Genomic DNA, 57,671 nt, shown 5'->3' on the forward strand with positions numbered 1-57,671 from the left:
TCTTCGAAGCTGACGGCCCTGCAGACGCAGCAGTCGCTGGCGATCCAGTCGCTGTCGATCGCTAACTCTTCTTCGCAGAACATCCTGCAGCTGTTCCGCGGCTAATAAGAAAAGTTTATCAGGTATTTATCGAGAACATGGCCGCCGGTCTCCGGCGGCTTCCAAGACAAGCCACGCTCCCCGAGCGTGGCTTTTTTTATGCCCGTTAACCACTCGTTAACTATAGTTATGTTTTCTAGCGCCAACGAAACGGTATGTTAACCAAGCTTAAGAAGCGGTTAGCAGGCATGACGCTGATCCACCGTTCCCGGCGCGGACCGGAATGTCCCTTTTTATTCTTGCCATTGAGGGGCGCTTTTTCATGACCAGCATTTTGACCAATGTCGCCGCAATGTCTGCACTCCAGACGCTGCGCAGCATCAACTCCAACCTCGAGGACACACAGAACCGCGTTTCGTCCGGTTATCGTGTCGCTGAGGCCAAGGACAATGCGGCCTATTGGTCCATCGCAACCACCATGCGCTCCGATAACAAGGCACTGTCGGCCGTCTCCGACGCCCTCGGCCTCGGTGCCGCCAAGGTCGACACGGCCTATTCGGCCATGGACAGCGCAATCGACATCGTCAGCGAGATCAAGGCCAAGATCGTCGCGGCAACCGAAAAGGGCGTCGACAAGGCGAAGGTCCAGGACGAAATCTCCCAGCTGCAGCAGCAGCTTCTGAGCGTCGCCCAGTCGGCCTCCTTCTCCGGTGAAAACTGGGTTGCCGGCAACACCACGAAGAGCGTCGTCTCGTCCTTCATCCGCGATGCCAACGGTCAGGTCTCCGTGCAGACCACCGAATACGTGCTCGACGATACCTCGATGGGCAACGTTCTCTTCGGCGGCGACGGTTCGGGCGGCATCGACACCGCAAGCGGCATTCTCGGAACCGCAACCGGCACGGTCGGTTCGATCTACGGAATGAACATCAGCACCTTCAGCACCGAAGCGATCAACAGCGCCCTGACCACGGTTGAATCCGGCATCAAGGCGATGACGAAGGCGGCCTCGCAGCTCGGTTCGATTTCCACCCGTATCGACCTGCAGGAAAGCTTCGTTTCGAACCTCAGCGACTCCATCGACTCGGGCGTCGGCCGCCTCGTGGATGCCGATATGGAAGAGGAATCGAGCAAGCTGACCGCGCTCCAGACGCAGCAGCAGCTTGCGATCCAGTCGCTCTCGATCGCCAACAGCAGCGCTCAGAACGTCCTCACCCTGTTCAAGGGCTAAGACGGCCAAGCTCCTCTCTAGCGTTATCCGGCCGCCACTTGAGCCGATCCAGAAAGCCGCATCCCTTGGTGCGGCTTTCCCGTTGTTTTTGAAGCAATATTCAAGATTGCGCGAGGCTTGCGCAGGCGATTTTCGAGGTCTTGCGCAGGCTGCGTTGCTTGGTTAACCTCGCTTAATAATTGATTTGTCTAAGCGACAAACCGGTACAGGAAAGCTGGCCGGGGCATGACGCCAGGTCAGTCGCTGCCGGTCTCCGGCCTTGTCCCGTTCCCTATTTTAGAGCCAGAATATGACCTACAAGATCACGAGTAGCGCGCAGGTAAATGCGCTGGCCGCACTGCGCATCATCAACAAGGAAGCTGCGACCACACAGCAGCAGGTTTCCTCGGGATACCGGGTGGAGACCGCCGCTGACGACGCGACCTACTGGTCGTTCGCCAGTGTATTGCGGTCCGACAGCAGCTCTCTCCAGAACATCCATGATGCTCTCGGCGTTGGCGCCTCGAAGGTCGACACGGCCTACACCGCGATGGACAGCCTGATCGACCAGCTCGGAGATATCCGCACGACGCTCGTCACGGCCAAGGAAGCCGGCGTTGACAAGGACAAGCTCAACACGACGCTGACCGAGCTGAAGAACCAGATGAAGACGACGGTCACGACGACCAACATCGCCGGCGAGAACTGGTTGCTGAACCAGGACACCAGCATGCCGACGTCGCGCAGCGTCATCGGCGGCTTTACGCGGGGCAGCAGCGGTGAATTCCAGCCGCAGCTCATCAGCTATCCGTCGGATCAGGCGGTAATGATCGACACGCAGGACGCCAGCCGCGGTCTCCTGACCAAGTCGATCGACGCCAACACGCTGAACCCGGATGGCAGCTCGACGGCCAGAGACTATTACCTGCTGGACGCCGGCTCGACCACCGGCGCGAGCGGCACCGAAATCAAGCTCGACTCCAACACCACCGACGACCAGATCTCGGACATGCTGTCGGTGATTGATTCCATGCTCTCGTCCCTGACGACGACGGCGGCCGGCCTCGGAACGATGAGCGCTCGAATCAGCGACCGCGTTGATTACACCGCCAATCTGTCCGACCTGATCGACAAGGGCGTCGGCGCTCTTGTCGATACGGACATGGACGAGGCCTCGACCCGCCAGAAGGCGCTGGAGACGCAGCAGCAGATGGGCGTTCAGGCAATCTCTATTCTGAATACCGCGGCAAGCAAGGTGATGATCCTGCTGCAATAGGGTGGTCGGTTGCGGACCACGCCGGCCGCCCCCTTCATCCTCGCACAAGTTTGGCTTCCTAGGGTCGAACCAGAATGGCACAGGCGCGATCGGCGCCGGTGCGGTGGCGGATTCAGAGTAGGGCGCGGCATGTCGCAGGTTTCTGCAGAGACGAGGTGGTTTCGGTGAGTGCTCTGCTTTCTCGTTACCTAAAGGACTTCGGCGAGCCCGTCGTGGTGGCGCCGACCGTCGACACCTTCGATTTCACCGAGGACTTTACCAGCCAGGCGGATGTCGAGACCGAGCCGACGCTGGATCCGGAATCTCTGCGGCGCGAAGCGTATGACCACGGTCACGCAGAGGGAACCGCGGCGCTCGCCGAGAAATACGAGCTTGAGGCGCAGACCGTCGCTGAAGTGCATCAGCGCGAGATCGAAGAGCTTCGAAGCCACTATGAGAATGAGGTGGCCAGCCTGATCGCGTCAGGCATGCTGGCGATTTCGAACGAGCTCGCCGATCTCGTCAGTGCCGCCGTGACGAAGGCGCTGGCGCCGGTCATGACCGAGGTTTTGTCGCATAAGGCGGCACTCGAGCTCGCAGCCGAATTGCGCACGGCAATCGGAGCCGGTGAGGCTGGTGCTGTGGTGGTGAAGGGACCGACCGCGCTTTTCGAGACGCTGCGCACAGCGCTCGGAGAGCATGCCGGCGTTGTCCGCCACCATGAGACGACGGATATCGATTTGACTGCCGAATTCGGCGATGCGGTTCTGATGACCCGCATGTCGGCCTGGGCCGCGAGCTTGAAGAAAGTTCTGGAATGAGTGACAGCGAAAACCATCACCACGGCAAGAACGAGGTCATCATCATCAAGCGGCATGGTGGTGGTGATCACGAAGGCTCGCATGGCGGTGCGTGGAAAATTGCCTATGCCGACTTCATGACCGCTTTGATGGCGTTCTTCCTCGTCATGTGGCTTGTCAACGCGGCGAACGAGGAGACGAAGGCCTCCGTCGCGACCTATTTCAATCCGATCAAGCTCGCCGACGAGAAGCCGACCGAAAAGGGGCTGAAGAAGCCGGTCGAGCAGGCGGACGGCGAAGAGAAGCAGGATAAATCGAAGGAAAAGGAAGATCAGCCGAACAATGGCGCCGCAGCGGCGACGGGCGAAGATCAGACCTCGACCTCCGGTGACCAGACCAACTACTCGGAAGCCGACTTCTTCGAAAACCCCTATTCCGTTCTCGCCGAGATCGCACAGGAAGTCGGCCAGCAGGCAAACGTCAGCGCCAAGGGCGAGGGCGGTGCTGCCGACTCAGGGCCGGCCACAGGTGCCGATGGCGGCGAAGCCTACCGCGATCCCTTCGATCCCGATTTCTGGACGAAGCAGGTTCAGGTAACGCACGCCGACAAATCGCAGCCGGCGGCAAGCGATACGCTCGCCGATCCGGCGGAAGCCTCGACGGAGGTCGCGAAGGCCGAGCTGCAGAAGCCGGAAAACGAGACGCCGGCCGAAAAGGAACAGGCCGAGAAATCCGAGACCAAGCCCAACGAGGCGGCGGCGAAGAAGCTCGACAAGGACGGCATCGAAAACGAGCAGATGACCGAAGAGCAGAAGGCGGCCGAGGAGCAGCAGCAGGCGAAGGATCTGCAGGCCGAGATCGCCAAGCAGATCACCGGTGTTGCCGGGAAGCTCGCGGAAGGTCTGACAGTGACGCCGGCCGAGGGCGGTCTGCTCGTCAGCCTGTCGGATCAGAGCGAAGATTCCATGTTCAACGTGGGCTCGGCCGTGCCGCGCAAGGAAATGGTACTGGCAATGGAGAAGATCGGCGAGGTGCTCAAGGGCAAGCCTGGCGCCGTTGTGATCCGCGGCCATACGGATGGCCGGCAGTACAAGGGCGAGAACGAGAACTGGCGCCTGTCGATGGATCGCGCTCAGGCGGCCTATTACATGCTGGTACGCGGAGGCGTTGAAGAGAAGCGGGTTTCGCAGGTCTCCGGCTTTGCCGATCGCAAGCTCAAGGATGTTGTCGACCCGTTCAACGCCACGAACCGGCGCATCGAAATTCTCGTCCAGGCGGATCAGGGGTAATCGATGGGTCGTCGGCAACGCCGCTATCTTCTGCCTCTTCTCATCGGTCTCGCAACCGCGGGGCCGGTCGCGGCCGTCGCGGAAGAGCAGGAAGATATCGTCCCCTACAAGATGCTCCGCTCGCTGCAGTTCGTGCAGGACTCGGTCGTGCTCGGCGATCATTCGGCGGCTGAGATGCAGCGCTTCATGCTGAATACCATCGACAAGCGCCTGAGGGCTGTCGATCAGTCGGTGTTCGATGATGACCGGAATGTGGATGCGGCGCTAATCTATGCGATGAGCGGCGGCAATCCGCAGACATTGGAATTCCTGGTTGCCCGCGACGTCAACGGCTACTTCGACAATCGCGTCACCGATGTGCTGCGCAAATATCTGAGCGGCAAAGGATTGCTGGTTGCCAAGACGCTGGTCGAGACGGCCAACGAATATAAAGACAAGAAGATCGGGCCTTATCTCGCGCTCGTCGGCGGCAACGTGACGATTGCGAAGAGCCCGGGCGAAGCGCTCAAGCTCTACGATGAAGCACGCCTCAATGCGCCCGGCACGATCGTCGAGGAAGCCGCACTCCGGCGCTCGGTTGCCATCTGCGTCGATGCGGGAATGGTCGACAAGGGGCTGGACTATTCCCAGCGTTATGTGCGCCGCTTCCTGCATTCGCCCTATGCAAGCCAGTTCGCCGATCTTTTCGTAAGGCTGCTGGTCGAGCACGATCATCAGGTAAAGCCGAACGACGTCATCGACATTCTCTCCTTCATGGATGAGGCGCGACAGCGCGAGGTCTATCTGCGCATCGCGCGCGCCGCGGCCATTTCGGGCAAGGGCGAGCTGGCGCGCATGGCGGCGGGCAAAGCGCAGTCGCTGGCCGGCAACGCCAGCAACGCTTTCGGTGCCTTGGCGGACTTCTATGGTGGCATGGCGGCTATCCCGACCGACAAGATCGACACTGCGGCCAAGGACATCAGCACGATCCCCGACACCGACCTGTCGCCGCGAGACAAGGCGTTGAGGGCGGCCGCAAGAGCTGTGGCAGAACAGGTACTTACTCCGCCGGACCCGGCAAGCCTGACGCAAGCCACGGCCCCTAAATCTAGCGGGCAAGAAATGACTTCTGAACAGGCCGCGACTGATCCGCAGGCGCCCTCCGAGGCGGCGCCCGAGCCTGTTATCGGAGACACGGCATCGGCGAGCGGAGCGACTGCAGGGGGCCCACAGGATGCCGACCCTTCATTCAGCTCATTTGTCACGTCAAGTCGATCGAAGCTCGATGAGATCGATGGCCTTTTGAACAAAGAAAGCAACTGACATGGTGGACATCAGTGTTTCTGCAGGCGCTCCTGGCGCGGACGCCGTCACATCCGGTCGTCCGACCGGCAAGGGCGCCGCAGACGGAAACAGCGGTTTCTCCGACGTCTTGAACAAGGCCGGCGGCGCGAACCGCCAGGATAGCGGTACGGCCAGCGGCCAGACTGCAAATGCCCAGAATCCGAATGACACCGCAGCGGCGAGTACGAGCAATCGCCCTACGGCCCGCCCGGTCATCGATCTCAACGACGCGTCGCTTGCCGCCCAGGCCGAGGTGCAGCCAGAAACGACGAAGGCCATCGTCATCGACAAAGACATCCCGAAGACGGGCAAGGCTGACGGAAAAACGGGCAAGCGCGCCGCGAGCGACAAGGATGCCGAAGCCGATCTGAAGCTTGGTGATGAGCACGAGACGAAAGCCGGCGGCAAGCCGGCAAAGTCTGAAAGCAAGGACGCGGCCGATGATGACAGCGCCGCTTCCGACGTGCTGAGCCTGCTGAAGCAGACCCAATCGGCCAGCCCGACATCGGTTCTCGCTGACGCATCCGTGCTGGCAGGTCAGAAGGCCGCCGGCGGATCGACCATCGACCCGAAGGAAAAGGACGCTGGGCGCACGAAGGATGACGTCATTGCCGACGTCGGTGCCCTGACGGCGAAATCGACCAGCACGGATGAGGTCGAGTTGCCGACGGATACGACGGACACCAGCCAGCAGACCTTCCGATTGACGCGGGCAGATAACCGCGCTGCGTCCATGGATATGCATCTCGGCATCGAGAAGGATGCCGGTGAAGCTGGCGGAAAAGCTTCCGTCGACACCGTAACCGTTCTAGATTCCCGGCGCTTCATAGGCCTCGCGCAGAACACCAACTCCGCGGCGGTGACGGCCGCTATCTCCGGCGATTCCGAATGGGCGCATGCGATGCAGGCAAGCTCGTCGCTTTCGAACGCGGCCGAGTTGGGCAGCACCGGCAAGGTCGTCAACACGCTGAAGATCCAGATGAACCCGATCGATCTCGGTCTGGTGACAGCCACGCTGCGCCTCCAGGGCGACGCACTGAACGTCGATCTGAAGGTATCCACCGGAGCCGCCTACCGGCAGCTCAAGGACGATCATGGCAAGATGCTGGAGGCGCTGCGCGCACAGGGCTACGCCGTCGACAGCGTGACCATCAGCATGGCGCCGACGCCTGCGTCTGACGCCGGCCAGGCGAGCACGCAGAATGGCGGATCGCAGCAGCAGGCCTTCGCCCAGGGGCAGGGCGGCGAGGCGCAGGAGCGGCAGAACCAACAGGCTCAGCGCAATACCGGAGGCTTTAATGATGCAGGTGAAAGCGGCGTTGAAGGCGCTTCTTCTGGCGCCGCTGGCGGCAGCAGCACTGGCGGCGTCTACCTCTAGCGCGGCGGCCAGCGACGGCGCCTGCGAGCAGGAGATCCAATCGGCAGCCCTCAAGTACGGCATCCCCGAAGGGATACTCTATTCCGTGGGGCTGACGGAAACCGGCCGCAGGGGATCGCTTTATCCATATGCCCTCAACATCGAGGGGAAGGCGTTCTTCCCCCCGTCCGAAAACGCGGCACTGCAGCAGTTCGCCGTTGCCCGAAAATCCGGTGCGAAGCTAATCGACGTCGGCTGCATGCAGATCAACCAGTTCTACCACGGTGAGAATTTCCACTCGACCGAGGAGATGTTCGACCCGCGCCGGAACGTGGAGTACGCGGCCAAATTCTTGCGCAATCTTCACGATCGGCACGAGACCTGGACCATGGCGGTCGCCCGCTATCACGCAGGGCCGAACAATGATCCCGCGCAGAAGCAGTATGTCTGCCGGGTGATCGCAAATCTGGTCGCGACGGGCTACGGAAAATGGACTCCGAATGCGAGCAATTTCTGTAAGGCATGACTCAATCAGAAATAGCGAAAATAGAACAAATCAGAAATGTGACATAATGTGGCGAGAATCCGCCACAATGTGGCAAGGCAAGTCACTTTTAACCAGGCGTTAACTTTTCCACGAAAGATTTGTGTGAATAACTTTCTGCACCCACTACATGTAGATCAAATCGGGACCCAGTTCTTAATCAATTATTAATTTCCGCCTGTGAGTTCCTACACCTTGTCCCGGAATCCTGCGATTCGTACCCATAGGTCATCGAGGTGCCACAAGTGATTCGGAGGCGGACGAATGATCGTAGTGGTTGATGAGCGTGAGCTCGTGAAGGATGGCTACACATCACTTTTCGGAAGGGAAGGAATTCCCTCTACAGGATTTGACCCGAAAGAGTTCGGGGAATGGGTTCAAACGGCTGCGGACTCGGATATCGCGGCCGTCGAAGCCTTTTTGATCGGACAGGGTCAGCAGACCTTCGAGCTGCCGCGTGCAATACGCGATCGCACGCAGGCTCCGGTTATTGCGGTGAGCGACCAGCCGTCGCTTGAAAACACGCTGGCGCTTTTTGATTGCGGCGTTGACGACGTGGTGCGCAAGCCCGTGCATCCCCGCGAGATCCTTGCTCGCGCAGCGGCCATTCGCCGTCGCCTCAAGGCGATCTCAAGCCACACGGACATCGGCGGGATCCGGGTTTTCTCCGATGGTCGCGATCCTGAGATCCATGGCGAGGTTTTCGCCCTGCCGCGCCGCGAGCGCCGCATCCTGGAGTATTTGATCGCAAACCGCGGTCGCCGCGTCACGAAGACCCAGATCTTCAACGCCATCTACGGAATCTTCGATGAAGAAGTCGAAGAAAACGTCGTTGAAAGCCACATTTCGAAGCTTCGCAAAAAGCTGCGCAAGAAGCTCGGCGTCGATCCGGTCGATTCCAAGCGCTTCCTTGGCTACTGCATTGATTGGAATTGATTTTTTAAAGGCTAGGGCTGACGTGCGGCAAATGTGCCGCCCCTATTTCAGAAGCTGCCGATTGCCAGACAGCTTCACGCAAGGCCCGGCAAATACTCTTAAGCCTACCAAGGGAATCGAGGTTTTCAGATGAGCATTTTCGGCAGCATGAAGACGGCAGTGTCCGGCATGAACGCACAGGCAAACCGCCTGAGCACAGTCGCGGACAACATCGCGAACGCTAACACGACGGGCTACAAGGCCGTCTCTACCGCCTTCTCTTCGCTGGTGCTCCCTTCCACGGCCGGTAACTACAACTCCGGCGGCGTTCAGACCTCGGTTCGCCAGTCCGTTTCCGAACAGGGCGACATTTCCTACACGACCTCGGGCTACAATCTGGCGATCTCAGGTGATGGTTTCTTCATCGTGCAGAGCGCCGACGGCACACCGGTCCTGACCCGCGCTGGTGATTTCACGACCGACGATCAGGGTAACCTGGTCAACTCGGCCGGCTTCACGCTGATGGGCTATTCCTACGATGCCGGCTCACCCGCTGTCGTCGTCAACGGCTTCTCCGGCCTCGTTCCGATCAACGTGAACCAGTCCGGCCTGACCGCGATTGAATCGACGACCGGCAATTTCTCGGGCAACCTGAATTCGAACGCCAAGCTTGTGGACACGGCAACGACCGACACGCCGCTCGACAACTCCACTTCGGTCACCAGCGACACCAAGCAGATGTCGATGGTCGGCTACGACAAGCTCGGCAACACGGTTCAGTACGACTTCTACTTCACCAAGACCGCCGGTGCGACCGCAACGACGTCGGGAAGCTGGGAAGTCGCCGTTTACAGACACGCGGACGCCGCTACCGGTGGCACGTCTTCATTCCCTTACTCGTCTGCCGCTGTCGGCTCTGCCACGCTGGACTTCGACCTCAACGGCCAGATGACTTCAACCGGCTCGCTGACGATCACCGATACCGTCACGGGCGGTTCGATCGACATGGATGTGAGCGGCTTTACGCAGCTCGCGTCCGAATTCTCCGGCAAGGGTACGCCGAATGGCCAGGCAGCCAGCCCGGTCAAGAGCGTAACGATCGACAAGGACGGCACGGTTTATGCCAAGTACTCGGATGGCACGTCCAAGCCGGTTTACCGTGTTCCGCTCGCGACCGTCGCCAGCCCGGATAATCTGACGCTGATGAGCGGCAACGTCTACAGCGCCAACGGTCAGTCGGGCGTTACGGTCACGGGTTTCCCGCAGACCAACGGCTTCGGCCTGATCCAGTCGGGCGCGATGGAAAGCTCGAACGTCGACCTCGCCGGCGAGCTGACCGAGATGATCGAATCGCAGCGCAGCTACACCGCCAATTCCAAGGTCTTCCAGACGGGCTCCGACATCATGGACGTGCTCGTCAACCTCAAGAGATAATGTAAGGTACGGGTAGCCATGTCGCTTACTTCGGCACTGAATACGGCACAGAGCATATTCAACAATACCGGCACTCAGAGCAGTGTGGTATCGAACAATATCTCGAACTCCAGCAACAGCGACTACGTGCGCCGTCAGGCGATGATCACGACGTCTCTGAATGGAGCGCAGGTCGTAACGATCAGCCGCGCCCAGGAAGACGCACTGATGCGGCAATGGCTGAAGGCCAGTGCGCAGGACAGCGGACAGCAGACCCTGCTGTCCGGCCTGACCGATCTGAAGTCGATCATGGGCGGCAACGATTACGAGACGTCGCCGGCGACCTACCTCTCCACATTCCAGGAAAAGCTCCAGGCTTTCCGTACCTCTCCCAGCAGCACGATCGCCGCGCAGAGCGCGGTGACCGCCGCGCAGGACGTTGCGAACTCGCTGAACAACGCCTCGAAGTCGGTCCAGGCGGTTCGTCAGGGTGCGGACAAGGAGATCGGGACGCAGGTCTCGACCCTGAATACGCTTCTTACGCAGTTCAAGACCGCGAACGATGCGGTCAAGAGCGCGACGGCGACAGGCGGAAACGCCAACGACGCACTCGATGAGCGCGACAAGATCCTCAAGCAGATCTCGTCCATCGTCGGCGTGAACGCGGTCGATCGCACCAACGGCGATATGGCGCTCTACACGACCGATGGCACAGTCGTCTTCGACACGATCCCGCGCACCGTAACCTTCGTCGCGCAGGATACCTACACCGCGCAGACCAAGGGCAACGGCGTCTACATCGACGGCGTCCTGCTGGCGAGCGGAACGGGATCAACGACGTCATCGCAGGGAAGCCTGCAGTCGCTTCTGCAGGTTCGCGACGACATCGCGCCGACCTTCCAGGCGCAGCTCGACGAAATTGCCAAGTCACTCGTTTCCATGTTCTCGGAAAGCGACGGCGGTACGCCGGCAACGACAGCTCCGGGCCTGTTCGTATGGAAGACTTCGGCGGGTGTCGACGGCGACGTTCCGACCACGCCTGACGTGATCGCGGGAATTTCGGCGACGATCTCGGTCAACACCGCGGTCATCACCAACCAGGGCGGTGACCCGATGAAGCTGCGTGACGGTTCGATCACCGGATTGACGAACCTGAACACGAACAACAGCAGCGGCTTCTCAGACAATCTCGACGCGCTCTACACGAAGATGAACACCGCGCAGACCTTCTCGTCGGATGCGGGCCTGTCGTCGAACGTCAACATTCTCAGCTATGCGTCGAATTCGCTCGGCTGGCTTGAGCAGTATCGCAGCGACGCAACCACTGCGTCTGAAAACACCTCCGCAGCGCTCTCGCGCTCCACGGAAGCTTATTCCAACGAGACCGGCGTCAACCTCGACGAAGAGCTGACGCTGCTGCTCGATATCGAACAGTCCTACAAGGCGGCCACGAAGATTCTCAATGCGGTCGACGAGATGTTGAAGTCATTGCTGGACATAGCGAGTTAAGCCATGAAGAGTTCATTTATCTCCAGTTCAGCCATCCAGAACGCCATGCGGTTGACGATCAATCAATCGCAGAAGCAGCTGGTCAAGGCATCGCTCGAGGCAACCACCGGCGTTTACGCGGATATCGGTGCGTCGCTGGGTTCGGGCGCCGCCAAGAGCGTCAACTTCACGGCCGAAGTCAGCCGTATCAAAGCTCTGAAGGGCAGCAACTCCGTCGTTTCAGCGCGGCTTGAAGCCTCGCAGCTCGGCCTCGACAAAATGAAGACGACGGGCGATGCGCTGGTTTCCAAGCTTACCGCGCTTCAGGGCAGCCAGGACAAGACCAGCATCACGGTGGCCATACAGTCCGCGGGCGACGCGCTGTCGCAGCTCATGGACACCGGCAACACCATGCTGAACGGCGAATACCTGTTCTCCGGCATCAACACCGATGTGCAGCCGTTGAAGGACCAGTCGGCTGCCGTAACCGCCAACATCACGGCGGCACTCGGTACCTACGCGACCGGACTCGGTAAGACGGTCGGCGACCTCACCGGTACGGAGATGGAAACCTTCATCACCGGCACGGTCGAGCCAATGTTCTCCGAGGCAAACTGGACTGATCCGACGACCGGTTGGTCGAGCGCTTCCAGCCAGAACATGACCAGCCGCATCGGCAGCTCGGAAGTCGTGACCTCATCGACGAACTCGAACTCCGAAGGCATGCGCTATTTTGCAATGGCTTCGATCACGGTTTCGGCTCTCGCCGGCCAGGGCATCAGTGCTGACGCACTGGGTAAAGTGACCTCCAAGGCGATCGGCTATGCCGCACAGGCGACAACGGGCATCGTCGGCCAGGCCAGCCAGCTCGGCCTGTCACAGGAGCGCGTTGAAAAAGCAAACGACGCGCTAGATGCTCAGTCGAGCATTATTCAAAACAAGCTTGTCGATCTTCAGGGGGTCGATACCTCTGAAGCCTCGACCCTCGTCAATACGCTCCAGACTCAGCTCGAAACCGCTTACACGATCGTATCGAAAATTCAGCAGTTGAGCCTCGTGAATTACCTTTGATGATCAAAGGTTAGAAATACAAAGAAGGATGCATGAATGTATCAGTTCTCTTATGCCGAGGTCATGCAGGACTCGGTGGCCGACGCGAAGGAGCGGGAGCGTCAAGTCCTCGATCGGTCGATCGAACTGCTCTCGATTGCGAGGGACAAAGAGAAGTACAGCCGTGAGGCCATCGATGCATTGTTCTACACCCGGCGTGTTTGGGTAAGTTTCATCGAAGACCTCAAGCATCCGGACAACCAGCTTGAAATACAGCTACGGGCAAATCTGATTTCGATCGCTATCTGGATTTTGAAGGAATGCGATCGGATCAGGCGGCGCCTATCGACGAATTACCAAGGCATCATTGACGTTACCACCATCATCAGGGATGGACTTAAATGAAAAGTACACTTCGCATATCGCTTAAAGCCGGGGAAAAGATCTTCATCAATGGTGCGGTTTTGCGCGTCGACCGGAAGGTCGCGCTGGAATTCCTGAATGATGTCACGTTCCTCCTCGAAAACCACGTTCTCCAGCCGGAAGATGCGACGACGCCTCTGCGCCAGCTTTACTTCATCGCGCAGATGATCCTCATCAATCCGGAAGGCAAGGAACAATCCACCACGATGTTCCGCAAGTCGATCACCATGCTTCTGAGCTGCTTCCGCAACGAGGAAGTTCTGGCTGAGCTGAAGCGTATCGACGGTCTCGTGTCGACCGGACGCGCGTTCGACGCCCTCAAGGCTATTCGCGGCCTTTATACGATCGAAGACGGCATCCTCAACAATCACGAAATGCCGCCGACCATGGTCGAGCAGATTCGCAAGGAGATTGCACCATGGCGGTAAGTGGCGTTTCCAGCACGTCCAGCACCTCGTCCTCGTCGAGCACGTCGAGCGCGCAGCAGTCCGCGACGCTGAACTACGACAACTTCCTTCAGCTGCTGATCGCGCAGATGAAAAACCAGGATCCGACGGACCCGGTCGACGCCAGCGAGCAGATGTCTCAGCTTGCCAGCTTCTCGCAGGTTGAGCAGACCATCCAGACGAACACCAAGCTGGACAGCCTGCTGGCAAGCTCGAGCCTGACGCAGGGCAGCAGCTATATCGGCAAATACATGACCAGCGCCGACGGCACCGTCAAAGGCACGGTTGCTTCGGTCAAGGTTTATTCCGATGGCATCATTGCTACGACGACGGATGGGGGTAGTATCCTCGTACAGGCGGGAATCACTCTGTCTGATTCCGCACCGGCCGACACGTCGACGTCTGGCTGAGCTGCAAACGATTGAACACAACGGTCCGACCCGGTTGGGGCGGACCGAAAGGCGATATGAGGTTGCCTGATGAATGAAGCTGATGCACTCGATATGTTCCAGGCCGCGATCTGGACCGTCCTCGTTTCAGCCGGACCGGCCGTTGGCGCTGCCATGGTGGTCGGCCTGGTCATTGCCCTGTTCCAGGCGCTGACGCAGGTGCAGGAAGCAACGCTGACATTCGTGCCTAAGATCGTCGCGGTTCTGGTGACCATCGGCATTTCCGCGCCGTTCGTCGGATCGCAGATTTCGATCTTTACCAATCTGGTATTCTCGCGCATTCAGTCTGGCTTCTGAGCCACCCTCGCGCAAGCTTCGCCATTTAACAGTCGATCCGAATGGTGGGCATCATGCCCACTCCTCTCATGAAGAGATGGAATCGACATGGCGCAACCACCTGCACTCCCCCTTCCGAAGTCCGGCCCCAATCTGCGCGATGTCGGCTTTGCGATGGGCATCATCGTCATCATCTGCGTGCTCTTCCTGCCGATCCCGCCGTTCCTGATCGATTTGGGACTGGCATTCTCGATCGCGTTCTCGGTGTTGATCCTGATGGTCGCGCTGTGGATTCAGAGGCCGCTCGAATTCTCGTCCTTTCCGACCATTCTGCTGATCGCCACGATGACGCGACTGTCGCTGAACATCGCGACGACGCGCGTGATCCTGTCTCACGGCAACGAGGGGCATGACGCCGCCGGCGGCGTCATCGCCGGCTTTGCGAACCTGGTCATGTCCGGCGACTTCGTCATCGGTTTGATCGTCTTCCTCATTCTGATCACCATCAACTTCATCGTTATCACCAAGGGTGCGACGCGTATCGCGGAAGTCGGCGCGCGTTTCACCCTAGACGCGATCCCAGGCAAGCAGATGTCGATCGACGCCGACCTTTCGGCCGGCATCATCGACGAGAAGGAAGCCCAGCGCCGCCGTCGGGAGCTCGAGGAAGAAAGCTCCTTCTTCGGTGCGATGGACGGTGCTTCCAAGTTCGTGCGCGGCGATGCGATCGCCGGCTTGATGATTACCGCGATCAACGTCTTCGGCGGCATCATCATCGGCTACTTCCGCCACGGCATGCCGATCGGCCAGGCCGCCGACGTATTCGTCAAGCTCTCCGTCGGTGACGGCCTCGTATCGCAGATGCCGGCCCTCATCGTTTCGCTGGCAGCGGGCCTTCTCGTTTCGCGCGGCGGCAACGTCGGCTCGACCGACAAGGCCGTCGTCGATCAGCTGAGCGGATACCCGCGCGCGCTGTCGGTCTCCGCCGTGCTGATGGTCATTCTCGCCCTGATGCCGGGTCTGCCGTTCGTGCCCTTCATGTCCCTTGGCGGCCTGCTTGCTTTCGGCAGCTGGTTCATCCCCCGTCAGGTCGAGGCCGAGAACAAGGCGCGTCGCGAGCAGGAAGAAAAGAAGGTCGTCCAGAACAAGGAACTCGAGAAGGACTCGGTCAAGTCGGTCCTGCGTACCTCGGAAATCGAGCTTGCGCTTGGCAAGATGGTCTCGACGCGGCTCCTCGGCGCTCATCAGGAGCTGGCCTTCCGCGTCGGCAAGATGCGCAAGAAGTTCGCCACGCAGTACGGCTTCGTTGTGCCGGAGATCAAGGTCACCGACGACATCGCCATTCCGGAAAAGTCCTATCAGATCCGCGTCCACGGCACGACGATCGCTTCCAACATGCTGCGCGTCGGCGAAGTTCTCGTCGTCACCGGTTCCGGTCGCCGTCCGAGCATACCGGGCGACGAAATTCGCGAACCCGCGTTCGGCATGCCGGCGGTATCGATCCTCGAAGCATTCTCGGAAGATTTGAAGCGCGAAGGCTTCCAGCCGATCGACAACGTTTCGGTCGTTCTGACGCATATGAGCGAAGTCATTCGCAACAACTTGCCGGCGCTGCTGTCGTACAAGGATGTGAAGGTCCTGATCGATCGCCTGGACCCGGAATACAAGAAGCTCGCGGACGAGATCTGCACTTCGCACATGTCCTACTCGGGTCTGCAGGCGGTGCTCAAGCTGCTTCTCGCCGAGCGTGTTTCCATCCGCAATCTGCATCTCATCCTCGAAGCCGTAGCCGAACTGGCGCCGCATGTGCGCAAGACCGAGCAGATCGTGGAACACGTTCGCGTTCGCATGGCGCAGCAGTTGTGCGGCGATCTGGCTGACAACGGCGTGCTGCGCGTCCTGCGACTCGGCAGCAAGTGGGACCTCGCCTTCCATCAGGCTCTCAAGCGCGACAACAAGGGCGAAGTCGTCGAATTCGACATCGATCCGCGGCTGCTCGAAGAGTTCAGCGAGCAGGCCACCGAAGTTATCCGTGAATTCATGGATCGCGGTCTGCCTTTCGCCCTTGTCACCTCGCCTGAAACACGGTCCTATGTTCGCATGATCGTCGAGCGGCTGTTCGCAACGCTGCCGGTTCTCTCACATGTCGAACTTGCCAAGGGCATCGAGATAAAGATTTTGGGCTCTATTTCATGATAACTGACCCGCAAGGGACCGTCCTTGCGCTGTTCCTGATTTTCTGCAGGATCGGTGGCTGCGTGCTTGTAATGCCTGGCTTTTCGTCGGCCCGCGTGCCGCAGGTACTACGGGTTTTCATGGCTGGGGCGCTTTCTCTTTCGGTGTTGCCGGTTCTCTGGGATACGGTCTATCCGGCCGTCCACACGTCCAGTGCCACTTATATCGGCTTCATTTTCAGCGAATCGCTGATCGGCGCGATGTATGGAATGCTCGCGCGTCTCTACACGCTTGGCCTTCAGTTCGCCGCGAGCATTCTCGCCATGATGATCGGCTATTCCCAGCCGAGCGCACAGGATGTGTTCGAAGATACGTCTGAAAGCGCCTTGTCCGGCTTTGTCACCTTTGCCGGCATGATGATTCTCTTCATGATGGACTTCCATCACATTGTTTTCCGGGCGCTTATCGATTCCTACACTTCGATGCCCTTCGGCGGCATGATGCAGATGCGCAGCACGTTGATTTCGTTCACCGATACGCTGTCCAACACGACCTACATCATGCTCCGGCTGGCAAGTCCGTTCCTGATCTACGGTCTGCTCTTCAACATTGCGATCGGCTTCATCAACAAGCTGGCGCCGCAGATCCCGGTCTACTTCATCTCGACACCCTATCTGCTGCTTGGCGGCCTTTTCCTGTTCTATTTCTCGGTCGCGGCCCTGATCAGCCAGTTCGGACAGTCGTTCGCCACAGTCTTTATCGGAAGGTGAGGGGATGGCTGAGCAAACCCGGTCGCAGAAGCTGAAGCGCCTCGTGGCGGTCCAGCGTCATCTTGAGCAGATGGCCGAACACGACCTCGCCGAAACGAGCCGCCAGCGTGCCGAAGTCAACGAGCAGATGGACGTCGTCATCCAGGCGCTGGGATCGCTCGACCCCGTGCACAGTGCTTTTTCCCAGGGCTATGCCGATCGGTTCAACCGGCTCGGCATCAAGGACAAGCAGCTGACCGGCATGCAGGAGGTCCACGAGATGCGCGCCCGGCAGGAGCGCGCCAAGGGCGACCGCCTGGAGGAGGGCATGAAGGAAGCCCTCGATGCCGAGCGCCGGGAAGCCGACGACAACGCAGTCTATGATATCATCGATCAAAAATTCGGTACGCCAGCCTCCAGCAAGCTTCAAAAACCATAATCGTCACGATCTTAAATCAAGAGGATTGTGACTTGGCTATTTCACCTCCGAGTGATCTGGTCCTGGATGTCGTCAAGGCGGCTGACCCGCTCGAAGTCCAGGCGGCCCAGGAAAAACTGAAGGCAAACCAGGCGGCTTTCGCGGCAAACAGCCTTGCGGAAGCAGGCAATGGCTTCACCTCCGCTGTCGACATTCTCGATCGCGCGACCAGCAAGACCGGTCTGAGCGATACGAAGAATCGAGCCACCTCCTCGGAGAAGGTTCCAGATACCTATCGCAAGTTCGAATCGATGGTGTTGCAGAACTTCATCAAGAACATGCTGCCGAACGAGAGCGAAGACGTTTACGGCAAAGGTGCCACCGGTGACATCTGGAAGGGCATGATGGCCGAGCAGCTCGGCAACGTCATTTCTCAGGGCGACGGCATCGGCGTCGCCAAGCAGCTCTATCACGACGCCTTGCGCAAGCAGGAAGGCAAGGTGGTCAACGCATCGACCGATCAGGACGATCGGAAGGTTGCGATGAGCATGGTCGACGAATTCCAGCGCAAGACATTCGGCACGACGACCGCCGATAACAAAACCAGCAACGACGCCTGAGACAATCGAGGACAAAAATGGAAATAATCTCGAACGAATACCGGATCAAATCGGTTCTTGGACGCCTTGAAATGATCATCGACAACGAGAACACGCGCATCGGCAACGATCCGCAGTTCGATCTCAAGGTCTCGAACGCGCACAAGAGCCGTTGCCTGTACGAACTGTCGATGCTGTTCCGGGATACCGATCCCAAGGAGCTCGCTGCTTCGCATCTCGATCAGCTGCATGGCCTGAAGAAGAAACTCGCTTTGAACGCTCGTCGCGTCGAAGCGCACCTGGAAGCCGTCCGCACGGTTGCCGATCTTCTGAAGAACGCCGTTCAGGATGCCGACGCGGACGGTACCTATTCTCAAGAGCAATTCGCATTGCGTGACCACTGATGATCAAACTCGTTCTCACAGGCATCTGGGTCTGCGCGATCACGCTGGCATCGGTCTATTTCTCGGTGCACATGGCGACGGCGCCGGCAGCCGCGCCTGAGACCTCCAAGCAGACGCAATTGGAACTTGTGAAGGGCGAGTCGATCACGATACCGGTCGTCAAGGACGGCGCTGTCGCGGGCTACTTCCTGGGAAAAGTGTCGTTCATGATGAACAAGGAAATGGTCAAGGGCGCTTCGTTGCCGTTGACCGAGATGACCACGGATGAACTCTTCACCCTGCTCGTCGGCAACAAGATGGTCGATGTCGGCAACATGAAGTCGTTCGATCCGCAGGCCTTCCGCGAAATGATCAAGAAGGACATGAACGAGCATCTCGGCGGTGAATACATCGCCCAGGTCATGCTCGAGCAGCTCGATTACCTTTCCAAGGCTGAAGTCGCGGCCAACGCGTCCGGGCAGCAGAAGAAGACGGTGAAGCCGGTCAATGTCGTCCCTCCGGAACCTGTGAAGGATCCAGCAACGGAATAGCAGCCTTCAACGGCGCCTTCGGGCGCCGTTTTTGCTTGTTCGCGCCGGCTTGGTTAATGATTTCCTGATTTCTGCCAGAGAATTCAAAGGGTTTTTCTAAAGGTTGCTTGAAACGCGCCTGCTATAAACTTCCCTGATGGGCTCGCGTTGGCATCCCAGGCACTTGTCTCTTGTCCCCGGGATGCTCGACGAATGAAGCACTATCGCCAGGAAGCAGGCATGAATCTCATCGCGAATTTCGCGGTGTTGGCATCGCGCCGCGTCATTTTCGATGTCCCCGTCTGCGATCTCGGCTGGGAAGACGCGCTGGTCTTCATCAACGAGCTGTTGTCGATGCCGGTCGGGCAGACCTCGATCTCCTTCGTCAACGCGCACAACATGCTGATGACGCTGCGCGATGAGGAGTATCGCTCTATCCTGGCCCGCAATCTGGTCCTGCCGGATGGTATCGGTCTCAATATCGCGTCCAAGGTGGCGCACGGAACGCCGTTCCCGGCCAATCTCAACGGTACCGATTTCGTGCCGGCACTCCTCACCTTCATGGAGCAGCCGCGCCGCATCGGCCTGATCGGCGGCCAGCGCGACGTTGTCGAGAGAGCCGCAGCGAATTTCCGACGGCACGCCCCCTGGCACGAACTCGTCGTCGTTTCCGACGGCTTCTTCGACAAGGATGATCCGTCAGAGGTCATCCGCGAGGTCGAGCGGCTGAAGCTCGACATCCTCATTATCGGCATGGGCACGCCGCTGCAGGAAAAGTGGGCACACCACCACATCCGTACCGACCACGCCCGTCTGGTGATGACCGTCGGCGCATTGTTCGATTTCGTGTCCGGCCGCGTGCCGCGTGCGCCGAAGATCGTGCGCGCCATGCGCATGGAGTGGGCCTACCGGCTGCTGCAGGAGCCTTCCCGTCTGTGGCGGCGCTATATGATCGGCATTCCGGTGTTTCTCTATCACGTCGTTCGGTACCGGTTTCGCAGGCATGCCGGGCTGAAGGCCATCCAAGACGAACGTACGCGCTGAGCATTAACCATTTCTTTGCCAGGAATGTTTAAGGTCGATTAACCATCTCGCCTGATGGGAATCGAACGTTCCACGCATGAGATCTGGCGATGCGCGACACATATTCGAGACGCCCGAACAATACCGTCCATACGCCTGCGCGAGCAGGCCGTCCGTTTGGCCAGGCCACGGCAGGGCCCGCGCACGGGACAAGCGCGCCGCCCGAAGCGGAACTCCTTCGCCTTATCGAACGCTCACTGCAGACGCAGCGGGCCGAGCAGCAGGCGGAAAATGCCACCCTGCCGCTACTCAATCGGATCGAAACAATTCTCGGCAAGCGCATCGAAGCGGCCAATGACGAGCAGGTATTGCCGGAAGTCGTGGTCAGCGAGCCGCTGGCGCTGAAGCCGCCAGCGATGCCACTGGCCGCGAACGACGTGAAACCGGTTGCGGTTCGCAGAGAACCTTCAAGACGCGCCATCTGGCCGCTTGCCGTCGTCGGCGCGCTTTGCGTTCTCGGTGCGGCGGCCGGCACTATGGTGCCTGCCGAACCTGAGGAGTATGTCGCCCGCGGCATCCTCGCCGTAAAGGGTGGTCCCGAAAACGTCGCCGCAGCCCAGAGCGCTTTGACGTCTCCGAAGACGATCGCCGCCGTCGTCGGCGCGTTGAAACTCGATCACGATCCCGAATTCGCCGGTACCCAACCGGATGCCTTACATGTCGCGGTCGATCTTCTCTCCGCCAACGGGACGGCTTCCGACGCGGTCTCGCGGGCAGAGGCCACGCTTGCCTCGGCAATGCAGGTGTTCACCGACAAGGCGACAGGCACGGTGGACTTTACCGTCACGACGGGCAGCGCCAGCAAGTCCGCCCGGGTCGCAAACTACCTGGGCTCGATCATCTCTATCCCGACAGCGGGCGGAGCGGCCGGTGACCGGGCGCTAAAGAAGGCGAGCGAAGCAGCACAGGCGCAACTCGCTGCCTTCACGGAGAAGAGCGGCGAGGGCAACGTCAAGGTCGCCGGCGATCTGCAGCAGCAGATTGCCCAGCTCGACGCCGATCTCAAGACCGCGGAGCAGCGGATCGTAACCGCCAAGGAGCGATCGGACCGCCTGCGTACGGCGAAGCTCGGCGATGTCCTGACGGGTGCGATTTCCGCCGATATCGGTTCTCCCGCACTGGAAGACCGGCGCACCCGCTATGCGACCGCCAAGTCGGCACTGGCCCAGCTCTCGGCAAATCTCGGACCCCGGCACCCGCGCTTGGTCGCGCAGCAGGGCGAGGTCGATGGCCTGCGCGACGCGATCAGCGAAGAACTCGCCAGGCTGGCTCGCGATTCTGCCGGCGATGCCAAGGCGGCGGTCGATGCAAGAAAGCGGATGAACGACCAGCGCAACGCGCTGATTGCGCAAAGCAAGGACACCGGCGTCGATCTCGCCAAGCTGACCGAGCTGCGCGACAAGGCTGGCGCGGCTCGCGCACGGCTCGAGGATGGAATCCTGACCGCTGGTGTTCCCTCGGCAAGCCAGATCGTCATGCAAGGCATGCCGCAGGTTTTCCCGACGAACGAGGGGCGCATCTCCGTGATGGCAACGCTGCTCGGCGCGGCGGCCGGACTTGCCTTCGGCCTCGCGTTGATGTGGCGCCGACGACCAGCGGACACCGACCACGATGTCCCGTCGCTTCGGGAAATTCCGGCCGTTGCCGAACCTTTGATCGAGCCGGTCGCTCCCACTCCGGAGCCCGTCGTCACCGCGCGGCGGAATGAGGTGGATCTCGTCCGCTCCGAAATCGCCACCATGCGCAGCAAGCTGCAGTCATACGCGGCGGGATCCTAGCGGCCAGCCACCACGATTGTCCTTGCATTTCCTATTTCAGGCAGGATACGGCGTTCGCAGGCAAATCGTGCCGAACGCCGCTGGCTAGAATGGCGAAGGCAAGGGCAGGAGACGGTCTTGACGACAGTGATCGACGGCAAACAGGTTGCAGCTTCTGTAATCGAGACGGTGAAGGCCGCGACATCGGCTTTGCAAAAGCAGAGCGGTGTGACGACGGGACTGGCGGTGGTCATCGTCGGTGACGATCCGGCAAGCCACGCCTACGTCAACTCGAAGGGCAAGATGGCCAAGGAGTGCGGTTTCAAGTCCGTGCAGCATACGCTGCCCGTGGAAACCAGCCAGGAAGAGCTTGCCGCTCTTGTCGCCTCTCTGAACGAGGATCCCTCGATCCACGGCATTCTCGTGCAGCTGCCGCTGCCGAAGCATCTGAAAGCCGATCCGATCATTCAGTCGATCCGTCCGGAAAAGGACGTCGACGGCCTGCACGTGGTCAATGCCGGCAAGCTTGCGACCGGTGATCTCGAAACGGGCCTCGTCTCCTGCACGCCTGCTGGCGCCATGGTGTTCGTGCGCCGCACCCATGGCGAGGACCTGTCGGGCCTGAACGCCGTCGTCGTCGGCCGATCCAACCTGTTCGGCAAGCCGATGGCGCAGCTGTTGCTGAATGCCAACGCCACGGTGACGATCGCGCATTCGCGCACCAGGGATCTGTCGTCCGTCTGCCGCAACGCCGACATCCTGGTAGCGGCCGTCGGTCGTCCGGAGATGGTCAAGGCGGATTGGGTCAAGCCGGGCGCAACCGTCATCGACGTCGGCATCAACAGGATTGCAGCACCCGAGAAGGGTGAGGGCAAGACGCGGCTTGTCGGCGATGTCGCATTTGCCGAGGCGGCTGATGTTGCCGCGGTGATCACGCCGGTTCCCGGTGGTGTCGGTCCGATGACNTGAGGGCAAGACGCGGCTTGTCGGCGATGTCGCATTTGCCGAGGCGGCTGATGTTGCCGCGGTGATCACGCCGGTTCCCGGTGGTGTCGGTCCGATGACGATCGCCATGCTGATGGCCAACACCGTGATCGCCGCTCATCGGTCGGCCGGGCAGACGCCGCCCGTGTTCTGATCAGCGCGACGGTGCCGCGCCCGTCGAGGCGCGGACGATCAGTTCGGTCTTCCACAGTTCCTGCTCGGGAAATGGCCCCTCCTGCTTGATCGTGCCGATCAGGCGTTGGGCAATACGGACGCCGGCGGCCCGCAGCGGCGACCGCGTGGTCGTCAGCGGCACCGAAAAATTCTCGGGCTTCAGATGCGGCAGCACGTCGTCATGGGCGATCAAGGATATGTCCTCGCCAAGCTTGAGGCCGGCCTGCGTCACCGCGCGGATGGCGCCAAGCGCGAGCACCGTGCTTGAACAGAGCACGGCGGTCGGCTGTTCCGGCAATTGCAGGAAGCGTTCCATCGCCGCCTGTCCCGGCTCATCGGTCATCGGCGTGTGGCTGATGCAGTCTTCGGGCAGTTCCAGGCCACGTTCCGCCAGCGCGGCGATGACACCCCTCTTGCGACGGATCGCGAAGTCGAGAGGCTCCGGCCCGTTCATCAATGCGAACCGCGTATGACCGAGCTGCAGAAGCAGTTTCGTCGCGTCGTAGAACGCGCCTTCGTTGTCGATGTCGAGATAAGGGTAGTCCGGCTCCGAACCGAAGGATCGGCCGTGAACCAGAAAGGGTACCGACAGCGATTTCAGCAGCGGCACCCGCGGGTCATGTCCGCGCATATAGGCAACGAACAACGCGTCCACGTCGCCGCTGATCGCAAGCCGCCGCAGTGCGCCCATTTCATCATTGGCGTCAGCAGGCATGATCACGAAATGAAAGTCGTGACGAACAGCCTCCTCGCCAAGGCCGGTGAGGAACTCGCCGAAATGCACGTCCGAATAGTCGCCGGGCGCGGTCGGCATGACGAGGCCGATCGACCCCGCCTTGCCTGTCGCGAGCCGCTGAGCCGCCTTGTTCGGCCGGTAGCCGGTCTCCTTGACGGCGCGCAGTACACGCTCCCGGGTCGCTTCATTGACTTCGGGATAGCCGTTGAGTGCCCTGCTGACTGTCGTCTGCGACAGGCCCAGCAATTCCGATAGCTGTTTGAGATTCACGTGTTATGCTTCCTCCAACGCGCCTTGAAGCTCGTCTCTCCCAAACAGCATCCAAAGCGCTTTTACTTATGTTAGCAATTGCCCCGCTTGACTCAAGAAAAATCGCTCCATATTCCCGGTGAAGTAGCGCTGCACTGCGATATTTGGGGCCTCCAAGGGCGAGTACGCAAAATAGCTTGACTCTTTTCCTTGGAAAGTGAAATGAGTGAATTGTCAAAGCGCTTTGGAAACACGTCAGAGCGCGGTTGGGATTGTGATGGGAGGTTGATCACATGAAGAAGACGTTTTTGATGGGCGTTGCGATCGCGGCGCTGCTTTCCGGCGCTGCGTCTGCCGCCGATCTCAAGTTCGCCCCTGGGCAGGACTCCAAGTTTAACTGGAAGAGCTACGACGAGTTCAAGGCGGCGCATGCCGACCTCAAGGGCCAGGAAATGACCATTTTCGGTCCCTGGCGCGGTGAGGACGAGGCGTTCTTCCGCACCATTCTGGCATACTTCACCGAGGCCACCGGCATCGACGTGAAGTACTCCTCGTCTGAAAACTACGAGCAGCAGATCGTCATCGACACGCAGGCCGGCTCGCCGCCGAACGTTGCGATCCTGCCGCAGCCGGGTCTTCTGGCCGATCTCGCCGGCAAGGGTTTCCTGACCCCACTCGGCGAAGATAACTCCAAGTGGATCAAGGACAACTACGGCGCCGGCGACAGCTGGGTCGGTTACGGCACCTACAAGGGCAAGGACGGCAAGGAAGCCTTCTACGCTTTCCCATACAAGGCCGACGTGAAGTCGCTCGTCTGGTATGTTCCTGAGAATTTCAAGGAAGCCGGCTACAAGGTCCCGACGACCATGGAAGAGCTCCATGCCCTGACGGATCAGATCGTCAAGGACGGCGGCGTTCCGTGGTGCATCGGTCTCGGTTCTGGCGGTGCGACCGGCTGGCCGGCAACCGACTGGATCGAAGACATCATGCTGCGTCAGCAGAAGCCTGATGTTTACGACAAGTGGACGACCAACGAAGTGAAGTTCACCGATCCGGCTGTCGTGGCTGCGATCGAGGAATTCGGTTCGTTTGCGAAGAACGAAAAGTATGTTGATGGTGGTGTCGCCGCCGTCGCTGCGACCGACTTCCGTGACAGTCCGAAGGGTCTCTTCGGTGTTCCCCCGAAGTGCTACCTGCACCACCAGGCTTCGTTCATTCCGTCCTTCTTCCCTGAAGGCACGAAGCTCGGTCAGGACGCCGACTTCTTCTACATGCCGACCTATGCGGCCCATGCCGACCTCGGCAAGCCGGTTCTCGGTGCGGGCACCCTGGTCACGATCACCAAGGACTCCAAGCCGGCTCGCGCTTTCGTCGACTTCCTGAAGACGCCGATCGCTCACGAAGTCTGGATGGCGCAGTCGAGCTTCCTCACGCCGTACAAAGGTGTGAACGCGGCCGCTTACGCCAACGACCAGATGAAGAGGGAAGGCGAGATCCTGTCGACCGCGACCACCTTCCGCTTCGACGGTTCCGACCTGATGCCGGGCAAGATCGGCGCGGGCGCATTCTGGACCGGCATGGTCGATTTCGTTGGTGGAAAGTCTGCTGAAGACACCGCCAAGGAAATCCAGAGCGCCTGGGATGCCATCAAGTAACATCGCCTGAGTTCCATGCCGCCTGATGTGGCGGCGTGGCCGAAATACGTGGCCGGATACTGAAGGTGTCCGGCCATTGTCGCCTCTCCTGTTGCTTGAGCGACGGCCAGAGGCACGCAAACCCTTCAGATAGACAAGGGTAGCAGGGGAGGGACGAATGCTATCGCAGATAGTTTCCGCTTTGGGGGTCGTGGTCGTGGCAGTGTTTGCCTGCTCGGCCTATTTCTATTTCTCGAACAAGATACTGGATTGGTCGCTGCCCGTCAGGGACGGTGACATCTATTCAGCAGCGCGAAATCTCAATCGCCGCGGGATGATCCGTCCCTGGCTGTTCATAGGGCCTGCGCTTTTCCTGCTTGTCGTCTATCTCGTCTATCCGGTCATCGCGACGCTGATCCTGTCGTTCTACGACCGGTCAGGCGAACAGTTCGTGGGCTTCGCGAACTACCAGTGGGCTTTGACCGATCGCGAATTCCGCCAGTCGATCTTCAACAACATCCTCTGGCTCGCCGTCGTGCCGGCTGCCTGCACCTTCTTCGGCCTCGTCATCGCCGTGATGACCGACCGCATCTGGTGGGGCAACATCGCCAAGAGCATCGTCTTCATGCCGATGGCGATCTCCTTCGTCGGCGCATCCGTCATCTGGAAGTTCATCTACGAGTATCGCGGCGGCAACGACACGCAGATCGGTCTCCTGAACGCGATCGTGCAGCTGTTCGGTGGCGCGCCGCAGGTGTGGATCTCGGTGCCTTTCTGGAACAACTTCTTCCTGATGGTGATCCTCATCTGGATCCAGACCGGCTTCGCCATGGTGATCCTGTCCGCGGCTCTTCGCGGCATTCCCGAGGAAACGATCGAAGCGGCTGTGATCGACGGCGCCAATGGCTGGCAGATCTTCTGGCGCATTATGGTCCCTCAGGTATGGGGCACGATCGCCGTCGTCTGGACCACCATCACCATTCTCGTGCTTAAGGTCTTCGACATCGTGCTCACCATGACCAACGGTCAATGGAACACGATGGTTCTCGCCAACCTGATGTTCAACTGGCTCTTCCGTGGCGGCGGCGATTCCGGCCGAAGCGCGGTCATCGCCTTGATCATCATGCTGGCCGTGACGCCGATCATGGTCTGGAACGTTCGCCGCGCCAATCGCGAACTCGGAGGCCACTGAGATGACGTTCATCCGAGATTTCTTCAAGATCGGCCCGGCTCGTCTGTTCGTCCACTTCGCGGTGCTGGTCATCGTCATACTCTGGCTGATCCCGACGCTCGGCATCTTCGTCAGCGCCCTGCGCGACAAGGACCAGCTCGTGTCTTCAGGCTGGTGGACGGCCTTTGCCGGCTCCTCTCGAACGGTGGCCGGTCGCCTTGGGCAGCCGGACCAACAGCAACAGGACGGTGCGGTCTACGTCATTTCAGGCAACGTGCTTGAAGGGCAGCAGGGGCGCTCGATCAATGCGTTCGGCACGCGTGTCCAGCAGCCGGCGGCCTACAAGGCTGGCGAGACGGCCGACCTCGGTGACGGTCTCTCTCTGACTGTCAACAAGGACGGCACCTATCGCTACACCAAGCCCGCCGCCTTTGGTCCGGATGACGGCGGTCGACGCGTCTATATCTCGGTCGCAACGCCTGCGGAATTCACCTTGCAGAACTATCGCAACGTTCTGACAAGCGAAGGCATCGGCCAGTCCTTCATCAACTCGCTGACGGTCACCATCCCCGCGACCATCATCCCGATCCTTATCGCTGCTTTTGCGGCCTATGCGCTGAGCTGGATGGAGTTTCCAGGGCGCGCATTGCTGATCGCCCTCGTCGTCGGCCTGATCGTCGTGCCGCTGCAGATGTCGCTGATCCCGCTTCTGCGTCTCTACAATCACGTCGGCATGCTGCTCGACACGCCCTCGAAGACCTATCCCGGCATCTGGTTGGCGCACACCGCTTTCGGCATGCCGCTCGCGATCTATCTGCTGCGTGCCTATATCGCCGGTCTCCCCAGGGAGATCATCGAATCCGCTCGCGTCGATGGCGCCAGCGACTTCGAAATCTTTACCCGTATCGTACTGCCTTTATCCTTCCCTGCGCTCGCGTCCTTCGCGATCTTCCAGTTCCTCTGGGTGTGGAACGACCTGCTCGTTGCCATGGTCTTTCTCGGCACCGACCGGGATCATCTCGTCCTGACAGGCGCCTTGAACGCGCTGCTCGGCTCGCGTGGTGGCAACTGGGAAATCCTGACGGCGTCAGCCTTCGTCACCATCATCGTACCGCTGCTCGTGTTCTTCTCTCTGCAGCGTTATCTGGTGCGTGGTCTGCTCGCGGGTTCGGTCAAGGGCGGTTGAGAACCCACAGCACCAACAGGAAACATGAGCATGGCATCCCAATCCATTTTGACGGCCGACAAGGACTGGTGGCGCGGCGCGGTGATCTATCAGATCTACCCGCGCTCGTTCCAGGATTCCAACGGCGACGGTATCGGTGACCTCAAGGGGATCACCGCCCGCCTGCCGCATGTCGCAAGCCTCGGCGCCGACGCGATCTGGATTTCGCCTTTCTTCACTTCGCCGATGCGCGATTTTGGCTACGACGTTTCCGACTACGAGAACGTCGATTCTATCTTCGGTACGCTTGTCGATTTCGACACACTGATTGCCGAGGCACATCGCCTCGGCATTCGCGTAATGATCGACCTCGTCATCTCGCACAGCTCGGACCAGCATCCCTGGTTTGTCGAAAGCCGCTCGAGCAGAACCAATGCCAAGGCAGACTGGTATGTCTGGGCCGATTCCAAGCCCGATGGCACGCCGCCGAACAACTGGCTGTCGATCTTCGGCGGCTCCGCATGGGCGTGGGATCCGACGCGCATGCAGTATTACATGCATAATTTCCTGACCTCGCAGCCGGACATGAACCTGCATAATCCCGAGGTTCAGGACCGTCTGCTCGACGTCGTCCGCTTCTGGCTGAAGCGTGGCGTCGATGGCTTCCGCCTCGACACCATCAACTTCTACTTCCACGACAAGGAACTGCGCGACAACCCGGCTCTCGCGCCGGAGCGCCGCAACGCCTCGACGGCTCCCGCGGTCAATCCCTATAACTTCCAGGAGCACATCTACGACAAGAACCGGCCGGAGAACCTGGAGTTCCTGAAGCGGTTCCGTGCGGTGCTTGAGGAATTTCCGGCAATCGCCGCAGTCGGTGAGGTGGGCGACAGCCAGCGCGGTCTGGAGATCGTCGGCGAATACACCTCCGGCAACGACAAGATGCACATGTGCTACGCCTTCGAGTTCCTGGCGCCCGACCCGCTTTCGCCGGAGCGCGTCGAGGAAGTCATGGAGGATTTCGCGGCGGCTGCGCCAGACGGATGGGCCTGCTGGGCTTTTTCCAACCACGACGTCGTCCGCCACATCAGCCGTTGGGGTTCGCTGGTGGCCGATCGTGATGCGTTCGCCAAGCAATATGCTTCGCTGCTGATGACCATGCGCGGTTCGGTCTGCATCTATCAGGGCGAAGAGCTCGGATTGACCGAAGCCGATCTTGCCTACGAAGACCTGCAGGATCCCTACGGCATCCAGTTCTGGCCCGAGTTCAAGGGCCGCGACGGTTGCCGTACGCCGATGGTATGGGACAGCCAGGTCGCTCAGGGCGGGTTCTCGACCGTCAAGCCATGGCTGCCGGTACCGGTCGAGCATATTCTGCGTGCCGTCAGCGTTCAGCAGGGAGACGAGAATTCGGTGCTGGAGCACTATCGTCGGTTCCTTGCCTTCCGCAAACTCTATCCGGCTTTCGCAAAGGGCGAGATCGAGTTTATGGAGCCGCAGGACGACGCCCTGCTTTTCGTCCGTGAGTACGGAAACGAGAAGCTGCTCTGCGTCTTCAACATGAGCCCTGCCGAAAGCAACGTTGTTTTGCCTGCGGGCGATTGGCAAGCGTTGACGGGTCATGGCTTCGTCAGCAATAACTATGGCGACAAGATCGATATGCCGGCTTGGGGAGCGTATTTCGCTCGTCTTGCCTAAGGGAATCTGGAGGAGGAACTAGATGACTGGACTGACGCTCAAGGACATTCGCAAGTCCTATGGTTCCGTGGACGTGCTCCACGGCATCGACCTGGAGATCAAGGAAGGCGAATTCGTGGTCTTCGTCGGTCCATCGGGCTGCGGCAAGTCCACGCTGCTGCGCATGATCGCCGGCCTCGAGAACATCACGGGCGGCGACATGTACATCGATGGCCAGCTGGTCAACGACGTTCCGCCGTCGAAGCGCGGCATTGCCATGGTCTTCCAGTCCTATGCGCTCTATCCGCATATGACCGTTTACGACAACATGGCGTTCGGCATGAAGATCGCCGGCGAAAGCAAGCAGGAAATCGACCGGCGCGTTCGCGCGGCGGCCGACAGCCTGCAGCTGGGCAAATACCTGGACCGCCTGCCGAAGGCACTGTCGGGTGGTCAGCGCCAGCGCGTCGCCATCGGTCGCGCCATCTGCCGCAATCCGAAGGTCTTCCTTTTCGACGAGCCGCTGTCGAACCTCGATGCCGCACTTCGCGTCGCGACCCGTATCGAGATCGCCCGTCTCAACGAGCAGATGGCCGATACCACGATGATCTACGTCACCCACGACCAGGTCGAGGCAATGACGCTTGCCGACCGCATCGTGGTCCTGTCGGCGGGCAATATCGAACAGGTTGGCGCGCCGCTGGAACTCTACGAGCGCCCGGCCAATCTCTTCGTCGCGAAGTTCATCGGCTCGCCTGCCATGAATGTGATCCCGGCAACCGTCATGGAAACGGGCAATGCCACGACCGTCACGTTGACGGGCGGCAAGTCCGTGACGCTCGATATCCCGACCGCTACGTCCGAGAAGGGCAAGACCGCAAGCTTCGGCGTCCGCCCCGAGGATCTGCGTATCGCCGGTCCGACTGACGACTATCTGTTCGAAGGCGAGGTTTCGATCGTCGAAGCACTCGGCGAGGTTACCCTGCTCTACATCGAAGGTCTCGTTCAGGGCGAACCGATCATCGTCAAGCTGCCTGGCATCTATGACGTGAAGAGGGGTCAGAAGATGCATTTCGAAGCCGATCGCTCGAAGTTGCATCTCTTCGATGCCGAGGGCCGTACCTACCGCAAGTGAGCGGTGGCTTCTACTGAATAGGATCGCCCGGAAGCGCTAGCCGCTTTCGGGCTTTTTATTGCGTTCCGATCAGGTGTGCCACGGCGGTTCGCGTTGTTCCGATAGTGGCCGGAACTGCAGGAGATTGCAGCTGCTTCTCACGTTCTGTTAAGTAACGGACGTTAGTATTTCTTGATTGAATATCGTGGGGAATACGGCTGTGGCTGCATCCAATCAAATGCCTTCCGGACACTTTCTGAACAAAGAGGAATCCTTCATGTACGACCGCGAAGCGCGGTTTAAAATGGAGGACACGATGAATGCCGCGCGCATCGAATATACGGAGAAGGGCGTCATGCACATGGCGTCCCGCCGGTGCGACATCATCCGTATCTCGAAGAGCGGCGCGGTTCTGGCAATCCTCACGCATTTTAACCTGCCCAAGCAGTTCTATCTCGATATCCCGGATGCGCGGATCACCAAGGTGGGCTGCATGTTGATGCGGGTAAACGCCAACAATACGGTCGAAGTTCGCTTCCTCCGTCTGGTCAATGACAAGGAACTGAACAAGATCTTCGTCTACAGCACGCATCCGGCCCATCGCGATCGCGTCCTCGATATTCGCGGCTGATTTCTTCCGACTGCAAAAAGCAAAGGCCCGCGAGCTGTCTCGCGGGCCTTTGTCGTTTGGATCTGCCTTGCGGCCTAGTGGAAGAGAACGCTGGCGCCGCGATCCGAAGCGCCGACCGAGCGACGGAAGGGCGCGAAAAGCTCGCGGCCCATGCCGAATTCGTTTTCGGAAAGATCCGCAACGACAGCCTCGCGCTCCGCCATATCAGCAGCATCGACAAGCACCTCAAGCGTGCCGGCAATCGCATCGAGGCGAATGATGTCGCCGTCCTTGATGCGGGCGATCGGGCCGCCATCGACGGCCTCCGGCGTGACGTGGATTGCCGCCGGCACCTTGCCCGAAGCGCCGGACATGCGGCCGTCCGTCAGCAACGCAACGCGGAAGCCACGGTCCTGAAGCACGCCGAGCGGCGGCGTCAGCTTGTGCAGTTCCGGCATGCCGTTGGCCTTCGGCCCCTGGAAACGGACGACGGCGATGAAATCCTTGTTCAGCTTGCCTTCCTTGAAGGCGTCCTGCAGTTCCTGCTGGCTGTGGAAGACGACCGCCGGCGCTTCGATCACATGTCGGTCCGCCTTCACTGCCGAGATCTTGATGACCGCCTTGCCGATATTGCCGCGAAGCATCTTCAGGCCGCCATTGGCCTGGAAGGGTGTTTCGATGCTGGCGAGTACCTTCGGATCGACGCTCTTCTCCGGTGCCGGCTCGCGCACGATCGCGCCGTTGTCACCGAGACGCGGGTCGATGGTGTAGGCCTGCAGGCCGTGGCCAAAGACGGTGCGCACGTCGTCGTGGACCATGCCCTGCTTCAGCAATTCCTTGATGAGGAAGCCCATGCCGCCGGCGGCGTGGAAGTGGTTCACATCGGCCAGTCCGTTCGGATAGACGCGCGCCAGCAGCGGCACGATCTCGGAGAGTTCGGCAATGTCCTGCCAGGTCAGCTGGATACCAGCAGCCCGCGCCATTGCGACAAGGTGCAGCGTGTGGTTCGTCGAGCCGCCGGTGGCGTGCAGTCCGACGACGCCGTTGACGACCGAGCGCTCGTCGATCATCTCGCCGGCCGGCGTGAATTCGTTGCCCTGCGCGGTGATCGCCAACGCACGCTTGGCGGCTTCGCGGGTGAAAGCTTCGCGCAGCGGCGTGCCCGGATTGATGAAGGAAGAGCCGGGCATATGGAAGCCCATGATCTCCATCAGCATCTGGTTGGAGTTTGCTGTGCCGTAGAAGGTGCAGGTGCCCGGGCCGTGGTAGGACTTGGACTCGGCTTCCAGCAGTTCGGCGCGGCCGACCTTGCCCTCGGCATAGAGCTGGCGCACGCGTGACTTTTCGTCGTTCGGCAGGCCCGATGTCATCGGACCGGCCGGCACGAAGATCGCCGGCAGGTGGCCGAAGGAGAGGGCGGCGATGACGAGACCAGGCACGATCTTGTCGCAGACGCCGAGGAAGAGCGCGGCATCGAACATGTTGTGCGACAGGCCAACGCCGGCGGCCATCGCGATCAGGTCGCGGGAGAACAGCGAGAGCTCCATGCCCGGCTGACCCTGGGTGACGCCGTCGCACATCGCCGGAACAGCGCCGGCCACCTGTGCGATGCCGCCTGCCGCCGCAGCTGCCTCACGGAGGATCGCCGGATAGGTCTCGAACGGCTGATGCGCGGAAAGCATGTCATTGTAGGAGGTGATGATGCCGAGATTAAGCACGCGGTCACCCGCAAGTGCGTCCTTCTCGGCGGGGGAACAGACCGCGAAGCCGTGCGCAAGATTGGCGCAACCGAGAACCGAGCGGTTTACGCTCTTCGAGGCCGCATTGCGCAGGCGCTCCAGATAAAGTTCGCGCGTCGGTTTCGATCGTTCGACAATACGGGCGGTGATCGCAGAAATGCGTGCATTAGCGGACATGGGAGTTATCCTGCCTTGGTTGCTCTTCAAATTTTCGTTCGCGGCTGCTGCCGAGCTCTATGGAGCCCAGTAGACTTCGACCGGACTTGCCGCCCGCCGAAGAATGGCGCGGATCGGCATCTCTGCCTCGTCGCCGGCGCCCTCAGCCTTTGTCAGGACGTCCTTCTTGCTGTCGCCTTCGATATGAAGCACGAGCAGCTTTGCATCCTGGAGGCTTGAGAAGGTGAAGGTCAGCCGCGGTTCACCCGCTCCGTCAGCCTCCATGGTAATGATACCACGCGGCGTTTTCGCGTCGAGAGCGGCTTTCAGGTTGCTGCCACCAGGGAAGAACGAGGCCGTGTGACCATCGCCGCCCATCCCGAGGATAGCAACATCGAAGGGGTTGCCGATTGCCGCGGTGGCGGCCGTCGCGAGTTTCGCGGCGTCTTCGACCGAATCTGCCGCCTGGTAGAGCGGCAGGAAGCTTGCGGCCTTGGCCTTGTTCTGCAGCAGGTTTTCGGCCACCAGCAGATGGTTGGAGCGCGGGTTGTCGGCCGGAACAAAGCGTTCGTCCACGAGTGTGACCGTCACCTTTGTCCAGTCGAGATCGCGCGCTGAAAGCTCCTGGAAGAAGCGCTTCGGCGTCGAGCCGCCGGAGACGGCAATGGTTGCCGTTCCCCGGGCGTCGATTGCTGCGGTAAGCGAGGCAACGACGTTGTCGGCCAGGTTGCGAGCCAGTTCTGCGCCATCGGCAAAAGCATGCATCGTCGCTGCCATCGTCTCGATCCTTAGAGGTTATCGTGCCAGGTGCGGCCGTCACGCTCGATGAGCGCGATCGACTGGCTGGGGCCCCAGGTGCCGGCGGTGTAACCCTGAACCTTCTGGCCGGTGGATTCCCAGCCCTTCAGGATCGGATCGACCCACTGCCACGCCGCCTCGACTTCGTCGCGGCGCATGAACAGCGTCTGGTTGGAACGGATGACGTCCATCAGCAGGCGCTCGTAAGCGTCCGGGTTGCGAACCTGGAAGGCATCCGCAAAGCTCATGTCGAGCGAAACGTTGCGCAGGCGCATTCCGCCCGGGCCCGGGTCCTTGATCATCAGAGACTGCTTGACGCCTTCGTCAGGCTGCAGGCGGATGATCAGTTGGTTCTGGTTGATGCGACCGGCGGCCTGATCGAAGATCGTGTGCGGGATCGGCTTGAAGGTGATGACGATCTCCGACATGCGGCCGGCGAGGCGCTTGCCGGTGCGGATGTAGAAGGGAACGCCGGCCCAGCGCCAGTTGTTGATTTCGGCCTTGATGGCGACGAAGGTTTCGGTGTTGGACACGCCGCCTTCGAGCTCTTCGAGGTAACCCTTGACCGGGCCGCCCGCCGAAGCGCCGGCGCGATACTGGCCGCGCACGGTTGCCTGCTCGACATTCGAGGCGTCGATCGGCTTCAGGGCGCGCAGCACCTTCAGCTTCTCGTCGCGGACCGCTTCGGAATCCATCGAGGATGGGACTTCCATGGCAACCAGGCAGACCAGCTGCATGATGTGGTTCTGCACCATGTCACGCAGCGCACCGGCGGTGTCGTAGTAACCGGCACGGCCTTCGAGGCCGACCGACTCGGCAACCGTGATCTGCACGTGGTCGATATGGTTGGCATTCCACAGCGGCTCGTAGAGCGCGTTGGCGAAGCGCAGAGCCATCAGGTTCTGCACGGTTTCCTTGCCGAGGTAGTGGTCGATGCGGAAGATTTGTTCTTCCTTGAAGACCTTGCCGATCGTGTCGTTGAGCGACAGCGCCGATGCGAGGTCGCGACCGATCGGCTTCTCGACAACGATGCGCGTCGACTTGGTGATCAGCTTGTGGTCGTGAATCTTCTGAGAGATGTCGCCGAAAATGCCCGGTGCGACAGCGAGGTAGAAGGCGCGGACGCGATCCTTGCCTTCATCGAGCAGCTTCTTCAGCTGATCCCAGCCGGCGTCCGAACGCGCATCGACAGGCACGTAGTAGAGACGCTTCAGGAACTTCTCGACTTCGGCTTCGTCGTATTCGCCCTTTTTCAGATGCTCCTTCAGAGCGTCTTCGGCAAACTTGCGATATTCCTCGTGCGTAAGCGGGCTGCGCGATGCGCCGATAACGCGGGTGGGTTCGGAGAACTGGCCTTCGACCTGACGATGATAAAGCGCCGGCAGCAACTTGCGTTCCGCAAGGTCGCCGCTGCCGCCGAAAACGACATAATCAAAGGGTTCAACGGGGATGATTTGGCTGCTCATGAGGTTGTCTCTCAATCAGACGGGTTATTGGCTCTTTAATCTAATCGATTTAAAAAAGCCAGTGTGCGATGCAATGAATCTCTCGGAAACAGGTTTTAGATCGAATTGCCGCGCGATGAAATCCGCAATCTGACTAAAACTTGTCGCGCAGTGCAAACCACGAGAGCGCCAGGAAAAGCAGCGGTGCGCGCATCGCCGGACCTCCTGGAAAAGCCGGAATATCGAGCGACTTGAAAAGATCGAGATCCGCCGATTTTCCAAGAACAGTTTCCGCGTAGAGCTTGCCGCAATAGTTGGACAACATCACGCCATGGCCGGAGTAGCCGCCGATCGATGTCACGCCGGGCATCACCTCACGCACGAAGGGTTGGCGGGGCATGGTGATGCCGACCGAGCCGCCCCAGGCATGGCTGATCTCGATATTGCCGAGCGCCGGATAGATCTCGGCGATCTGCCGGCGGATGTGCTCGGTAATGTCGCGCGGATTGTCCGCCGTGTAGGCTTCGCGCCCGCCAAAGAGCAGCCGCCCGTCCTTCGACTTGCGGAAATAGCGCACGACGAAGCGTGAATCCGCCACCGCCTCGGCTCCGGGCAACACGTCCGGATGCTTGTCGAGCGGCACGGTGGCGCCGATGAAGGAGCGGATCGGCATCACATGGCTTGCCGTGACAGGTTCGAGATTGCCGATATAGCCGTTGCAGGCGATCAGCACCTTGTCGGCAGTGATCGTGCCGCGCGGTGTCTCGATCATCACCTTGCTGCTGCCATGAAGGATCGCCGAGGCTTTCGTCATCTCGAAGATCTGCGCTCCGGCGTTGGCTGCAACGCGGGCGAGCCCGATCAGAAACTTCAGCGGGTTTATGTGGCCGGTTCCGGTGTCGCGAACGCCGCAGAAATAGCGCGTCGAGCCGAGCCGTTCTTGTGTCTCCGTTTTGTCCATGAAGCGCAGATGCGGATAATTGTAGCGCATCGCCGCGATCTCGGCGTTCTCGTAATAGTCGGCCTTGTAGCTCTCCTTGTGCGCCACGTTCATCTGACCCGGCATGTAGTCCATGTCGATCTGATGTTCCGTGGCGAAGTCGAGGAGGTGCTGTTTGGCGGCCTCGGCAACATCGAAGAGGGCGCGGGACCGCTCATAGCCGATCTTTTCCTCAAGCTCTTCCGGCCACCAGCGCTGGCCGGTGCCGAGCTGTCCGCCGTTGCGGCCGGAGGCGCCGTCGCCAAACCGGCACGCCTCGATGAGAATCACCGAGACGCCTGACTTGGCGAGATTGTAGGCCGCCTGCAGGCCAGTGTAGCCGCCGCCGATGATGGCGACGTCACATGTCTTCGAGCCGTCCATTTCGGGATAGGTCGGCCGCTCGCCCGACGTGGCTTGGTACCACGAAATGCCGGGCGCAATGGGGCTCTGCCATCTCTCCTGCGATGTCATGACCGAGCCCTCCCTATACGTTCAGCAGAAGGAATTCGCGCTCCCACGGACTGATCACCTGCATGAAGGTTTCGAACTCTCCACGCTTCACGCCGGCATAGATGCCGAGGAACTCCTTGCCGAACACTTCCACAAAGGCTTCCTCTTCTTCCATCAGCGCGACGGCTTCCAGAAGCCCGCGCGGCAAATCGATCGAGCCCTCGTTTGCCGTATCTTCCGTCGGCGCAGTCGGCTCGATGCCCCTGGTGATACCAAGCAGACCCGAGGCAAGCGAGGCGGCGAGCGCGAGATAGGGATTGGCATCCGAACTCGGCAGGCGGTTTTCAACACGCCTTGCCTGCGGATCGGACACCGGCACGCGGAATGCCGTCGTGCGGTTGTCATAGCCCCAGGCATTGTTGACGGGTGCCGACATGTCGGGCGTCAGTCGCCGGTAGGAGTTCACATAGGGCGCCAGCATCACCATCGAGCTCGGCACGTATTTCTGCAGGCCGCCGATGAAGTGGAAGAACTCGCGAGAGGCCGAACCATCGGGGTTCGAGAAGATGTTCTTGCCCGTCTCGCTGTCGACCACCGACTGGTGGATGTGCATCGCTGAACCCGGCTGCCCCTGCATCGGCTTGGCCATGAAGGTCGCGTAGATGCCGTGCTTCATCGCCGCTTCGCGGATCGTGCGCTTGAACAGGAATACCTGGTCGGCAAGCTCGATCGGATTGCCGTGGCGCAGGTTGATTTCGAGCTGCGCGGGCCCTTCCTCGTGGATCAGCGTATCGATCTCGAGACCCTGCTTTTCCGAGAAGTGGTAGATGTCGTCGATCAGTTCGTCGAACTCGTTGATGCCGGCGATCGAATAGCCCTGACCGCCAAGGATCGAGCGGCCGGAGCGGCCCTTCGGCGGATGCAGCGGATAATCAGGGTCGTCGTTCTTGGCGACGAGATAGAATTCGATCTCGGGCGCGACGATCGGTTTCCAGCCGCGGTCGGCATAGAGCTTCAGCACGCGCTTCAGGACGTTCCGCGGCGTGTAGGGAACCTCTTCCCCATCCACGCTGACGATATCGCAGATCACCTGCGCCGTCGGATCGGTTTCCCAGGGCACGACCGAAAGCGTCGAAAGATCGGGCACCAGCTTGAGGTCGCTGTCGCGCGGCTCGTAGCGGAAGCTTTCGGTCTCGTCGGGATATTCGCCGGAGATGGTGTGGCGATAGATCGCCGAGGGCAGCGCAAGCGAGGTGTTCGAGGTGAACTTGGAGCTCGGCATCATCTTGCCGCGCGGTACGCCTGCTAGGTCAGGCGTGATGCATTCGATGTCTTCGATACCGCGTGCCCGCAAGAACCGCGCTGCTTCCTTCCAGTTTTCAACGCCGCGCTGGTGTCCGGGATCCGGGGGTGTCTTTTTCGAGGCGGGTACGTTTCTGGCAGGCTTCAGCGTCGTCTTTTTTGGGGACATGACACACCGGTTTGCGTGAATCTTGGCGGCATCATAGCCAGAGTTTGGCAATTGGCGAGGGGGAGGGCACGTTGACTTTCGCCCATTGATGGAAAAAGAAGACGTCTTTCGACAAGGGAAATGGTTTTGCAGCGAAAAAGCGATGTGATCGTCATCGGCGCGGGCGCCGCCGGCATGATGTGCGCCATTCGCGCCGCCCAGCGGGGGCGCTCGGTCGTGGTTCTCGATCATGCGAAGTCGCCGGGCGAGAAGATCCGCATTTCAGGCGGCGGACGCTGCAATTTCACCAATATCCATGCCGGTCCGAAAAGCTTCCTGTCCGCCAATCCGCATTTCTGCAAGTCGGCTCTGGCGCGCTTCACGCCGTCGGATTTCATTGCCATGGTCGATCGCCATCGTATCGCTTGGCACGAGAAGACGCTTGGCCAGTTGTTCTGCGACGACAGCGCCAAGGACATAATCCACATGCTTCTCGACGAGATGCGGGCCGCGGGTGCAACGCTGCATCTGCGCACCGAGATCGGTGACGTCGAGCGAAGCAGCGATGGCTTCCGCATCGCGACCTCCGAAGGCGCATATGAATGCAGCTCGCTGGTCATCGCGACCGGCGGCAAGTCCATTCCGAAGATGGGCGCGACAGGCTTTGCCTATCGCATCGCCGAGCAGTTCGGTCTCGCGATGGTCGAAACGCGACCCGGCCTCGTGCCGCTGACGCTGGATCAGGCGACGCTCGAAAGCCTTTCCGAACTGTCGGGCATATCGGCGCCGGCTGAAATTCGCCACGGCAAGACGGCGTTCCGCGAAGCGCTGCTTTTCACGCATCGCGGTCTCAGCGGTCCGGCGATCCTGCAGATCTCGTCCTTCTGGCGCGAGGGGGATGACATCACCGTCGACATCGAGCCGGATGTCGATCTGTTCGAGCATTTAAGGGCAGCAAAGAAGGCCAATGGCCGGCAGTCGGCCCAGACGGCGCTGGGCGAAATCCTGCCGAAGCGATTGGCGCAGTATCTGACCGAGCGCGCGGGCATTGTCGGGCATATGGCCGATCTTTCCGACAAGGCTCTGTTGCGTCTGGCGGACGCTGCGCAGAATTGGAAGATCAAGCCGTCAGGGTCGGAAGGATACCGGACGGCGGAGGTGACGCTCGGGGGTCTCGACACCGCGGCTCTGGATTCACGCACGATGCAGGCGAAGAGCGTTCCCGGCCTCTATTTCATCGGCGAATGCGTCGACGTGACCGGTTGGCTCGGCGGCTACAATTTCCAATGGGCCTGGGCATCGGGTTTTGCCGCCGGTGAATCTTTGTAGAAGCAAAGCGAGCGGATAGATTCAATAGTTCTTAAGAAGGGTGCGCCATCCTGCCTCAATGACAGCTGAAATAAGCTTCCTAAATAAAGCTTTACGTACCAACTGTTTTGTTGGATTGTTGTGTCAGAGAGAAGTGAGGTTCTGCCGATGAACAGGAACACACGACGCGCCCGCGCCATTGCAATTGCCCAGACCAAGCCTGACAGCCGCGTGACGGCCTTGCGATATCTGGTGCTCTCTCTCAGTGCTTTCTCCGCGATCGCCGCGCTTCTCCTCGCGCGCGTTTTCTAGCACACTCCGGAACGCCGATGCGCTGGTTTGGTGGCAGGAATGGCCGCCATCTGGCCGATAAATCGATTTGAATGCCGGTTTCTGCCATATACGCTTATCCGAAAATTAACATCTCCTCTGCGACAGTTGGTGGATGATTTATAGGGACGCTTGACGCTTGCCGTTAAGCGCTGTGGCAATGATTGCCGTCCGGGCTAGCCCCGGGGATCCCCGTTGTTCCAAAAAAAGCAGCTCGATGCACTCGGTCGATGCCATTTCGCGGCATCGGTGGGAGGAGTGGTGTATGGAAGGCCGGAACCGCCATGTTTATTGATAGGATTCTTTCCCGCTTTAAGATCAAGACGAAAGTATTGATCTTTGTACTGCCGTTTGTTGTCAGCATTTCCGCGGTCGGCCTGACGGGTCTCTATGCCTCGGGCTTGCTGCAGGGACGCATGGAAATTTCCAACAGCGTCCTTCAGTCCCTGAGCGGGTTCAAGGATCTTTACGGTTCGATGGACGACTTCCTGCGCATCACCAGCCAGGACGCGCGCGACAAGCTTTATAGCGACATCGGTACGCAGCAGGATACGCTGGGCTCGACCCTGAAGCAGATCGGCGAGAATGCCGGACGCGGCAACCTGCAGGCAGCCAAGGACGGCACGTCGGGTATTTCCGATACCGTCGGCAAGCTCTGGACGCTTCACGAGCAGGAGCTTTCCCTGCGCAAGTCCATCGACGATGCACAGAAGGTCATGATCAGCAGCCGCTTCAACGTCAATTACGACGCCCAGCAGCTGGAAGAGAATATCCGCAAGGATGAGGGGAATGCGACCGCGACGCTGCGCGCCGCCGATCGCCTGTTGAAGGGTGGAGATACCCTTGCCGGCGTCATGGGCGATTTCAGCAAGGCGCAATCCCCGGCTGACAAGCTGAAGGTCGTCACCGACGCGATCCCTGCGATTTCCAAGGCGCAGCGCCTGATCGAGATTTCGGTTCCGCAGAACCAGAAGAGCATGACCCAGTCGCTGTCGCAGACGATCAGCGATGTGAAGGCGCAGGCGACCGCCGCCGATGCCGGCACGGATGAGGCGATCACCAATCTCGGCCGCCTCGTATCGCGCTTCCGCCAGATGTCGACCTACACCCAGCTCACGGCCACGCAGATGATGCGCGAAGCCACCACAACCTTCGTGGAGCTCGACAGCCGCATCGCGCAGACCAATTCCGTGCTCGAAGACACGCGCCGGCTCGAGAGCGCGATCTATTCCCTGCAGCTCGTGCTCGGCGAATTTGCCGCCAAGCCGACCAAGGAGAACCGCGTCCGCCTGCATCAGGAAATCGCGACGCTCGGCACCAATCTGAATACGCTGCTTGCCAGCGCCAAGGGCATGAACTTCGCGGAAGACATCGTTGCCGCGATGTCGCCGGCCCTCGCTTCCATGGACAAGGATGCGCAGAGCCTTGTGGAGACGATCGATCAGCGCGTCGCCGACTATGCCTCTGCTCGTCAGCAGCTGGATGGCGTCTGGGGTGAGTTGACGGCCTTCGCCGAGCTGCAGAAACAGACGGCAGGCGCCGAGCGCACCCAGGCGAATGGCATCTCCGTCCTCACGACCGGCCTCGGCATCGTTCTTTCCATCATTGGCGGCATCGCGCTGGTCCTGACGCTGCAGCGTCCGATCGGCCAGATCACGGCGGCGATGCGCCGTATCGCCGATGGGGCTCTCGACACCAGCATTTCGGGCGAACAGCGCCGCGACGAGATTGGCGACATGGCGCGTGCTCTCGGCATCTTCAAGGACAATGCGATCTCGAAGATCCGTATCGAGGAGCAGAGCGAGGAAGAGCGCGCCGCGACCGACAGGGAGCGTCAGCGCAACGACTCCGAGAAGCGCGAAATGGATCGCCAGATCGAGTTCGCCGTCAACGAGCTCGCCGCCGGTCTCGAACGCATGTCGCAGGGTGATATCTCCACCACGATCGACACGCCGTTCATCGGTCGCCTCGAACAGCTCCGTCAGGATTTCAACGGTTCGATGCTGCGTCTGCAGGCTTCGATGAGCCAGATCCGCGACAATGTTCAGATGATCCAGGGCAACGGCAACCAGATGGCGCAGTCGGCCGAGGATTTGTCGAAGCGCACTGAACAGCAGGCAGCCTCGCTGGAGGAAACCGCCGCCGCCGTCGATCAGATCACGGTAACGGTTCGTTCGTCCGCCGAGCGCGCCAAGGACGCCGATCAGATCGTCCGCGCCGCCAAGCGCAGCGCCGACGACTCCGCCACCGTCGTCAACAATGCGATCGACGCCATGGGCCGGATCGAAGGCGCGTCGCGCCAGATCGAGCAGATCATCGGCGTCATCGACGAGATCGCGTTCCAGACCAACCTTCTTGCGCTCAATGCCGGCATCGAGGCCGCACGCGCCGGCGACGCGGGCAAGGGCTTCGCGGTTGTCGCCATGGAAGTCCGCGAACTCGCGCAGCGCTCCGCGGCGGCAGCCCAGGAGATCAAGGGGCTGATCAACAAGTCGACGACGGAAGTGAACTCCGGTTCGCAGTTCGTCCAGGAGACCGGGACGGTGCTCGCCAAGATCAGCGCGCAGATCGTCACGATCAGTCAGCATGTGGAAATGATCGCCCGCGCAAGCAACGACCAGTCGAGCGCTCTGCAGGAGGTCAACGCCACCGTCAATCAGATGGACCAGATGACGCAACAGAACGCGGCAATGGTCGAGGAAACGACGGCTGCAAGCCGCGGGCTTGCCGACGAGGCCGACGCGCTGCTGCACCTCATCCAGCAGTTCAAGATCGAAGGTGGCGTGCCCCATAAGATCTACCGCGCGGCGTAATCAACGCTGCCACCGAAAGACCAAAGGCCTCGCATTGCGGGGCCTTTTCTTTTTTTCAGCAGCCGCGCCCATGTTGAATTTTGACAATCGTCAATTTTCAGGGTTTTCTTAAATTTCTTTCGCTAGCGTCGATGCCATCTGTTTCTCGAGGTATCAATGCTCCGCCTTTTCTCCGCATCCATCGTTCGTCAGATTGTCGCCATCGCGCTCGGCCTGCTGATCTTCAGTACCGTCGCGATCGTCTCTGTGACCTATTACAATCTGAGCTCCTACGTGATGACGAGCGCCGTCTCCGATGCGAAGGATGCGAGCCGGGCCATGGCGGTGCTGTACGGCGCTGCCGACCCGGCCGCCAAGGTCGATGTCAGCGACAACGCGCTTCTCGGTTTGACCGAAGAAAAGCTCCCCGCGCTCGGCGATCATGCGCTTGTCGACCGCACCGCCCAGTCCATTGGCGGCGTCGCGACGGTGTTCGAGCGCCAGGGTGGCGACTACGTCCGCGTCTCGACAAACGTGAAAAAGGAAAACGGCGACCGGGCCGTCGGTACCAAACTCGCAGCCAATCACCCCGCGCAGGCTGTGCTGGCAAATGGCCAGGCCTATTATGGCCCGGCGGATCTGTTTGGCCGTAAGTTCATGACCGGCTACTTCCCGGTCAAGAATTCAGCCGGGGCCAATGTCGGCGTCCTCTTCATCGGCATCCCGATGGAAGTCTATTACAGCAGCCTGAACCAGCTGCTGACGCTGGTCGTCGGTGTTGGTGTCGGCGTACTCGCTCTGATGGGTATCCTGGCATACTTTGCTGTCCGCGCTTCCGTGCGCCCGCTTGAAGCCCTGACGGCGACCATCCACGGGATCTCTGCCGGAAAGCTAGACGGCGCGGTCCCCTGTCTTGAGAAGCAGAACGAATTCGGCGCCATCGGCCGTGCCCTCGCCCAGTTCCAGGACAGCGCCCGTGCGCGTCAGTTGCTGGAAACGCAGGCGGCCGAACAACGCCAGTTGAGCGACGCCGAGCGCTCGCGCAACGATGCCGAGAAGCGTACTCTCGACGGCCAGATCGACTTCGCCGTCACCGAACTCGCCATGGGGCTTGGCCGCCTGGCGCAGGGAGATGTGTCGCAGACCATCCAGACGCCGTTCGTCGGTCGCCTGGAGCAGCTGCGTGTCGATTTCAACGCGTCGCTGGTCCGGTTGCAGGACACGCTCTCGCGGATCCGCGACAACGCCTCCGTGATCCACGACAATTCGGGAGCCATGCGCTCCTCTGCCGATGAGCTCTCGAAGCGCACCGAAGCCCAGGCCGCAAGCCTCGAAGAAACGGCGGCAGCCGTCGAGGAAATCACGGTAACGGTCCGCTCGTCCGCAGCGCGTGCCCGCGAGGCGAATGATGCGGTTTCGGAAACGAAGAAGACCGCCGACAGCTCCGGCGCTGTCGTCAGCGACGCGATCGCGGCCATGGATCGCATCGAGCAGGCGTCGAAGCAGATCGAGCAGATCATCGAAGTCATCGACGATATCGCCTTCCAGACCAATCTTTTGGCGCTGAACGCCGGTATCGAGGCGGCGCGCGCCGGTGAGGCCGGAAAGGGCTTTGCCGTCGTGGCGCAGGAAGTCCGTGAACTCGCCCAGCGATCGGCCGATGCTGCCCGTGAAATCAAGGGCCTGATCGAGAAGTCGACCCGCGAAGTCAACGCCGGCTCGACGCTGGTACAGAAGACCGGCGCCGTCCTTGCCTCGATCAGCCACGAAATCATCGCCATCAGCAAGCATGTCGAAACGATCGCGACGGCAAGCCAGGACCAGTCCGCCGCGCTGCAGGAAGTGAACGGTTCGGTCAACGCGATGGACCAGATGACCCAGCAGAACGCGGCAATGGTCGAAGATACGACACAGGCGAGCCGCCAGCTCGCCCATGAGGCCGATACGCTGATGACCTTGATCCGGCAGTTCCGCATCGACGCGGCGACGCCTGCCGACTACTTCGCCAGGAATGCGGCGTGACGCGAGTCGCATTCCTGTCCACTCGCTGATGAACGCCTTCGGCGACGGAGGCGGAGGGACGTGAGAAAGGCTGCAAGCCGGGCCGGAGGCGACTGTCCGACAGTATCGTAGAAGGCCTGTTCGGCGGCCGGTGTTTGCCGGTCGCTGGCGGCGAACTGCCGTTCGGCGAGAAACGAGAAGGCGATATACTCAAGCATGGTGATGTCCTCTTGCTGGAACATCGCTTTAGTTATCCCTCAAAATCTGCTTCATAAACCAGAGATATCCCATTATGTTTTTCACTCATGAAAAGCACGCAATGGGATTCGTTTCAGCTCTTCCTGCAGGTTGCCCGTCTCGGCGGGCTGACCGGGGCAAGTGCCGCCAGTGGCCTGAGCCCGGCAACGATCGGTCGACGGATGCTCGATCTGGAGCAGGAACTCGGCAAGGCGCTGTTTCTGCGGAGCCAGACCGGCTATCGGCTGACGCCAGATGGATTGGCACTCCTCGAGCATCTGCAGGACATGGAGGCTGCGGCGCGCAAGGTCGAGGCATGGCGGCTTGCCGGCACCCCGGCTGCAACGGTCAAGGTCGCGGCCGGCACCTGGGTCGCCTGGCTTCTGACGACGAACTTCTCCGCCATCCGCAACCCCGGCGATCCCTTCGCGGTTTCGCTGACCATCGGCGAAGCGCGCGCAAGCCTCAGCTATCGCGAAAGCGACATCGGCATTCGCGCGTTCGAGCCGGAAGAGGGAAATCTCGCCGCCCGCCTGCTCGGCGAGGTCGCCTATGCCGTCTATGCGAGGCGAAACGCAAGCGAGAGCGATGAACGGTGGGTGGCCGTCAGCGAAGACGATGCGATCTCCAACTACCTCCGCTGGCCATACCGCAATGCGGCGGCCTCGATCGTCGCGACCGTGAACCGACCGCGGTCCTTGCCGGAACTCGTGAGGGCGGGGGGTGGCAAGGCGGTGCTGCCTTGCTTCGTCGGCGATCTCGATCCGGAGTTGCAGCGGCTTGGCGACGAGCTTCCGGAGCTGCGTCATCGCCAGTGGATGGTCATGAACAACGAGGATCGGCACCGGCCGGAGATCCGGACCGTTGCCGATCGAATGACGAAGCTGCTCAAGGGCTACGCGGACCTGATTGCCGGAAAGCGGGCGACGCGAAACTAGTTCCGGCGCCGCGCAGCCATCGCGGCCTCGTCAGCTGCGGCCGGCGACGATGACCGGGATCAGCAGGTCTCCCCAGTTTCCGTCGCCGCCGTGATGCCTGGCCGAGCGAACGAGCTCGACGGAGACGCCGGCATCGACTGCCTTCATGACCGAAAGGTTCAGCCGATGCAGGTCGTTTGCGAGCATCCGGATCATGTTCTGCTGATCCGCCGTCATGCTGGTTGATTGTTCTTCTGCGCGTTCCTTGACGCGTGCGAGCGTAGGCATGGCCGTTTCTCCTCCTTCGGTCATTCAGCTGCTGGTTTGAACTGGGCGTGTTCGGTGGATTCGTTCATCGCCGTGGTCGACGAACGGCCGCCGGTGATTGCCATCGAGACCGCGTCGAAGTAGCCGGTGCCGACTTCGCGCTGGTGTTTCGTGGCTGTATACCCGTTCGCTTCGGCATCGAACTCGGCCTGTTGCAGTTCCGAATAGGCCGTCATCTGCCGATCGCGATAACCGCGTGCCAGTTCGAACATGCCGAAATTCAGCTGATGGAAGCCGGCGAGCGTGATGAACTGGAACTTGTAGCCCATGGCTCCGAGCTCCCGCTGGAATTTCGCGATCGTCACGTCGTCCAGGTTCTTCTTCCAGTTGAACGACGGCGAGCAGTTATAGGCAAGCAGCTTGCCGGGATGAACCTTGTGCACCCCTTCCGCGAACCGCCGCGCCTGGTCGAGATCTGGCTTCGACGTTTCGCACCAGATCAGATCGCAATGCGGCGCATAGGCGACGGCGCGCGCGATGCAGGGCTCGAGGCCGCTGTGGACGCGATAGAAGCCTTCAACCGTTCGTCCCGCGGCATAGTCGATGAAAGGCTGGTCGCGCTCGTCGATATCGGATGTCAGAAGCTTTGCGGCTTCCGCGTCGGTGCGGGCGATGACGAGCGTCGGCACGCCCATGACGTCGGCGGCAAGACGCGCGGCATCGAGGTTGCGGATATGCGCTGCGGTCGGGATCAGCACCTTGCCGCCGAGATGCCCGCACTTCTTTTCGGAAGTCAGCTGATCTTCGAAATGGACACCGGCGACCCCAGCCTCGATGTAAGCCTTCATAATCTCGAATGCGTTGAGCGGCCCGCCAAAGCCGGCTTCAGCATCGGCGACGATGGGTGCAAACCAGTTCTCCACAGAGAGACCTTCGCCTTCCGAGGTCTCGATCTGGTCGGCGCGCTGGAGCGTCCGGTTGATCCGCTTGGCGAGTTCGGGGCCGGCGTTGGCGGGATATAGCGATTGATCCGGATACATCGCCGACGCCGTGTTCGCATCCGCCGCGACCTGCCATCCCGAAAGATAGATCGCCTTCAGACCGGCGCGAACCATCTGCATTGCCTGGTTGCCCGAGAGTGCGCCAAGCGCGTTGACGAACGGCTCGTCATGCAGGAGTTGCCAGAGCCGGTTTGCGCCCATCTCGGCCAGAGTATGCCGAAGCGTCACCGATCCGCGCAGGCGTTTGACATCATCGACAGAGTAGGGACGTTCGATCCCATCGAAACGGCCCTCGGGAATGTCGCGATGAATTTTGTCAAAACCTGTCATTTAATCCTCCGTTGCAGAAATGTAGCCTCGTTGGCTCGTTGACAGGATTTACAAATCGGAGGGAAAAGGCCAGAAATATAAGCGGAAAGCCGAGGGGAAACAGGTTTACATGCAAAGAACTTGACAGTCTGTCAGTGTAAGTTTGTCAATAATTGTAAATTCTGGGTGGCTTGGCCGCTGTAAAGGATTGTCGCGTGGAACGAAAGATATTCGCCGGCCCGAAGGTGCGGCGCATCCGTAACGGCCTCGGCGTAACGCAGGCGGCGATGGCCGAGGCGTTGAGCATCTCTCCGTCCTACCTCAATCTGATAGAGCGCAATCAGCGCCCGCTCACCGTGCAGCTGCTGATCAAGCTGGCGGCCGTCTACAAGGTCGATCTGGAAGAATTGCGCGATGACGGCACCGGCAATCTCAATCAGCTGAAGGAGGTTTTCGCCGATCCCTTGCTGGCAACCGAATTGCCCGGCGATCAGGAACTGGTGGAGGTTGCCGAAGCCGCGCCCAATGTCGCAAGCGGTATCGTCAAGCTTTACCGTGCCTATCGCGAGCAGGCTGCGCGCCTCTCCGATTTCACCTCGCTGACCGCAGGCGAGGGGAGTGCGCCGATCACGGGTGCGCGTCTCCCGGCCGACGAGGTGCGCGACCTCTTCGAAAGGCGATCCGCTTATTTTCCGCAGATCGAGACCGCGGCCGAGACATTTCTCGCGGCGTTGTCCGTCACGCGTGACTTACCGTCCGCCCTGCGCGATTGGCTACGCACCGAGCGCGGCATCGGTGTTCGTGTCCTCCCTGTTCATGTCATGCCCGACCTGCGGCGGCGTTTCGACCGCCACTCGATGCGGCTCTTCATTTCGGAGCGCCTGTCGCAGCCTGATCAGGCGCTCGAGATTGCCATCGAGGTCGGAACGTTTGCTCTTCGAGAAGCGCTTATGGCCGAACTCGACGGCCTCTCTCTTTCCACGCCGGAAGCTAGACGGCTCGCCCGCTTCGAGCTCGGCCGATATGCAGCACTTGCCTTGTCCATGCCGTACGCCCCCTTCCTCGCGGCGGCCCAAAGCGCCCGCTACGACATTGATGTTCTCCGCGCCCGGTTCGGGGTGTCCTTCGCTCAGGCCGCGACCCGGCTGACGATGCTGCAGCGGCCGACGGCGCAGGCGGTACCGTTCTTCCTGATGGAGATAGACGCCGCGGGGCACCGGCTTCGCAGGGCGGGCGCACTCGGATTTCCTTCGGTCCGGTTCGGCGGCGGCTGTCCCAAGTTGAACATGCACGCCGCCTTTCTGCAGCCCGGGCAAATCCTTGCCGAAACGGTTGAGATGCCGGATGGCGGACGCTACGTGACGGTTGCTCGGACGCTGGAGGGGCCGAACGTTCCTTTCGGCGAAAGAGTGAGGCGAACGGCGGTGCTGATCGGCTGTGATGCATCCCTCGGGGAGGCGACCGTCTACGGTGCCGTCGCGGCGCAAACTCCGGTCCCGATCGGCGCCGCCTGTCGCCTTTGCGAGCGGCGTGGCTGCCTGTCGCGCGCCGAGCCTCCGGTGACGCGCCCCCTCGGCCTCGACGAGGTGGCGGCGGGTTTGAGCGGCTTTGATTTTCAGTGACGGGAAATCATTGAGAGTGCAGGATTTTACGCTTGTCGGCTTCTAAAATCCTTTCTAGTCTGCGTGCAAAACCAGAGGGCACAAGCCGTAATAAGGGTGTTTGCCGCACGCAGGCGCCTCACAAACAGGAGAGATCATGAGGTCAACAATCGCGAGACTAGCAGCCACTGCCGTCGTGGCTGCGTTTTCTGCTGCGCCGTCGCTTGCGCAGGAGAAGGTTGTAAACATCTATAACTGGTCGGACTATATCGACAGTTCGATCCTTGAGGATTTCACCAAGGAAACCGGCATCAAGGTCGTTTACGACACCTTCGATTCCAACGAGACCGTTGAAACCAAGCTGTTGGCAGGCGGTACGGGCTATGACGTCGTCGTCCCGACGGCGGACTTTCTCCAGCGCCAGATCCAGGCGGGCGTGTTCCAGAAGCTCGACAAGTCGAAGCTGCCCAATCTGTCGAACATGTGGGATCTCATTCAGCAGCGCACGGCGTCCTACGACCCGGGCAACGAATATGCCATCGACTACATGTGGGGCACTGACGGCATCGGCTACAACGTCAAGAAGGTCGCCGAGATCCTCGGCCCGGACGCGAAGCCCGGCCTGGAAGTCATCTTCGATCCGAAGATCGCTGCCAAGTTCAAGGATTGCGGCATCTATGTCCTCGATACGCCGAAGGATGTCATCTCGACAGCGCTGCACTATCTCGGCCTCGATCCGAATTCGACCAAGGCGGAAGATTTCAAGAAGGCTGAAGAGCTGCTGACTTCGGTTCGGCCCTATATCCGCAAGTTCCACTCGTCCGAATACATCAATGCCCTCGCAAACGGCGATATCTGCATTGCCTTCGGTTATTCGGGCGACGTTCTGCAGGCGCGTGACCGTGCCGAGGAAGCCAAGAACGGCGTCGAGGTGAATTATTCCATTCCGTCGCAGGGCGCGCAGATGTGGTTCGACATGATGGCGATCCCCGCCGATGCGCCGCACGTTGCCGAAGCGCATCAGTTCATCAACTACATGATGAAGCCTGAGGTCATTGCCAAAGCCAGCAACTATGTCTTCTACGCGAACGGCAACAAGGCGTCGCAGCAGTTCGTCGACAAGGAAGTTCTGGAAGATACGGCCGTCTACCCGGATGAAGATGTCATGAAAAAGCTCTTCACGATCTCGCCGTGGGATCCGAAAACGCAGCGCACCGCGACACGGCTCTGGACAAAGGTTGTCACTGGCCAATAATCGATCGACAGGCCCGGACGGCAACGCCCGGGCCTTTTCTTAGGCCGATTGCGGGGAACTTCGGTTCGAAAATTTCATACTTCGGGGAACATTATGAAGTCACTTGGCAATATCCGTCGCTCGTTTGCGCCGTGGGCGGACGCGACGTCGAAGCCCTTCATCTCGTTTAAGAATGTGACGAAACGGTTCGGCGATTTCACCGCCGTCGACGACCTGTCGTTGAACATCTATCACCGTGAGTTCTTTGCGCTGCTCGGAGCCTCTGGCTGCGGGAAGTCGACGCTTCTGCGCATGCTTGCAGGCTTCGAACAGCCGACGGCAGGCGAGATCGTTCTTGACGGGACCGACATGGCGGGGACGCCGCCCTACCGGCGGCCCGTCAACATGATGTTCCAGTCCTACGCCCTCTTTCCCCACATGACCGTCGAGAAGAACATCGCCTTCGGTCTGCGCCAGGATGGGATGCAGAAGGACGAGATCGGCGAGCGCGTCTCGCAGATGCTGAAGATGGTCAAGCTGGAAAAGTTCGCCTCGCGCAGACCCAACCAGTTGTCCGGCGGCCAACGCCAGCGCGTCGCATTGGCCCGCTCGCTCGCCAAGCGCCCGAAGGTGCTGCTGCTCGACGAGCCGCTGGGTGCGCTCGACAAGAAGCTGCGCGAGGAAACACAGTTCGAGCTCATGGACCTCCAGCAGAACCTTGGATTGACCTTCGTCGTCGTGACCCACGACCAGGAGGAGGCGATGACCATGGCCGACCGCATCGCGGTCATGAGCCACGGAAAGGTCGTTCAGGTCGCCACCCCCGCCGAAATCTACGAAGCGCCCAACTCCCGCTTCGTTGCCGATTTCATCGGCGACGTGAACATCTTCGACGGCAAGGTCACCGCAGCGACCGGCGGCACGGTCGAGATCACCGCTGACGGTGGCATGATGGTCAAGGTCGCAAGCAGCGACACCCCTTCCGTCGGCACCGCTGCCGGCTTCGCCATTCGTCCGGAAAAGCTCAAGGTAACACGAACGCCCCCCGCAAACCCCGGCGTGAATGCTGCGTCCGGCGAGCTTTGGGACATCGCCTACCTTGGCGATATGACTGTTTTCCATATCAAGCTGAAGAGCGGAAAGGTCGTGAAGGCCTCGCTGATGAATGCTCAGCGGGCCGTCGAGGATCCGTTCACCTATGACCAGGAAGTGTGGATCAGCTTTGCCGAAGACGCCGGCATCCTGTTGAAGGATTGAGATATGGGCAAGCTCGGTTCCGCTTTTTACAACCGCCTCGTCATCATCGTTCCCTATGTCTGGCTGCTGCTGTTCTTCCTGGCGCCATTCTTCATCGTCTTCCGGATTTCGCTTTCGACCACCGCGATCGCGATGCCTCCTTACGAGCCCGTGTTCTCCTGGACCGATGGCTGGGCCGGCATATCCGAGAAACTGTCGGCCTTCTCGTTCGACAACTATCACTACCTGATCGACGACCCGCTCTATTTCAACGCCTATTTGTCGAGCGTCATCATCGCCGGCGTATCGACATTCCTGACGCTGCTGATCGCCTATCCGATCGCCTACGGCATGGCGCAGGCGCCGCGCACCATTCGTCCGACACTGGTCATGCTCGTCATCCTGCCGTTTTGGACGAGCTTTCTGATCCGCGTATACGCCTGGATCGCGATCCTCAAGCCGGAGGGATTGTTCAATCAGCTGCTGCAATCGCTGCACATCATCGATAGTCCGCTGATCATCCTGAACACCAACATCGCGGTCTATATCGGTATCGTCTATTCCTATCTGCCGTTCATGGTGCTGCCGCTCTATTCGTCGCTCGAAAAGATGGACGGAACGCTGATCGAGGCCGCCCAGGACCTCGGATGCACGCCGATATCGGCCTTCTGGCGCGTGACCTTTCCGCTGTCGCTTCCGGGCGTCGTCGCCGGCTGCATGCTGGTGTTCATCCCGGCCGTCGGCGAGTTCGTCATTCCCGATCTGCTCGGCGGATCGCAGACCTTGATGATCGGCAAGACCTTGTGGAGCGAGTTCAACGCCAATCGTGACTGGCCGGTATCCTCGGCCGTGGCGACGATCCTGCTTCTGATCCTCGTTATTCCGATCGTGTTCTTCCAGAACGCGCAAGCCAAAGCCGACGAGCAGGGGAAGTAGGCCATGCTGAAGTGGACCCGTTTCAACATCGCTTCCGTCGCGCTCGGTTTTGCCTTTCTCTACCTTCCGATCGTTCTTCTCGTCGTCTTTTCGTTCAACGAGTCGAAGCTGGTTACGGTATGGGGCGGCTTCTCGACCAAGTGGTACGTCTCGCTCTTTCATAACCAGGCGCTTCTCGATGCCGCCTGGGTGACGATCCGCGTCGGCCTGTTTTCAGCAACCGCCGCAACCATTCTCGGGACGTTCGCTGCGCTCGCACTGGTTCGCTACACGCGATTCCGTGGCCGAATGCTGTTCTCGGGCATGGTATACGCGCCGCTGGTCATGCCCGAAGTCATCACCGGCCTGTCGCTGCTGCTGCTCTTTGTCGCCATCGGTTTCGATCGCGGCTTCTGGACCATCACGCTTGCGCACACGACCCTGACCATGTGCTTCGTCGCGGTGGTGGTGCAGTCCCGCCTGCTGACCTTCGATCGCTCGATCGAGGAGGCCGCGATGGACCTCGGGGCACCGCCCGTCAGGACCTTCTTCGAGGTGACGCTGCCGATCATCGCGCCGGCCGTGCTCTCCGGCTGGATACTGGCCTTCACGCTGTCGCTGGACGATCTGGTGATTGCGAGCTTCACGTCAGGACCGGGCGCCACCACCCTGCCGATGAAGATCTACAGCCAGGTCCGTCTTGGGGTCACGCCTGAAATCAATGCGGTGTGCACGATCCTCATCGGGATCGTCGCCATCGGCGTCATCGTCGCATCGACGATCACCAAGCGCCGTGAACTGCAACGTGAACGGGACGAGCGCGCTGCGGCGAACGCACCCTGATTACTTCGTCGTCCCTTGGGCGGAAGCCGGAACCATGGAAATCACCGGGTCCGGCCAGGAGCCGCCGACGAAAAAGGGGAGGCTGGGGAAGCTCTCGCTTGCGCTTGGCTGCGTGGCGCCGATGGTTCCGGATAGAGCCAGGCCGCTTGACTTGTAAGGGATGACGCCTGTCAGCCCGATCGTCTCGACCGGCCCATCGATGACGGCGGTGCGAATTGTCGCGACGCCATCTGCCAGATCCGCGCTGATGTCGAATTTGTCGAAGGCAAATGACCGATGCGAGACGGCGCTGAGGTCGAAGAATTCCCCTGTCGCCGCCTTGCTGCGAATGGCTTCGGCATCGAAACCGGGAAGCGATCCGGCGAGCGCGTGAAATCCGATCGTGCCGGTCACATCGGCAGGTCCGGCCTTCCACAGCGGAAGCGCGGTGCGGACGGATAGATCGAGCGAACCTGTCGTCAGCGGAAGCGGGCCCTTGAGCTGCAGCCGTTCGATCAGGTTGGCGAAATCGGCGCCGCCGATCGAAAGCTGCAGCTTGCCGCCGCCGTCGAAATCGCCGCGTGTCGCTTCCAGATGGGCAGTCAGCGATCCGCCCTCGAACTGGCTATCGCCGATATCGAACTTGGCCTCGTTGCTGGAAACGATGATGCCGGCGCCGACGTTCGTCAGCTCGAACGGGGCAATATCCGCCCGTCTCGCCGAGAAACGAAGGTCGAGATCCAGCTGCTGCAACGCACCGCCATCCGGCGGTCCGCCGGCTTCGCCAGCCGCGAGGCGCAACGCGAAGGCATCGAACAGCGACCGGAAGTTCATCTCGTCAAAAGCAAGCGTGCCGCCAAGTTTCGGTCGCTTGCCGGGCATGAAGGTGACATCCATGGCCCCGGTGGCGCTCGCCCCGTTCATCCCCAGGCTGACATTGTTGAAACGGAAGCCGTTATCCGCCGAAACCATGTCGCTCTCGATCGAAAATGCCTTCAGCGTCGCAACGCCGGGCAACGAACGGTCTGCCCAGGTGAGCAGCGCCGGGAGATTCGGAATGGTGACAGCCATGCTGCCGGAGTAGCCGAGAAGGTGGGTAATGCTGCCGTCGCCGTCGAAGCGCGCGGTCAGCAGATTGGATGCCAATGATGCGGTAAGCGGCGCGCGCTTTCCTCCAAAGACCAGCAGAGGGCTTGGCGAGGAGAAGTCCAGCTTCAGGTCGAGGCCGTTGGTGCGGGCGATGAGAACCGCGCTCACCGGAGCGGAAAGCTTCGTCCAGCTGACATCGGCTGTCACGCCCTCGAAGTGATAGGACTTCCCGCTGGCGACGTCTGTAACGTCAAGGGTGCCGTCCTCGACCGTGATCGTTCCGACGCGCGCGTCCAGTTTCGGATCGAGCTTCTCCTGGTTGCCGTCGCTGCTGGCGGCATTGATCGCCTTGGCGAGCTGGCCTTCGTTCGTCCAGTCGATCATGCCGCTCTTTTCGCGGGTCAGCTGGAGATTGGGCCGCAGCAGATGGAATTCGTGGAAGCTCGCCTTGCCCCGGATCGCATCGATCAGGTTGAATTCGGCTGAAAGGCTCTCGATCGTCCCGAGCAGTTTCTTCTCATCGCTTTTCTGGCGAACCGAAATCTGGCTGAGCGTGATGCGCGGCGTGGGCCAGAATTCGACGACCGGCCTGCCTGCGATCTCGGCATTGTAGCCGATCCACTTCGATAGCGCGTCCTCGATACCCGAGCGCACCATGCTGGTGGAGATGAGATAGGGGCCGGCCACGCGAAGCGAGACGAACACGGTCAGGGCGACGAGCAGCACCACTGTGGCGAGCCTGGCGATACCAGGCAACCAACGGGACGCAGGCTTCAATTTCTTCCGCCATTGTGGCTGTCGAGACGTACTCATAAGCTTCGCCCGTTTTTCGGCGCTGGTCCGTTAATTTACTGAAATGCCGGATATATCAATTGCCGGACAGTTGCAAATCGATCGCCTTTACAGTCCGGTTTCCATCTTTCTTGCGCGCTGCAGCATGATATATAGGCGACGGAACAGGAGATGCTTGGATGCGTGACGATAAGCCACTCTGGATGCCCTCGCCAGCCTCGATCAAGGCCTCTCCCATGCATGCCTTCATGCAGGCATGCAACGACGCGCATGGTCTTGCGCTGGAGACCTACGGTGATCTCCATGGCTGGTCCGTCGCCGAGCGGGAGCATTTCTGGAACGCCGTCTGGAATTTCTGCGGCGTGATCGGCGATCGCGGCGCACGCACGCTGATCAACGACGACACCATGATCGACGCCCGCTTCTTTCCGGATGCGACGCTGAACTTCGCCGAAAACCTGCTCGCGGGTAAAGGCCATGGCGATGCCATCGTCTTCCGCGGCGAGGATAAGGTGGAAGACCGCTGGAGCTGGGACAGGCTTCGCGATCTGGTGTCGCGCCTGCAGCAGGCTCTGCGCTCCGAGGGTATAGGCCCCGGCGATCGTGTCGCTGCAATGATGCCGAACATGCCGGAGACCGTGGCTTTCATGCTGGCGGCGGCCTCCGTCGGGGCGATCTGGTCGTCCTGTTCGCCTGATTTCGGGGAGCAGGGTGTGCTTGATCGCTTCGGCCAGATCGGTCCGAAATTGTTTGTCGCCTGCGATGCCTATTGGTATGGCGGCAAGCTTCAGGACGTGAAGGAAAAGGTGGCCGCGGTCGCCAAAGGGCTCGGCAGCCCCGTTGTCGTTGTCCACTACGCCGGCGATGCCGAGGCGGTTGCGCGCGAAACGCCGAACGCCACGACGCTGGACACGTTCATTGCTCCCTATGACCCCGCAGAGCTCGAGTTTGTGCGCCTGCCGTTCTCGCACCCGCTCTATATCCTGTTCTCGTCGGGAACCACGGGCGTGCCGAAGTGCATCGTGCATTCGGCGGGCGGTACGTTGCTGCAGCATCTCAAGGAACATCGCCTTCACTGCGGACTGCAGCCAGGCGAAAAGCTCTTCTACTTTACAACCTGCGGCTGGATGATGTGGAACTGGCTGGTCAGCGGCCTCGCCGTTGGTGCCACGCTCTGCCTGTTCGATGGTTCGCCTTTCGCCCCTGATGGCAATGTCTTGTTCGACTACGCGCAGGCCGAGAGATTTGCCGTGTTCGGCACGTCCGCGAAGTACATCGACGCGGTGCGCAAGAGCGGGCTTGTCCCGCGCAGCTCGCATGATCTCTCCAGCTTGCGGTTGATGACGTCCACCGGCTCGCCGCTGTCGCCCGAGGGGTTCACCTTCGTCTACGAAGGGATCAAGGAGGACGTTCAGCTCGCGTCCATCTCCGGCGGCACGGACATCGTCTCCTGCTTCGTGCTTGGAAATCCGCTGCAGCCGGTTTGGCGTGGCGAGATACAGGGCGCGGGCCTCGGTCTCGCGATCGATGTCTGGGATGACGAAGGCTATCCGGTTCGCGGCCAGAAGGGAGAGCTCGTCTGCACGAAGGCGTTCCCGTCGATGCCGGTGATGTTCTGGAACGATCCTGATCGGGCGAAATATCGCGCCGCCTATTTCGAGCGCTTCGACAATATCTGGTGCCATGGCGATTTTGCCGAATGGACCGAGCACGACGGCATCGTCATCCACGGGCGCTCTGATGCAACTCTCAATCCGGGTGGGGTACGGATCGGCACGGCGGAGATCTATAATCAGGTCGAGCAGATGACGGAGGTTGCGGAAGCGCTGTGCATCGGCCAGGAATGGGAGGACGATGTTCGCGTGATCCTGTTCGTCCGGCTGGCTGCCGGCGTGGCGTTGACCGACGAAATGGTGAAGGCGATCAAGACACGGATACGAACCGGCGCATCGCCGCGTCATGTGCCTGCGAAGATCATCGCGGTCGCGGATATTCCAAGGACCAAATCCGGGAAGATCGTAGAGCTCGCCGTTCGCGAGATCGTGCATGGCCGCCCGGTCAAGAACAAGGAAGCGCTCGCCAATCCGGAAGCCCTGGACCTCTTTGCCGCACTTCCGGAGCTGCGTAGCTAGTTAAAATGCGAGCGAAACTACAAGCTTTGACCTTCAAAAGCTGCCTTGGAGCGGCAACTTTTCGTTAAGAAACCTTTGTCAAAGGTGAATGTAACTTGGGGCTGCTTATGAACGAGGCAGCTTGGAGCTCCGGCTCCCGAAACATGATGTTGAGCGACTAAGCCCTTGTTGAACAGCACTGAA

At 60.4% G+C, this 57,671-nt stretch carries 51 protein-coding genes and 1 pseudogene; 42 read left to right on the forward strand and 10 right to left on the reverse strand.

Annotated features, from left to right (window positions below; all coding sequences use genetic code 11):
• The 25 genes and pseudogenes from ASE04_RS32295 to folD all read left to right on the forward strand — a co-directional run.
• Positions 1 to 105 (forward strand): annotated as a pseudogene (locus ASE04_RS32295) (flagellin); the annotation flags it as partial.
• Between the two features lie 256 nt (positions 106 to 361).
• Complete coding sequence (locus ASE04_RS24455; protein ID WP_056825701.1) at positions 362 to 1,270, forward strand: flagellin N-terminal helical domain-containing protein; 909 nt, start codon at positions 362 to 364, stop codon at positions 1,268 to 1,270.
• A 289-nt stretch (positions 1,271 to 1,559) separates the two neighbouring features.
• Entirely contained in the window at positions 1,560 to 2,525 is a 966-nt protein-coding gene (locus ASE04_RS24460; protein WP_056824100.1) for a flagellin N-terminal helical domain-containing protein, read from the forward strand.
• A gap of 164 nt (positions 2,526 to 2,689) precedes the next feature.
• Complete coding sequence (locus ASE04_RS24465) at positions 2,690 to 3,325, forward strand: hypothetical protein (RefSeq protein WP_056825703.1); 636 nt, start codon at positions 2,690 to 2,692, stop codon at positions 3,323 to 3,325.
• The gene (locus tag ASE04_RS24470) at positions 3,322 to 4,593 is read left to right on the forward strand and encodes a MotB family protein (RefSeq protein WP_056824103.1); all 1,272 of its coding nucleotides are present in this window, start codon (positions 3,322 to 3,324) and stop codon (positions 4,591 to 4,593) included. The genes ASE04_RS24465 and ASE04_RS24470 overlap by 4 nt, the downstream gene beginning before the upstream one ends.
• 3 nt (positions 4,594 to 4,596) lie before the next feature.
• Entirely contained in the window at positions 4,597 to 5,895 is a 1,299-nt protein-coding gene (motC, locus tag ASE04_RS24475) for a chemotaxis protein MotC (protein ID WP_056824106.1), read from the forward strand.
• A gap of 1 nt (position 5,896) precedes the next feature.
• Positions 5,897 to 7,294 (forward strand): flagellar hook-length control protein FliK, encoded by a 1,398-nt coding sequence (gene fliK / locus ASE04_RS24480; protein WP_056824109.1) that lies wholly within the window; start codon positions 5,897 to 5,899, stop codon positions 7,292 to 7,294.
• Positions 7,215 to 7,799, forward strand: coding sequence for a transglycosylase SLT domain-containing protein (locus ASE04_RS24485; RefSeq protein WP_200960772.1), 585 nt, complete (start codon positions 7,215 to 7,217; stop codon positions 7,797 to 7,799). The genes fliK and ASE04_RS24485 overlap by 80 nt, the downstream gene beginning before the upstream one ends.
• Before the next feature lie 282 nt (positions 7,800 to 8,081).
• The gene (gene rem / locus ASE04_RS24490) at positions 8,082 to 8,753 is read left to right on the forward strand and encodes a transcriptional activator Rem (RefSeq protein ID WP_056824113.1); all 672 of its coding nucleotides are present in this window, start codon (positions 8,082 to 8,084) and stop codon (positions 8,751 to 8,753) included.
• Between the two features lie 129 nt (positions 8,754 to 8,882).
• The gene (locus ASE04_RS24495; RefSeq protein WP_056824115.1) at positions 8,883 to 10,166 is read left to right on the forward strand and encodes a flagellar hook protein FlgE; all 1,284 of its coding nucleotides are present in this window, start codon (positions 8,883 to 8,885) and stop codon (positions 10,164 to 10,166) included.
• Positions 10,167 to 10,184: 18 nt separating this feature from the next.
• Complete coding sequence (flgK, locus tag ASE04_RS24500) at positions 10,185 to 11,654, forward strand: flagellar hook-associated protein FlgK (protein WP_056824118.1); 1,470 nt, start codon at positions 10,185 to 10,187, stop codon at positions 11,652 to 11,654.
• A gap of 3 nt (positions 11,655 to 11,657) precedes the next feature.
• Entirely contained in the window at positions 11,658 to 12,704 is a 1,047-nt protein-coding gene (locus ASE04_RS24505; RefSeq protein WP_056824121.1) for a flagellar hook-associated family protein, read from the forward strand.
• A gap of 36 nt (positions 12,705 to 12,740) precedes the next feature.
• Positions 12,741 to 13,088: a flagellar biosynthesis regulator FlaF gene (gene flaF, locus ASE04_RS24510; protein WP_056824123.1), complete on the forward strand. Its 348-nt coding sequence runs from the start codon at positions 12,741 to 12,743 to the stop codon at positions 13,086 to 13,088.
• Positions 13,085 to 13,534, forward strand: coding sequence for a flagellar biosynthesis repressor FlbT (gene flbT / locus ASE04_RS24515; protein ID WP_056824126.1), 450 nt, complete (start codon positions 13,085 to 13,087; stop codon positions 13,532 to 13,534). Before flaF ends, flbT begins: the two co-directional genes overlap by 4 nt.
• Positions 13,525 to 13,962 (forward strand): flagellar hook assembly protein FlgD, encoded by a 438-nt coding sequence (gene flgD, locus ASE04_RS24520; protein ID WP_056824129.1) that lies wholly within the window; start codon positions 13,525 to 13,527, stop codon positions 13,960 to 13,962. The genes flbT and flgD overlap by 10 nt, the downstream gene beginning before the upstream one ends.
• A 69-nt stretch (positions 13,963 to 14,031) precedes the next feature.
• Positions 14,032 to 14,298 (forward strand): flagellar biosynthesis protein FliQ, encoded by a 267-nt coding sequence (gene fliQ / locus ASE04_RS24525; RefSeq protein ID WP_056824131.1) that lies wholly within the window; start codon positions 14,032 to 14,034, stop codon positions 14,296 to 14,298.
• Positions 14,299 to 14,385: 87 nt separating this feature from the next.
• Complete coding sequence (gene flhA, locus ASE04_RS24530; RefSeq protein ID WP_056824134.1) at positions 14,386 to 16,473, forward strand: flagellar biosynthesis protein FlhA; 2,088 nt, start codon at positions 14,386 to 14,388, stop codon at positions 16,471 to 16,473.
• A complete protein-coding gene (gene fliR, locus ASE04_RS24535; protein ID WP_056824137.1) occupies positions 16,470 to 17,222 on the forward strand; it encodes a flagellar biosynthetic protein FliR in 753 nt (250 codons plus the stop codon). The genes flhA and fliR overlap by 4 nt, the downstream gene beginning before the upstream one ends.
• Positions 17,223 to 17,226: 4 nt before the next feature.
• Positions 17,227 to 17,640 carry a hypothetical protein gene (locus ASE04_RS24540; RefSeq protein ID WP_056824140.1) on the forward strand — a complete coding sequence of 138 codons (414 nt, stop codon included), beginning with the start codon at positions 17,227 to 17,229 and terminating at the stop codon, positions 17,638 to 17,640.
• A 32-nt stretch (positions 17,641 to 17,672) separates the two neighbouring features.
• Entirely contained in the window at positions 17,673 to 18,239 is a 567-nt protein-coding gene (locus ASE04_RS24545; RefSeq protein WP_056824143.1) for a rod-binding protein, read from the forward strand.
• A gap of 17 nt (positions 18,240 to 18,256) precedes the next feature.
• Positions 18,257 to 18,622, forward strand: coding sequence for a hypothetical protein (locus ASE04_RS24550; protein ID WP_056824146.1), 366 nt, complete (start codon positions 18,257 to 18,259; stop codon positions 18,620 to 18,622).
• Positions 18,622 to 19,152, forward strand: coding sequence for a hypothetical protein (locus ASE04_RS24555; RefSeq protein ID WP_056824149.1), 531 nt, complete (start codon positions 18,622 to 18,624; stop codon positions 19,150 to 19,152). The genes ASE04_RS24550 and ASE04_RS24555 overlap by 1 nt, the downstream gene beginning before the upstream one ends.
• 219 nt (positions 19,153 to 19,371) lie before the next feature.
• Entirely contained in the window at positions 19,372 to 20,175 is an 804-nt protein-coding gene (locus ASE04_RS24560) for a WecB/TagA/CpsF family glycosyltransferase (protein WP_056825708.1), read from the forward strand.
• Positions 20,176 to 20,264: 89 nt separating this feature from the next.
• Complete coding sequence (locus ASE04_RS24565) at positions 20,265 to 21,992, forward strand: hypothetical protein (protein WP_056824153.1); 1,728 nt, start codon at positions 20,265 to 20,267, stop codon at positions 21,990 to 21,992.
• 117 nt (positions 21,993 to 22,109) lie between these two features.
• A partial coding sequence (gene folD / locus ASE04_RS24570) for a bifunctional methylenetetrahydrofolate dehydrogenase/methenyltetrahydrofolate cyclohydrolase FolD (RefSeq protein ID WP_056825709.1) occupies positions 22,110 to 22,936 on the forward strand: 827 nt, incomplete at its 3' end.
• Between the two features lie 173 nt (positions 22,937 to 23,109).
• Here the strand turns inward: folD and ASE04_RS24575 are convergent.
• Positions 23,110 to 24,135, reverse strand: coding sequence for a LacI family DNA-binding transcriptional regulator (locus ASE04_RS24575; protein ID WP_056824157.1), 1,026 nt, complete (start codon positions 24,133 to 24,135; stop codon positions 23,110 to 23,112).
• 272 nt (positions 24,136 to 24,407) lie between these two features.
• On the opposite strand from ASE04_RS24575, the gene ASE04_RS24580 reads away from it, so the two are divergent.
• The 6 genes from ASE04_RS24580 (at position 24,408) to ASE04_RS24605 (ending at position 31,506) form a co-directional block, all read left to right on the forward strand.
• Positions 24,408 to 25,769, forward strand: coding sequence for an ABC transporter substrate-binding protein (locus tag ASE04_RS24580; protein WP_056824160.1), 1,362 nt, complete (start codon positions 24,408 to 24,410; stop codon positions 25,767 to 25,769).
• A 157-nt stretch (positions 25,770 to 25,926) separates the two neighbouring features.
• A complete protein-coding gene (locus ASE04_RS24585; protein ID WP_056824163.1) occupies positions 25,927 to 26,940 on the forward strand; it encodes a carbohydrate ABC transporter permease in 1,014 nt (337 codons plus the stop codon).
• Position 26,941: 1 nt separating this feature from the next.
• Positions 26,942 to 28,105: a carbohydrate ABC transporter permease gene (locus tag ASE04_RS24590; protein WP_056824167.1), complete on the forward strand. Its 1,164-nt coding sequence runs from the start codon at positions 26,942 to 26,944 to the stop codon at positions 28,103 to 28,105.
• Positions 28,106 to 28,129: 24 nt separating this feature from the next.
• Positions 28,130 to 29,782 carry a beta-galactosidase BglA gene (gene bglA, locus ASE04_RS24595; protein WP_056824170.1) on the forward strand — a complete coding sequence of 551 codons (1,653 nt, stop codon included), beginning with the start codon at positions 28,130 to 28,132 and terminating at the stop codon, positions 29,780 to 29,782.
• 22 nt (positions 29,783 to 29,804) lie between these two features.
• Entirely contained in the window at positions 29,805 to 30,896 is a 1,092-nt protein-coding gene (locus tag ASE04_RS24600) for an ABC transporter ATP-binding protein (protein ID WP_056824173.1), read from the forward strand.
• 256 nt (positions 30,897 to 31,152) lie between these two features.
• Positions 31,153 to 31,506 (forward strand): hypothetical protein, encoded by a 354-nt coding sequence (locus ASE04_RS24605; RefSeq protein WP_056825711.1) that lies wholly within the window; start codon positions 31,153 to 31,155, stop codon positions 31,504 to 31,506.
• Between the two features lie 74 nt (positions 31,507 to 31,580).
• Here ASE04_RS24605 and edd read toward each other — a convergent pair whose 3' ends face one another.
• The 5 genes from edd to ASE04_RS24630 form a co-directional block, all read right to left on the reverse strand.
• On the reverse strand, positions 31,581 to 33,401 hold the full coding sequence (gene edd / locus ASE04_RS24610) for a phosphogluconate dehydratase (protein ID WP_056824176.1): 1,821 nt from the start codon (positions 33,399 to 33,401) through the stop codon (positions 31,581 to 31,583).
• A gap of 57 nt (positions 33,402 to 33,458) precedes the next feature.
• Positions 33,459 to 34,157, reverse strand: a complete 699-nt coding sequence (gene pgl, locus ASE04_RS24615; RefSeq protein ID WP_056824180.1) for a 6-phosphogluconolactonase — start codon at positions 34,155 to 34,157, stop codon at positions 33,459 to 33,461.
• An 11-nt stretch (positions 34,158 to 34,168) separates the two neighbouring features.
• Positions 34,169 to 35,644: a glucose-6-phosphate dehydrogenase gene (gene zwf / locus ASE04_RS24620; RefSeq protein WP_056824184.1), complete on the reverse strand. Its 1,476-nt coding sequence runs from the start codon at positions 35,642 to 35,644 to the stop codon at positions 34,169 to 34,171.
• 133 nt (positions 35,645 to 35,777) lie between these two features.
• Positions 35,778 to 37,076, reverse strand: a complete 1,299-nt coding sequence (locus ASE04_RS24625) for an NAD(P)/FAD-dependent oxidoreductase (protein ID WP_056824187.1) — start codon at positions 37,074 to 37,076, stop codon at positions 35,778 to 35,780.
• Between the two features lie 13 nt (positions 37,077 to 37,089).
• A complete protein-coding gene (locus ASE04_RS24630) occupies positions 37,090 to 38,526 on the reverse strand; it encodes a glutamine synthetase family protein (RefSeq protein ID WP_056824191.1) in 1,437 nt (478 codons plus the stop codon).
• Between the two features lie 120 nt (positions 38,527 to 38,646).
• On the opposite strand from ASE04_RS24630, the gene ASE04_RS24635 reads away from it, so the two are divergent.
• The 4 genes from ASE04_RS24635 (at position 38,647) to ASE04_RS24645 (ending at position 44,957) form a co-directional block, all read left to right on the forward strand.
• The gene (locus ASE04_RS24635) at positions 38,647 to 39,834 is read left to right on the forward strand and encodes an NAD(P)/FAD-dependent oxidoreductase (protein WP_056824194.1); all 1,188 of its coding nucleotides are present in this window, start codon (positions 38,647 to 38,649) and stop codon (positions 39,832 to 39,834) included.
• Between the two features lie 147 nt (positions 39,835 to 39,981).
• The gene (locus tag ASE04_RS31275) at positions 39,982 to 40,125 is read left to right on the forward strand and encodes a hypothetical protein (RefSeq protein ID WP_194273741.1); all 144 of its coding nucleotides are present in this window, start codon (positions 39,982 to 39,984) and stop codon (positions 40,123 to 40,125) included.
• A 302-nt stretch (positions 40,126 to 40,427) separates the two neighbouring features.
• Positions 40,428 to 42,956, forward strand: coding sequence for a methyl-accepting chemotaxis protein (locus ASE04_RS24640; RefSeq protein ID WP_056824197.1), 2,529 nt, complete (start codon positions 40,428 to 40,430; stop codon positions 42,954 to 42,956).
• 156 nt (positions 42,957 to 43,112) lie between these two features.
• Entirely contained in the window at positions 43,113 to 44,957 is a 1,845-nt protein-coding gene (locus ASE04_RS24645; RefSeq protein WP_056824199.1) for a methyl-accepting chemotaxis protein, read from the forward strand.
• Here the strand turns inward: ASE04_RS24645 and ASE04_RS24650 are convergent.
• Positions 44,933 to 45,178: a hypothetical protein gene (locus ASE04_RS24650; protein ID WP_056824201.1), complete on the reverse strand. Its 246-nt coding sequence runs from the start codon at positions 45,176 to 45,178 to the stop codon at positions 44,933 to 44,935. The two genes, ASE04_RS24645 and ASE04_RS24650, sit on opposite strands and share 25 nt — an antisense overlap.
• A 63-nt stretch (positions 45,179 to 45,241) precedes the next feature.
• On the opposite strand from ASE04_RS24650, the gene ASE04_RS24655 reads away from it, so the two are divergent.
• Positions 45,242 to 46,111, forward strand: a complete 870-nt coding sequence (locus tag ASE04_RS24655; RefSeq protein WP_056824204.1) for a LysR family transcriptional regulator — start codon at positions 45,242 to 45,244, stop codon at positions 46,109 to 46,111.
• Positions 46,112 to 46,141: 30 nt separating this feature from the next.
• Here the strand turns inward: ASE04_RS24655 and ASE04_RS24660 are convergent, their stop codons facing one another.
• A complete protein-coding gene (locus tag ASE04_RS24660) occupies positions 46,142 to 46,378 on the reverse strand; it encodes an SMc00767 family acetate metabolism repressor (protein ID WP_056824206.1) in 237 nt (78 codons plus the stop codon).
• Between the two features lie 20 nt (positions 46,379 to 46,398).
• Positions 46,399 to 47,688, reverse strand: a complete 1,290-nt coding sequence (gene aceA, locus ASE04_RS24665) for an isocitrate lyase (RefSeq protein ID WP_056824209.1) — start codon at positions 47,686 to 47,688, stop codon at positions 46,399 to 46,401.
• 194 nt (positions 47,689 to 47,882) lie between these two features.
• On the opposite strand from aceA, the gene ASE04_RS24670 reads away from it, so the two are divergent.
• The 5 genes from ASE04_RS24670 (at position 47,883) to ASE04_RS24690 (ending at position 53,496) form a co-directional block, all read left to right on the forward strand.
• A complete protein-coding gene (locus ASE04_RS24670; protein WP_056824212.1) occupies positions 47,883 to 49,289 on the forward strand; it encodes a helix-turn-helix domain-containing protein in 1,407 nt (468 codons plus the stop codon).
• 136 nt (positions 49,290 to 49,425) lie between these two features.
• Entirely contained in the window at positions 49,426 to 50,523 is a 1,098-nt protein-coding gene (locus tag ASE04_RS24675) for a polyamine ABC transporter substrate-binding protein (protein ID WP_056824215.1), read from the forward strand.
• A 93-nt stretch (positions 50,524 to 50,616) separates the two neighbouring features.
• Positions 50,617 to 51,759 carry an ABC transporter ATP-binding protein gene (locus tag ASE04_RS24680; protein WP_056824218.1) on the forward strand — a complete coding sequence of 381 codons (1,143 nt, stop codon included), beginning with the start codon at positions 50,617 to 50,619 and terminating at the stop codon, positions 51,757 to 51,759.
• A gap of 3 nt (positions 51,760 to 51,762) precedes the next feature.
• Entirely contained in the window at positions 51,763 to 52,674 is a 912-nt protein-coding gene (locus tag ASE04_RS24685) for an ABC transporter permease subunit (RefSeq protein WP_056824222.1), read from the forward strand.
• Positions 52,675 to 52,677: 3 nt separating this feature from the next.
• Complete coding sequence (locus tag ASE04_RS24690) at positions 52,678 to 53,496, forward strand: ABC transporter permease (protein WP_056824225.1); 819 nt, start codon at positions 52,678 to 52,680, stop codon at positions 53,494 to 53,496.
• Here the strand turns inward: ASE04_RS24690 and ASE04_RS24695 are convergent, their stop codons facing one another.
• Positions 53,497 to 55,377 carry an AsmA family protein gene (locus ASE04_RS24695; protein WP_056824227.1) on the reverse strand — a complete coding sequence of 627 codons (1,881 nt, stop codon included), beginning with the start codon at positions 55,375 to 55,377 and terminating at the stop codon, positions 53,497 to 53,499.
• 158 nt (positions 55,378 to 55,535) lie between these two features.
• On the opposite strand from ASE04_RS24695, the gene ASE04_RS24700 reads away from it, so the two are divergent.
• Positions 55,536 to 57,488, forward strand: coding sequence for an acetoacetate--CoA ligase (locus ASE04_RS24700; protein WP_056824230.1), 1,953 nt, complete (start codon positions 55,536 to 55,538; stop codon positions 57,486 to 57,488).
• Positions 57,489 to 57,671 lie beyond the last annotated feature (183 nt).

This window comes from Rhizobium sp. Root708 (genome assembly GCF_001429725.1).
Classification (GTDB): Bacteria; Pseudomonadota; Alphaproteobacteria; order Rhizobiales; family Rhizobiaceae; genus Rhizobium.

What these genes read in the sequence shown, in the direction of transcription:
- ASE04_RS24495 (WP_056824115.1), top strand. Translation starts at nt 8,883, where the DNA reads ATGAGCATTTTCGGCAGCATGAAGACGGCAGTGTCCGGCATGAACGCA.
- fliQ (WP_056824131.1), top strand. Translation starts at nt 14,032, where the DNA reads ATGAATGAAGCTGATGCACTCGATATGTTCCAGGCCGCGATCTGGACC.
- ASE04_RS24590 (WP_056824167.1), top strand. Translation starts at nt 26,942, where the DNA reads ATGACGTTCATCCGAGATTTCTTCAAGATCGGCCCGGCTCGTCTGTTC.
- ASE04_RS24455 (WP_056825701.1), top strand. Translation starts at nt 362, where the DNA reads ATGACCAGCATTTTGACCAATGTCGCCGCAATGTCTGCACTCCAGACG.
- ASE04_RS24685 (WP_056824222.1), top strand. Translation starts at nt 51,763, where the DNA reads ATGGGCAAGCTCGGTTCCGCTTTTTACAACCGCCTCGTCATCATCGTT.
- bglA (WP_056824170.1), top strand. Translation starts at nt 28,130, where the DNA reads ATGAGCATGGCATCCCAATCCATTTTGACGGCCGACAAGGACTGGTGG.
- ASE04_RS24635 (WP_056824194.1), top strand. Translation starts at nt 38,647, where the DNA reads ATGGTTTTGCAGCGAAAAAGCGATGTGATCGTCATCGGCGCGGGCGCC.
- flgD (WP_056824129.1), top strand. Translation starts at nt 13,525, where the DNA reads ATGGCGGTAAGTGGCGTTTCCAGCACGTCCAGCACCTCGTCCTCGTCG.
- ASE04_RS24630 (WP_056824191.1), bottom strand. Translation starts at nt 38,526, where the DNA reads ATGTCCCCAAAAAAGACGACGCTGAAGCCTGCCAGAAACGTACCCGCC.
- ASE04_RS24650 (WP_056824201.1), bottom strand. Translation starts at nt 45,178, where the DNA reads ATGTTCCAGCAAGAGGACATCACCATGCTTGAGTATATCGCCTTCTCG.
- ASE04_RS24625 (WP_056824187.1), bottom strand. Translation starts at nt 37,076, where the DNA reads ATGACATCGCAGGAGAGATGGCAGAGCCCCATTGCGCCCGGCATTTCG.
- fliR (WP_056824137.1), top strand. Translation starts at nt 16,470, where the DNA reads ATGATAACTGACCCGCAAGGGACCGTCCTTGCGCTGTTCCTGATTTTC.
- ASE04_RS24700 (WP_056824230.1), top strand. Translation starts at nt 55,536, where the DNA reads ATGCGTGACGATAAGCCACTCTGGATGCCCTCGCCAGCCTCGATCAAG.
- zwf (WP_056824184.1), bottom strand. Translation starts at nt 35,644, where the DNA reads ATGAGCAGCCAAATCATCCCCGTTGAACCCTTTGATTATGTCGTTTTC.
- motC (WP_056824106.1), top strand. Translation starts at nt 4,597, where the DNA reads ATGGGTCGTCGGCAACGCCGCTATCTTCTGCCTCTTCTCATCGGTCTC.
- ASE04_RS24655 (WP_056824204.1), top strand. Translation starts at nt 45,242, where the DNA reads ATGAAAAGCACGCAATGGGATTCGTTTCAGCTCTTCCTGCAGGTTGCC.
- flaF (WP_056824123.1), top strand. Translation starts at nt 12,741, where the DNA reads ATGTATCAGTTCTCTTATGCCGAGGTCATGCAGGACTCGGTGGCCGAC.
- ASE04_RS24585 (WP_056824163.1), top strand. Translation starts at nt 25,927, where the DNA reads ATGCTATCGCAGATAGTTTCCGCTTTGGGGGTCGTGGTCGTGGCAGTG.
- ASE04_RS24695 (WP_056824227.1), bottom strand. Translation starts at nt 55,377, where the DNA reads ATGAGTACGTCTCGACAGCCACAATGGCGGAAGAAATTGAAGCCTGCG.
- ASE04_RS24660 (WP_056824206.1), bottom strand. Translation starts at nt 46,378, where the DNA reads ATGCCTACGCTCGCACGCGTCAAGGAACGCGCAGAAGAACAATCAACC.
- flgK (WP_056824118.1), top strand. Translation starts at nt 10,185, where the DNA reads ATGTCGCTTACTTCGGCACTGAATACGGCACAGAGCATATTCAACAAT.
- fliK (WP_056824109.1), top strand. Translation starts at nt 5,897, where the DNA reads ATGGTGGACATCAGTGTTTCTGCAGGCGCTCCTGGCGCGGACGCCGTC.
- ASE04_RS24645 (WP_056824199.1), top strand. Translation starts at nt 43,113, where the DNA reads ATGCTCCGCCTTTTCTCCGCATCCATCGTTCGTCAGATTGTCGCCATC.
- aceA (WP_056824209.1), bottom strand. Translation starts at nt 47,688, where the DNA reads ATGACAGGTTTTGACAAAATTCATCGCGACATTCCCGAGGGCCGTTTC.
- ASE04_RS24560 (WP_056825708.1), top strand. Translation starts at nt 19,372, where the DNA reads ATGAATCTCATCGCGAATTTCGCGGTGTTGGCATCGCGCCGCGTCATT.
- ASE04_RS24640 (WP_056824197.1), top strand. Translation starts at nt 40,428, where the DNA reads ATGTTTATTGATAGGATTCTTTCCCGCTTTAAGATCAAGACGAAAGTA.
- ASE04_RS24550 (WP_056824146.1), top strand. Translation starts at nt 18,257, where the DNA reads ATGGAAATAATCTCGAACGAATACCGGATCAAATCGGTTCTTGGACGC.
- pgl (WP_056824180.1), bottom strand. Translation starts at nt 34,157, where the DNA reads ATGGCAGCGACGATGCATGCTTTTGCCGATGGCGCAGAACTGGCTCGC.
- ASE04_RS24605 (WP_056825711.1), top strand. Translation starts at nt 31,153, where the DNA reads ATGTACGACCGCGAAGCGCGGTTTAAAATGGAGGACACGATGAATGCC.
- flhA (WP_056824134.1), top strand. Translation starts at nt 14,386, where the DNA reads ATGGCGCAACCACCTGCACTCCCCCTTCCGAAGTCCGGCCCCAATCTG.
- ASE04_RS24485 (WP_200960772.1), top strand. Translation starts at nt 7,215, where the DNA reads ATGATGCAGGTGAAAGCGGCGTTGAAGGCGCTTCTTCTGGCGCCGCTG.
- ASE04_RS24540 (WP_056824140.1), top strand. Translation starts at nt 17,227, where the DNA reads ATGGCTGAGCAAACCCGGTCGCAGAAGCTGAAGCGCCTCGTGGCGGTC.
- ASE04_RS31275 (WP_194273741.1), top strand. Translation starts at nt 39,982, where the DNA reads ATGAACAGGAACACACGACGCGCCCGCGCCATTGCAATTGCCCAGACC.
- flbT (WP_056824126.1), top strand. Translation starts at nt 13,085, where the DNA reads ATGAAAAGTACACTTCGCATATCGCTTAAAGCCGGGGAAAAGATCTTC.
- edd (WP_056824176.1), bottom strand. Translation starts at nt 33,401, where the DNA reads ATGTCCGCTAATGCACGCATTTCTGCGATCACCGCCCGTATTGTCGAA.
- ASE04_RS24555 (WP_056824149.1), top strand. Translation starts at nt 18,622, where the DNA reads ATGATCAAACTCGTTCTCACAGGCATCTGGGTCTGCGCGATCACGCTG.
- ASE04_RS24690 (WP_056824225.1), top strand. Translation starts at nt 52,678, where the DNA reads ATGCTGAAGTGGACCCGTTTCAACATCGCTTCCGTCGCGCTCGGTTTT.
- ASE04_RS24680 (WP_056824218.1), top strand. Translation starts at nt 50,617, where the DNA reads ATGAAGTCACTTGGCAATATCCGTCGCTCGTTTGCGCCGTGGGCGGAC.
- ASE04_RS24600 (WP_056824173.1), top strand. Translation starts at nt 29,805, where the DNA reads ATGACTGGACTGACGCTCAAGGACATTCGCAAGTCCTATGGTTCCGTG.
- ASE04_RS24505 (WP_056824121.1), top strand. Translation starts at nt 11,658, where the DNA reads ATGAAGAGTTCATTTATCTCCAGTTCAGCCATCCAGAACGCCATGCGG.
- ASE04_RS24460 (WP_056824100.1), top strand. Translation starts at nt 1,560, where the DNA reads ATGACCTACAAGATCACGAGTAGCGCGCAGGTAAATGCGCTGGCCGCA.
- ASE04_RS24675 (WP_056824215.1), top strand. Translation starts at nt 49,426, where the DNA reads ATGAGGTCAACAATCGCGAGACTAGCAGCCACTGCCGTCGTGGCTGCG.
- ASE04_RS24470 (WP_056824103.1), top strand. Translation starts at nt 3,322, where the DNA reads ATGAGTGACAGCGAAAACCATCACCACGGCAAGAACGAGGTCATCATC.
- ASE04_RS24565 (WP_056824153.1), top strand. Translation starts at nt 20,265, where the DNA reads ATGCGCGACACATATTCGAGACGCCCGAACAATACCGTCCATACGCCT.
- rem (WP_056824113.1), top strand. Translation starts at nt 8,082, where the DNA reads ATGATCGTAGTGGTTGATGAGCGTGAGCTCGTGAAGGATGGCTACACA.
- ASE04_RS24580 (WP_056824160.1), top strand. Translation starts at nt 24,408, where the DNA reads ATGAAGAAGACGTTTTTGATGGGCGTTGCGATCGCGGCGCTGCTTTCC.